General features: G+C 44.0%; 45 protein-coding genes, 1 tRNA gene and 1 other RNA gene (2 of these 47 only partly in view). 9 read left to right on the top strand and 38 right to left on the bottom strand.

What is annotated here, in order from left to right; all coding sequences use genetic code 11:
* The 13 genes from lepA to coaD form a co-directional block, all read right to left on the bottom strand.
* Nucleotides 1-20, bottom strand: the start of a protein-coding gene (lepA, locus tag CXF69_RS11320; protein ID WP_101204270.1) for a translation elongation factor 4. Its footprint begins 1,780 nt before the window's first position; 20 of the gene's 1,800 nt are visible here — the first part of the coding sequence; the start codon lies at nucleotides 18-20; the stop codon falls past the left edge of the window.
* A 363-nt stretch (nucleotides 21-383) separates the two neighbouring features.
* Complete coding sequence (locus CXF69_RS11315) at nucleotides 384-1,625, bottom strand: capsule biosynthesis protein (protein ID WP_180952664.1); 1,242 nt, start codon at nucleotides 1,623-1,625, stop codon at nucleotides 384-386.
* Between the two features lie 145 nt (nucleotides 1,626-1,770).
* Nucleotides 1,771-4,254 carry a capsular polysaccharide biosynthesis protein gene (locus CXF69_RS11310; RefSeq protein ID WP_228706783.1) on the bottom strand — a complete coding sequence of 828 codons (2,484 nt, stop codon included), beginning with the start codon at nucleotides 4,252-4,254 and terminating at the stop codon, nucleotides 1,771-1,773.
* A 75-nt stretch (nucleotides 4,255-4,329) separates the two neighbouring features.
* Nucleotides 4,330-6,102, bottom strand: a complete 1,773-nt coding sequence (locus CXF69_RS11305) for a polysaccharide biosynthesis/export family protein (RefSeq protein WP_102078776.1) — start codon at nucleotides 6,100-6,102, stop codon at nucleotides 4,330-4,332.
* Nucleotides 6,103-6,157: 55 nt separating this feature from the next.
* Entirely contained in the window at nucleotides 6,158-7,174 is a 1,017-nt protein-coding gene (locus CXF69_RS11300) for a KpsE/RkpR family capsule polysaccharide export protein (RefSeq protein WP_228706782.1), read from the bottom strand.
* Between the two features lie 67 nt (nucleotides 7,175-7,241).
* Nucleotides 7,242-7,913: an ABC transporter ATP-binding protein gene (locus tag CXF69_RS11295; protein WP_102078774.1), complete on the bottom strand. Its 672-nt coding sequence runs from the start codon at nucleotides 7,911-7,913 to the stop codon at nucleotides 7,242-7,244.
* A 57-nt stretch (nucleotides 7,914-7,970) separates the two neighbouring features.
* A complete protein-coding gene (locus CXF69_RS11290) occupies nucleotides 7,971-8,783 on the bottom strand; it encodes an ABC transporter permease (protein ID WP_102083181.1) in 813 nt (270 codons plus the stop codon).
* 226 nt (nucleotides 8,784-9,009) lie between these two features.
* Nucleotides 9,010-9,086, bottom strand: a tRNA-Met gene (locus CXF69_RS11285).
* A 121-nt stretch (nucleotides 9,087-9,207) separates the two neighbouring features.
* An RNA gene (rnpB, locus tag CXF69_RS11280) (RNase P RNA component class A) lies at nucleotides 9,208-9,574 on the bottom strand.
* Nucleotides 9,575-9,648: 74 nt separating this feature from the next.
* Nucleotides 9,649-10,365 carry a dethiobiotin synthase gene (gene bioD, locus CXF69_RS11275; RefSeq protein WP_102078893.1) on the bottom strand — a complete coding sequence of 239 codons (717 nt, stop codon included), beginning with the start codon at nucleotides 10,363-10,365 and terminating at the stop codon, nucleotides 9,649-9,651.
* On the bottom strand, nucleotides 10,362-11,687 hold the full coding sequence (gene bioA / locus CXF69_RS11270) for an adenosylmethionine--8-amino-7-oxononanoate transaminase (protein WP_416375005.1): 1,326 nt from the start codon (nucleotides 11,685-11,687) through the stop codon (nucleotides 10,362-10,364). The genes bioD and bioA overlap by 4 nt, the downstream gene beginning before the upstream one ends.
* 55 nt (nucleotides 11,688-11,742) lie before the next feature.
* Nucleotides 11,743-11,991, bottom strand: a complete 249-nt coding sequence (locus tag CXF69_RS11265) for a YfhL family 4Fe-4S dicluster ferredoxin (protein ID WP_058024492.1) — start codon at nucleotides 11,989-11,991, stop codon at nucleotides 11,743-11,745.
* A 245-nt stretch (nucleotides 11,992-12,236) separates the two neighbouring features.
* Complete coding sequence (gene coaD, locus CXF69_RS11260) at nucleotides 12,237-12,755, bottom strand: pantetheine-phosphate adenylyltransferase (RefSeq protein WP_102078894.1); 519 nt, start codon at nucleotides 12,753-12,755, stop codon at nucleotides 12,237-12,239.
* A gap of 251 nt (nucleotides 12,756-13,006) precedes the next feature.
* Here coaD and smpB point away from each other — a divergent pair, with 251 nt between their 5' ends.
* Nucleotides 13,007-13,483 (top strand): SsrA-binding protein SmpB, encoded by a 477-nt coding sequence (gene smpB / locus CXF69_RS11255; RefSeq protein ID WP_057758370.1) that lies wholly within the window; start codon nucleotides 13,007-13,009, stop codon nucleotides 13,481-13,483.
* A gap of 153 nt (nucleotides 13,484-13,636) precedes the next feature.
* Here the strand turns inward: smpB and CXF69_RS11250 are convergent, their stop codons facing one another.
* Entirely contained in the window at nucleotides 13,637-14,659 is a 1,023-nt protein-coding gene (locus tag CXF69_RS11250) for an EamA family transporter (protein WP_228706781.1), read from the bottom strand.
* Nucleotides 14,660-14,933: 274 nt separating this feature from the next.
* Here CXF69_RS11250 and CXF69_RS11245 point away from each other — a divergent pair, with 274 nt between their 5' ends.
* Together CXF69_RS11245 and CXF69_RS11240 are read left to right on the top strand one after the other, a co-directional pair.
* On the top strand, nucleotides 14,934-15,401 hold the full coding sequence (locus CXF69_RS11245) for an Lrp/AsnC family transcriptional regulator (RefSeq protein WP_025651631.1): 468 nt from the start codon (nucleotides 14,934-14,936) through the stop codon (nucleotides 15,399-15,401).
* A 143-nt stretch (nucleotides 15,402-15,544) separates the two neighbouring features.
* Complete coding sequence (locus tag CXF69_RS11240) at nucleotides 15,545-16,300, top strand: YidX family protein (RefSeq protein ID WP_102078872.1); 756 nt, start codon at nucleotides 15,545-15,547, stop codon at nucleotides 16,298-16,300.
* A 155-nt stretch (nucleotides 16,301-16,455) separates the two neighbouring features.
* Here CXF69_RS11240 and CXF69_RS11235 read toward each other — a convergent pair whose 3' ends face one another.
* Together CXF69_RS11235 and CXF69_RS11230 are read right to left on the bottom strand one after the other, a co-directional pair.
* Nucleotides 16,456-17,106: a hypothetical protein gene (locus CXF69_RS11235; protein ID WP_102078873.1), complete on the bottom strand. Its 651-nt coding sequence runs from the start codon at nucleotides 17,104-17,106 to the stop codon at nucleotides 16,456-16,458.
* A 10-nt stretch (nucleotides 17,107-17,116) separates the two neighbouring features.
* Nucleotides 17,117-18,400, bottom strand: a complete 1,284-nt coding sequence (locus tag CXF69_RS11230) for an ammonium transporter (protein WP_102078874.1) — start codon at nucleotides 18,398-18,400, stop codon at nucleotides 17,117-17,119.
* Nucleotides 18,401-19,006: 606 nt separating this feature from the next.
* On the opposite strand from CXF69_RS11230, the gene CXF69_RS11225 reads away from it, so the two are divergent.
* The 3 genes from CXF69_RS11225 (at nucleotide 19,007) to CXF69_RS11215 (ending at nucleotide 23,207) form a co-directional block, all read left to right on the top strand.
* A complete protein-coding gene (locus CXF69_RS11225; protein ID WP_102078875.1) occupies nucleotides 19,007-21,469 on the top strand; it encodes a YgiQ family radical SAM protein in 2,463 nt (820 codons plus the stop codon).
* 327 nt (nucleotides 21,470-21,796) lie between these two features.
* Nucleotides 21,797-22,207, top strand: a complete 411-nt coding sequence (locus tag CXF69_RS11220) for a hypothetical protein (RefSeq protein WP_101204281.1) — start codon at nucleotides 21,797-21,799, stop codon at nucleotides 22,205-22,207.
* A gap of 436 nt (nucleotides 22,208-22,643) precedes the next feature.
* Nucleotides 22,644-23,207: a hypothetical protein gene (locus CXF69_RS11215; RefSeq protein WP_228706780.1), complete on the top strand. Its 564-nt coding sequence runs from the start codon at nucleotides 22,644-22,646 to the stop codon at nucleotides 23,205-23,207.
* Nucleotides 23,208-23,256: 49 nt separating this feature from the next.
* On the opposite strand, the gene CXF69_RS11210 is transcribed toward CXF69_RS11215, so the two are convergent.
* The 7 genes from CXF69_RS11210 to CXF69_RS11180 form a co-directional block, all read right to left on the bottom strand.
* Nucleotides 23,257-23,715: a hypothetical protein gene (locus CXF69_RS11210; protein ID WP_416375007.1), complete on the bottom strand. Its 459-nt coding sequence runs from the start codon at nucleotides 23,713-23,715 to the stop codon at nucleotides 23,257-23,259.
* Nucleotides 23,716-23,877: 162 nt separating this feature from the next.
* A complete protein-coding gene (locus CXF69_RS11205) occupies nucleotides 23,878-25,221 on the bottom strand; it encodes a tetratricopeptide repeat protein (RefSeq protein ID WP_145990569.1) in 1,344 nt (447 codons plus the stop codon).
* A 3-nt stretch (nucleotides 25,222-25,224) separates the two neighbouring features.
* Nucleotides 25,225-27,216, bottom strand: a complete 1,992-nt coding sequence (ligA, locus tag CXF69_RS11200; protein WP_228706788.1) for an NAD-dependent DNA ligase LigA — start codon at nucleotides 27,214-27,216, stop codon at nucleotides 25,225-25,227.
* Between the two features lie 370 nt (nucleotides 27,217-27,586).
* Complete coding sequence (locus CXF69_RS11195; protein ID WP_102078290.1) at nucleotides 27,587-28,603, bottom strand: cell division protein ZipA; 1,017 nt, start codon at nucleotides 28,601-28,603, stop codon at nucleotides 27,587-27,589.
* Nucleotides 28,604-28,818: 215 nt separating this feature from the next.
* Nucleotides 28,819-32,775 (bottom strand): AAA family ATPase, encoded by a 3,957-nt coding sequence (locus tag CXF69_RS11190; RefSeq protein ID WP_102078291.1) that lies wholly within the window; start codon nucleotides 32,773-32,775, stop codon nucleotides 28,819-28,821.
* 66 nt (nucleotides 32,776-32,841) lie between these two features.
* The gene (locus tag CXF69_RS11185; protein ID WP_102078292.1) at nucleotides 32,842-33,783 is read right to left on the bottom strand and encodes a hypothetical protein; all 942 of its coding nucleotides are present in this window, start codon (nucleotides 33,781-33,783) and stop codon (nucleotides 32,842-32,844) included.
* 51 nt (nucleotides 33,784-33,834) lie between these two features.
* Nucleotides 33,835-34,638: a sulfite exporter TauE/SafE family protein gene (locus CXF69_RS11180; protein ID WP_180952628.1), complete on the bottom strand. Its 804-nt coding sequence runs from the start codon at nucleotides 34,636-34,638 to the stop codon at nucleotides 33,835-33,837.
* A 175-nt stretch (nucleotides 34,639-34,813) separates the two neighbouring features.
* Here CXF69_RS11180 and CXF69_RS11175 point away from each other — a divergent pair, with 175 nt between their 5' ends.
* Both CXF69_RS11175 and CXF69_RS11170 read left to right on the top strand, forming a co-directional pair.
* A complete protein-coding gene (locus CXF69_RS11175; RefSeq protein ID WP_102078294.1) occupies nucleotides 34,814-35,755 on the top strand; it encodes a biotin--[acetyl-CoA-carboxylase] ligase in 942 nt (313 codons plus the stop codon).
* Between the two features lie 71 nt (nucleotides 35,756-35,826).
* Entirely contained in the window at nucleotides 35,827-36,555 is a 729-nt protein-coding gene (locus CXF69_RS11170) for a pantothenate kinase (protein WP_102078295.1), read from the top strand.
* A 110-nt stretch (nucleotides 36,556-36,665) separates the two neighbouring features.
* Here the strand turns inward: CXF69_RS11170 and CXF69_RS11165 are convergent, their stop codons facing one another.
* The 12 genes from CXF69_RS11165 to CXF69_RS11110 all read right to left on the bottom strand — a co-directional run bounded on the left by CXF69_RS11165 (nucleotide 36,666) and on the right by CXF69_RS11110 (nucleotide 51,978).
* The gene (locus CXF69_RS11165) at nucleotides 36,666-37,853 is read right to left on the bottom strand and encodes an isovaleryl-CoA dehydrogenase (RefSeq protein ID WP_102078296.1); all 1,188 of its coding nucleotides are present in this window, start codon (nucleotides 37,851-37,853) and stop codon (nucleotides 36,666-36,668) included.
* A 200-nt stretch (nucleotides 37,854-38,053) separates the two neighbouring features.
* Complete coding sequence (locus CXF69_RS11160) at nucleotides 38,054-38,989, bottom strand: hydroxymethylglutaryl-CoA lyase (RefSeq protein ID WP_102078297.1); 936 nt, start codon at nucleotides 38,987-38,989, stop codon at nucleotides 38,054-38,056.
* Between the two features lie 59 nt (nucleotides 38,990-39,048).
* Nucleotides 39,049-41,160 carry an acetyl/propionyl/methylcrotonyl-CoA carboxylase subunit alpha gene (locus tag CXF69_RS11155; RefSeq protein ID WP_102078298.1) on the bottom strand — a complete coding sequence of 704 codons (2,112 nt, stop codon included), beginning with the start codon at nucleotides 41,158-41,160 and terminating at the stop codon, nucleotides 39,049-39,051.
* 77 nt (nucleotides 41,161-41,237) lie between these two features.
* Nucleotides 41,238-42,047 carry an enoyl-CoA hydratase/isomerase family protein gene (locus CXF69_RS11150; protein ID WP_102078299.1) on the bottom strand — a complete coding sequence of 270 codons (810 nt, stop codon included), beginning with the start codon at nucleotides 42,045-42,047 and terminating at the stop codon, nucleotides 41,238-41,240.
* A gap of 165 nt (nucleotides 42,048-42,212) precedes the next feature.
* Nucleotides 42,213-43,823 (bottom strand): carboxyl transferase domain-containing protein, encoded by a 1,611-nt coding sequence (locus CXF69_RS11145; RefSeq protein WP_102078300.1) that lies wholly within the window; start codon nucleotides 43,821-43,823, stop codon nucleotides 42,213-42,215.
* 240 nt (nucleotides 43,824-44,063) lie between these two features.
* Entirely contained in the window at nucleotides 44,064-45,839 is a 1,776-nt protein-coding gene (locus CXF69_RS11140; protein ID WP_102078301.1) for an AMP-binding protein, read from the bottom strand.
* Between the two features lie 370 nt (nucleotides 45,840-46,209).
* Nucleotides 46,210-47,466, bottom strand: coding sequence for an FAD-dependent oxidoreductase (locus CXF69_RS11135; protein WP_102078302.1), 1,257 nt, complete (start codon nucleotides 47,464-47,466; stop codon nucleotides 46,210-46,212).
* A gap of 99 nt (nucleotides 47,467-47,565) precedes the next feature.
* On the bottom strand, nucleotides 47,566-48,174 hold the full coding sequence (locus CXF69_RS11130; RefSeq protein WP_102078303.1) for a DJ-1/PfpI family protein: 609 nt from the start codon (nucleotides 48,172-48,174) through the stop codon (nucleotides 47,566-47,568).
* A gap of 403 nt (nucleotides 48,175-48,577) precedes the next feature.
* Entirely contained in the window at nucleotides 48,578-49,309 is a 732-nt protein-coding gene (locus CXF69_RS11125; RefSeq protein WP_057762314.1) for an amino acid ABC transporter ATP-binding protein, read from the bottom strand.
* Between the two features lie 186 nt (nucleotides 49,310-49,495).
* Complete coding sequence (locus CXF69_RS11120; protein ID WP_102078305.1) at nucleotides 49,496-50,164, bottom strand: ABC transporter permease subunit; 669 nt, start codon at nucleotides 50,162-50,164, stop codon at nucleotides 49,496-49,498.
* Entirely contained in the window at nucleotides 50,161-50,907 is a 747-nt protein-coding gene (locus CXF69_RS11115; RefSeq protein ID WP_057758328.1) for an amino acid ABC transporter permease, read from the bottom strand. The genes CXF69_RS11120 and CXF69_RS11115 overlap by 4 nt, the downstream gene beginning before the upstream one ends.
* 96 nt (nucleotides 50,908-51,003) lie before the next feature.
* Complete coding sequence (locus CXF69_RS11110) at nucleotides 51,004-51,978, bottom strand: glutamate/aspartate ABC transporter substrate-binding protein (RefSeq protein ID WP_180952626.1); 975 nt, start codon at nucleotides 51,976-51,978, stop codon at nucleotides 51,004-51,006.
* A gap of 376 nt (nucleotides 51,979-52,354) precedes the next feature.
* Here CXF69_RS11110 and CXF69_RS11105 point away from each other — a divergent pair, with 376 nt between their 5' ends.
* The gene (locus tag CXF69_RS11105) at nucleotides 52,355-53,335 is read left to right on the top strand and encodes an Hsp33 family molecular chaperone HslO (RefSeq protein ID WP_102078307.1); all 981 of its coding nucleotides are present in this window, start codon (nucleotides 52,355-52,357) and stop codon (nucleotides 53,333-53,335) included.
* A gap of 88 nt (nucleotides 53,336-53,423) precedes the next feature.
* Here the strand turns inward: CXF69_RS11105 and CXF69_RS11100 are convergent, their stop codons facing one another.
* The 3 genes from CXF69_RS11100 to CXF69_RS11090 all read right to left on the bottom strand — a co-directional run.
* The gene (locus CXF69_RS11100) at nucleotides 53,424-54,917 is read right to left on the bottom strand and encodes a PGAP1-like alpha/beta domain-containing protein (protein ID WP_102078308.1); all 1,494 of its coding nucleotides are present in this window, start codon (nucleotides 54,915-54,917) and stop codon (nucleotides 53,424-53,426) included.
* Nucleotides 54,918-55,153: 236 nt separating this feature from the next.
* Nucleotides 55,154-57,370 (bottom strand): PhoX family protein, encoded by a 2,217-nt coding sequence (locus CXF69_RS11095; RefSeq protein ID WP_102078309.1) that lies wholly within the window; start codon nucleotides 57,368-57,370, stop codon nucleotides 55,154-55,156.
* A gap of 296 nt (nucleotides 57,371-57,666) precedes the next feature.
* Nucleotides 57,667-57,671, bottom strand: the 3' portion of a protein-coding gene (locus CXF69_RS11090; RefSeq protein WP_416375006.1) for a fumarylacetoacetate hydrolase family protein. 625 nt of this gene lie beyond the right edge of the window; only the last 5 of its 630 coding nucleotides appear in the window; the start codon falls outside the window, past its right edge; it ends in the stop codon at nucleotides 57,667-57,669.

The raw sequence follows: 57,671 nt of genomic DNA, 5'->3' as shown, positions 1-57,671 counted from the left end.
ATATTGGCTAATGCAGTCACAAAGCGCCTACTAAATTAAGGGTGATAGAATAATAAAACTAAAAAATAAATATTGTCAGATGCAATTGATAACGTGCTTGTACTTCTTTCAAGGTTAACCGTTATAACAAGCCAATTTGGCTAATACCACCGTCTAAAACCTATAGCCAAGCACATTAACTCTTATGCGTAGACATAAAAGAGTATTCTAGCAGTTTTCCACTGCAAAGTAAGGCGATTTTGTTAGAAGAGATGTGACTTACAGATGAAATGACAAGCTAAAAAAGGATAACGCAACAATCGTTACACTTGTTGAACTTCGTTTCTTTATATAGATACTATTATAATTACTATGACTTCTTAGAAACAAAAGCGAATAAATGACTAGGGTAAATTGGTTTTAGACATATCTACGTCTGTAGTTTCACTGCCATTTTGGTACAGATACTTATACATCCATGGCGATCTGCCATAAAAAGCACCATTTATTTGAGTTTGCTCTATCAAGTACTCACGAAATCTCAAATAAAATTCATTATCTGGGCCCTTAGGCTGCTGCCAAAAATCATCAAGCGGCTTTTGATCTGTTAGCTTAGGAATATCGTAAATTGCACGACCCATAACCTTAGTAGGTTTCTTATGATAAACCGACTGCAAGCCTGTCGTACTGTTAATAGTCACCATGCCAATACTATATTTCATCAAAGTTGGCAGGTGCATATCACAACCATAGAAAACACGATGAGACACTTGATAGCGCTCAGCTAGGCTAGCTACCAGCTCCCGATAGTCTCTATGACCACGATCCAATGGATGATGCTTAAACACAAGTAACTGTTTTTGCTTAGCAAATTTTGCAAAGCTTGCGATAGACTCATCAATGAACTGTACCACATCACGATAATCACTATGATGGGTAATCTGTGAGTCATTATGCACTTGCAAACTAATCAAAAAGTAATTGTTACTTTCTTGCTTGATCAGTCTATTTTGCAATTGTTTATCTGGCAAATATCCTCGTAGCTTCCGCCACGGTGCTTTTAACCAAGCGATGGCCTCTTGCCAAGCGGTCATACCACGATAATGCGAATAATGTGGATAACGACTTTTATAAAGCCAAGCAATGATGTAATAGACGATGGCCGCGATACTTAAGCGATAAAATCGATTATGTGTGTATAAAGGCTGATCATTGGCTTTCTTAAGTGCTTTAATCTCAGCAGTGTTTAGACGTGAATAGCCATTAATCCCATGCTCTTGTAAGGTAATGTAATCAGGACGCAAGTACCCTTCTTCAAAGACAAAAAATGAAATACCTAGCTTCTCACTGATACACGCTGCTTGAGTATGATGCGGTCGACAATCGCCAAAGCATACAATCGCATCAATGGCATTTTCTTTAATGAACGCCTGCAACCAAGAGGAAAATTGCGCTAATGTATTGGTATATTCGTAGGTATTGTCGTGATGATAAAAAAAGGCATCGCCTGCATTAAAATTGATTTTACTTACTTTAATATCTTGAGTTTGCAAGAATGACGAAAAGCGATTAAAAAACCCACCCATTTTCCCTTGTAGTAGCAAGACATGTCGATGAGTAAGCAAGTGAGACATCGAAGCTGCCATAATACAGGGCTACCATTAAATGAGAAAATAAGAAATAAAAATGAGAAAGGTCGTGCAACCGTGTGAAAACACATAGCGTAAAAGTGATTATACCGAAAAAGCATCTATTTGTCGCAATGCAATTATACGGTGCTACTCTAATAAATTAACGAGACATTTTACGCAATTTCTGTTGCCACTGGTGACGCTGCTGCATAAAACGTGTGGTCGCGTGACGTTTAAACTTTGTAGATAAAGACGAGTTCACAGTCTTAGCTGAACTATTTGAAGTACTAGCCATTTCAGATTGCGATTCTTCACTATTCGCAAGCAGATGCGAGTCTTTGAGAGGGTATAAATAATCGATCACCTGTTCTACTTGTGCTAATCCATAGCCATCAGGCAGACGATACAACGGGTAACATATAAGCGCGCCATATATTAGCTGCTCAAGAGTCAAAGGTATATCTCGTTGACGCCTTTTTAGATAGGTATATTTCGGTAGCGACTGCCCGTCAATATCTGTGGTCAACCCCCAACCTGCATAAAATGGTAAACCATAGCAGGTGACGTCCAATCCACGCAGCAACGCTTCAAAACCAGTCAGTGAGCTGATCGTATGAACCTCATCCACCCATTCTAAACAATCAGGCATGGCAGTATCGTAGGCAACCGCTTGAACTTGTTGTAGACGAGCTTCTGATACTTTACCTGCTCGCAGTCCTGCCTCAACATCAGGATGCGGCTTATAAATCAAATAAGCGTCTGGGTTATCTTGTCGTACACGTTCGATCAAACCACTGTTTGTCTTTATTGTGGAACCGCAGTACTGTACTGACAAATCGTCCTCTACCTGACCGATAATAAGAACACGTCGTCTCCCAGATATTTTGGCATCCTGCATCCACGAATTATTTTGAATACTAGAAACATCTATACCAACCCCAACATTGTATTTACTTACCCGCTGATTCAGCAGTTTGTCTTGCAGTTTGTTTACGCGAAGACGCTGTTCAGAACTTAATGGCTGACAATTTTGCAGCAATGTTTCTAAGTCTGAAGGCTGGGTCGCATCGTAATAAATACCTTGTTTGTCTATGACAACAGACAGTGGTGCGAGTAAAGTAGCACCTAAACCATTTGATCGGATAAACCCATCTTCCATACAATAAATAGCTGGCATGTCCGAGCTTTGTTCAGCAAGTTTACTCTGTAGCTTCTTCTGTACTTGCTGACGTTTGGCCAAACCCCATACCAATAAAGGCTGGCTGAAATTGACACGGAAATGGTCTGGATGTAGAAGATTTTTTAGACGCGGTTTTGGTTTAACGAATAATGTCGTACGCGGTAGGTCTATAAAGGCTTTGACAAATGGCAGCTTCCAACGACTAAATTCATATATCGTCAAATCGCCTTCAAGGCGCGCTTGCCATCGCCGATTGGTCACTAGCCATTCGATGGCTGCATCAATATCACAAGCTTGTTTCGTTGCTGGGTCTACATAACGACTGTAATCAATATAAGCACTATAAAATAATGTTTCTAATGACGTTTCAAGCGTCTTATGTGACGTGGCAGGAAACATTGCTGAGTTTGACAAATCTCTATTACTGAGAAGTATCTCAGCTGACTCTAAACGACGTTTCTCAACTGCTTTAAGTAAGTTTTTAGGTGCATTAGTGTCATCGGTCAGCCCCCATCCGCTATACCAGCTGACTCCAAAGCAATGTACTTTTTTACCTAGCATTAATGCTTCAAAGCCCATATGTGAGCTGACGGTATAGACATCACTTACTTGCTTAAGCAGTTCAATAGGATTGAGAGATTCAGTCAATAGCCTAACGTTTTTAGGCAGTTTTAAGTTGGATAAGTAGCCTGATTTTGACGCAGGATGAGCCTTTATCCAAATATGGGCGTTAGGATGGTTGTGGCATGCAGATTTTAGCATCTTCTTAAATTGACGTTTATTCGCACCAGCACCTTTAACAGAGGCATCACCCGCTACCTGATCAATCAACAAGATATGTAATGGTGAAACACTTTCTTTTTCGTTAATATTTTCTTCATTAATCAATTTGTCCAACGACGGACAATCGATTATGGAATTATATTTACTCAGTTTTTCTTCGCATATACGTGTCATCAGATGATGAGCACGTGCCTCGTCTGCTGCGCGATCATTGCTAGTACTCTTGGTGCGCTCAACAATCAACTGCTCGAGGCGCGAGTGATGCGTCATATCAAAGTAGATACCAACGTCATCGATAACCACACTCAAACCGTGGCGACTATTAATACCTGAATCTAATGAACGCAAAAATCCATCTTCAATACTGAAAGCATTCACATTCTGACGGGTGGCAGCTTTATCAGCTCGTTGAAAGCTTTTCTTGTGTCCCCATCCAATAAATGCCTCAGGTTGTGATTTTTTCTTGTGATTTATCAGGCTTTGTTGCAAGCCTGACCACGGATACCAGCGCTGGATATCAGCTTGCAACACTTGCGAGAGTAGCAAGTTATTGCGACACATACCTTTACCAACTACTGCCAGTTGCTTTGGTGATTGGTACTGTGACGATGGCGAAAGTAGCGCATGATCAGAGGTAGACATAGTAGATACCTTGACTTCATTCGCTACTTCTTTTGCCATACCTTTAATACCTTCACTCGTTAATTTTAGTTAAATCTATTCAACAGTCATCGTTAAGTTATGAATGGCTAACCGTTATAGGTCTAGAACTACCTTGGCAGCAATTGCTAACTGATAAACAATCTGTGATAGACCGCGCGCAATCTCCACACGCTTAGTTTTAACTTTCGGTAATACCATAATCTCGTCACCCTGCTGGATACGATACGCAGTATTGACCACTTGGCTCGCCCCATTTTGATGAATAATTAAGATATCTTTTGTATCAGCGTTATCAGAGAAACCACCAGAGTTAGCCACATAATCGCCGACGGTATAGTCAGGATTAAAGGTAAGTGCCCCTTGTGCTCGTACTTGACCATTGACTGTAATGACTGACGTTTGTGCTGGTATTTCAATAATGTCGCCTTGTTGCAGAATAATATCCTGCCACGAATTTGGCACAACGACGATTTGACCATCCGTCTGAACATTGCGAGCTTTGGCAACGAACTGCTTAACCAATGCTGCATCATCTTGACGCAATGCGGCTTCTTCACGAGTCGTTGACTGAGTGGCAAGCGTTAGTTCTTCTAGACGGTCGAGTGACTCGTTAATCATGCGTTTTTGTTGCTCAGCAACAGATTCGCGATAGATGGTTAGATGCGTTAATTTAGCCAGTGGACTTGGCTGTAATTGTGGCACGATATCTTTTAGACGCGCGCCATATGGCACAACCATTGCACCATTACCAGTATGTGCACCTTTTACCTGCACCGCGATGGTACCTGCGTAACGATCTGACGTTACTACCATTTGATCGCCGTTATAGACGGGAACGTTTTGTGCTTCACTTAATGAGTAGTACTCCGCCGTTTGTGCACGTCCTGCACTGCGAGTAATGCTGACATTAGTAGCATTAGCTGCTGGATTAGACACTTGCAACACATCGCCAATAGTCAGATCATTCACATCAAATTCAAAGGTATATTCGTTTTGAACTTGACCGCTTACCACAAATGTCTTTTTCTGTGGTGCCACGGTGATGACATCACCATCACGGAATGAAAATGCCTGTAATTTACCTGCTAACAAAAAGTCATATAAATTGACTTGCTGTAGCATTTGACCATTACGTTTGATTTGGATATCGATATAACTACCGCGCGTTGGGTCAACGCCGCCTGCTCTATCTAAATAAGACAATACCGAGTCTGCTGCTAGACCACCGTAATAGCCTGGTTGTTTAACAAAACCTGTGACGAATACTTTAACTGGTTGCGCCTGCTCTAATGAAGCATAAACCCCTACATTCGAGCGGTAGATACGACTGACAGCATTTTTGACCACGTTTTGTAAGCTGCCATTTTGCACACCAGAGACGCGGACTGGTCCAACGTTCGGTAAGAAAATATTACCTTGTGGATCGACGGTCATGGTAGCAGCATACTGGTAAGCGCCCCACATTCTTACTTGGACGTTATCGCCAGGGTTAATCACATAACTGTCATTAAAGGTAGAGCCTGAAGTCGTCGAAAATGCCCCACGGAACAATTGCTCACCGAACATCATATCTTGAGTTTTAATATCTTGATAAGGACGCGTGGTATTAATAACTGACTGACTTGGTAAGCTTGCTGCGTTAACCGCTTCTTGGGTTGTTGCTTGCCCTGGTACTGCCCCAGCAAATGCTTGGGTAGACACGTTAATATTGCTCTGGTTCTGAGATTGACTCATGTTATTACTGCTTGTGCCAAAGCCTGAACCTGATATTTGATCTGCATAACTGCTTGCAGCTGTTGCAGACATACTAGTCGCCGCCATTGCCAAACTTGTCGCTATCACGATAGAACGTGGTTTCATATTCATGAGTTATATTCCCTTCCTGATCTATCGATCATTACTGATATCTGGTTTTTCAAGATTAGCTACGGTGATCACGGACAACTGCCATTACCAAACGTACAAATCCGTATAGCATTAAGAGCAACGCAAGCGATGTCCAAATAAGATACGCTTGGCGCGGATAAGTTGCATCTTCAGCTTCGTAGGGCGTTGAGATCACAATCAAGTTTTTCATTTTCTTGAATGCTTCTAGTCTTGATTTTTCAAGCGATGACAACGACAATTTATACAATTCGGTAGCAAAATCCACATCTGCCTTGATGGTCTCAAACTGTACCGCTTGACGGTTCAACTTGGTTGTATTTGGCGAGGTCAATTTGGTTTGTTCTTGAGTGATTTGCTCTTCAACGGCCTTTATCTGGCTTCTTAGTGAAACCACTTGCGGCGCATCTGGATTTAGATAACTGAGTAACTGGCGCTCTTCGGTACGCAACGAGCTTAATTGTGCTTGTAAGCTACCAATTAACTGATTGACGATCTGTGCATTGGCCTGTGGATCATAGATTTCGTTTTCGTTCTGATAGTTTAATAGCTGCTCTTTGGCATCATTTAGGCGCTCTTCTGATTCATTTAACTGAGTTTCTGCAAACGCTAATTGATCACGAGCTACTTCTTGCGAAATACGGTTTACGAACTGTTCAGACTCTCCCAAGATAGCTTTGTTCAGCTCAAAAGCATACTTTGAGTCAAAGCCTTCTGTTGATACCGAAAGCACATAGCTCTGCTCATCGAGATCAATGTGAACCCGTTTCTTGAAGTATTCGAGCAAATCTTCCTGAGTCGCATCAGGATCGATTTCATAAATAGGGTCTGAACCATCAACATGGTAAGCTTCACGAAATTTAAACTTATTATCGAGTCGCTTCACCATATCATTCGACAAAATATACTCTGTCAAATAGGTCGCATCTTCTTTACTGGTACTATTAACGCCCAATAGAGCTGATATACCACCACCAGATGGTACGCTAGACTCGCTAACCTGCTTAACCACTACATCTGCAGTAGAAACAAATCTTGGGTGGGCTATAGTCATGACATAGAATATCACCAACACCCAAGGCAAAATCACTAAGCCGATGAAAAGCGAAAAATTGAGTATGTTATTTTTTTGCTTTGTGGACATGCTTTTCATAAACTTTAATCGCTTCTGTTATATCATCAAACACATGTGCTGTCTGATCCATTAATACAATACCAATGTCGCAGCTTGCAGTTATATCTTTTAAACTGTGAGATACCATTAGTACTCCAGACGTTTCTTTTCGAGCCTTCAAAATCTCTCTTGATCTTTTTTTGAAGGCTGCATCACCAACAGCACCCACTTCATCAAGCATATAGTAATCAAAATCAAAAGCTAAACTTAATCCAAAGACAAGCCTTGACTTCATACCAGATGAGTAACTACGTACAGGCATATCGAAATACTTACCGATATCTGCAAACTCTTCTACAAAACGAATTTTTTCGTCGATATAAGGACCGCTTGAATAAAGACGACAAACAAAACGTACGTTTTGACGACCGGTCAAACTCCCTTGAAAACCACCTGCCACCCCTACTGGCCAAGAGATGGTTGAGTCGCTAATAATTTCACCGTGGTCTGGCTCATCAAGGCCACATATAATACGTAGCAAGGTTGACTTGCCCGCACCGTTACGACCTAACAAACCAACACTTTGCTTATCACCAATGGTTAGATTCAAGTCTTTAAACAGATAATGCCGACCTTTTGTAGTCATAAATGACTTTGAAACATTCTTAACTTCAATCATTTATTTACCATAAATTATCAATAACATGAATAAAATATCGATTAAATTTCAATCTACTTACTTAGAACGTATCAGATCTTTTTCAACTGCTTTATACATCAGAAGCCCTAAAAAATTTATACCAATTGTCCACTCTAAAAAATAACCTATATCAATGTGATAGGAGGGATAATTTGGGGCTAGAGAGTGTTTTATAAGCTCCAAATTGTGCACTAATGGATTATATAACAAATAACTAAAATAAGGTTCTGGAACAATAAGTAAAGGGAAAATAACACCTGAAGTAAAATATAGAATTGTAAAAAATATTGTTATTACTTTAGATATCTCACCACCATAATGTCCAACAACCATCATAATAAGCGCTGTGCCAAATCCAAATAAAAAAAGTGTTATCCAGCAAAAAATAACAATATGTAAGTTACCTAGACTTGGAAATATACCGAAAAAAGACAATCCAGCTAATAATAAGATAAAAGTAAAAAAATAAATAATAAGTTCAAGAAATGAGCGAGCAATAATAACATCTATATGCCGAATTGCTCTATATATAAGCAAGCCACGATTACCTTCGACAGCACCTAGCGCTCTCGTTGCCATCTTTTGGAACATACGAAAAGGCACCATGCCTGCCACTAAGAATAATGAAAAATTCATCCCTGGTACTAAGCGCTCACGAATAGCCCCAAAAATTACTAAAAAAATTAATATCTGAAAAAGAACCTCAAGTGGCGCCCATAGATAGCCCAAGCGATAGCCGCCGAAGCGCGTTTGGAGCTCACGCATTAGTAAAGCATGAAATGCGGCACCCATGACTTTAAGGCCACTACGATGCTGAACAGGACGATAAGGAGGTAATTGTATAGACATGGCGTTACAGGACTTTACCGAAAACAGCCCCTATGATAAGTAAGCGCGACATAAGTTACAAGAATTAATCTGTACATATCCTGATAAACCTATGATTTAGTAAGAAATCTGTAAGTAAATCACACCTAAAACGCTATCTATCAATTGCTTCTAGTTTATAAAACCACTTATTTTAGGCAAAAAAAAACCAATCTCGATAGATTGGTTTTTTTCGTACTGCTATATATGGTGGCGATGAAGAGACTTGAACTCTTGACCTCACGATTATGAGTCATGCGCTCTAACCAGCTGAGCTACATCGCCGTTTTAGGCTGCACATTATGCCCAAGCTGTTGACTGCCGTCAACCCCTAATAAGCATTTTTTGCAAAAAAATGAATTTAATTCAGATTAATTGCAACTATTACTATAACAAACAATAAAAAAGGTTTGGTAAACCGATAAGCCGGGTTCTGTCGTGGACGATCATTCCTCTAGGCGTATCATCGCTAATACGCTCAAGCAACCTACCCGCATCGAACGCGGGCCGCGCCATGCCGATGCCTATTTGGTCTTGCTACGCGTGGAGTTTACCATGCCGTGAGATGTTGCCATTCACGCGGTGCGCTCTTACCGCACCCTTTCACCCTTACCGATGATACCCTAAGGTACTAAAGGCGGTCTACTCTCTGCTGCACTGGTCGTCAAGTTACCCTGCCCAGCCGTTAGCTGGCACGCTGCCCTATGTAGCCCGGACTTTCCTCCCCTGCTCATCTGTTGCCAGTGTGCAGCGGCGATCGCCTAGTCTACCAAGCGCGCTAGTATAGCAAACTTATGACTGCCTGCGCATGTCTTTTGGATTTATTTTTGTGGACAACATAAATAGGCTAAACAAAATTTGCTGGCAGTGCTTCAATATTACCGACCAGATTATCTTTTAGATATGGTATTTGTAGCCAATGCGCTTTGGGATAATTATGAGCAAAATACGTTTGCAAGAAATCAATGGTACTATTTGCGATCTCAGTATCCGTTTGCTCAGCATCATCATGAATATGATTATAAATTACACTATGTACTATTAATCCGCGCGATTTTATAGCTTCTAAACTCAGCAAAGTATGATTGATGCTGCCCAATCGACCAGAGGTGACCAAAATAACTGGACAGCCTTGCTCAGCAATATAGTCTAATGTGAGTAGATTCTCTGTAATCGGCACAAGCAAACCACCTGCACCTTCTAGTAGTACCAGCTCATACTCAGATTGCAGTCGCTTGGTAGCGTTAGTAATCATATCAGGATCAAGTGTTTCCCCTGATAATTTAGTAGCCAGATGAGGAGACGCTGGCTTCTTATAACGATGAGTACAAGTCGTAAAATCGAGATCACATGGCTGTAAAGAAATGTCCATAAGTTGACGATGAGTAATGATATCATCAGCGATATTCATCTCACCATTATCTAAATTGATCGATACACCCGTCTGTACTAGCTTTTGAGTAATGACACTCACACCTTGTTGCATAAGCGCTTTGGCAAGCAGTCCAGTAGCATAGGTTTTACCAATATCGGTATCGATACCAGAAACAAATAAAACACTCATGGTTGACCTCGGTTTTCTAAATACGTACGCACTACTTTTAGCAGTGATTGGCATAAGGTAGTCAGCTCATCATCAGTAATCACGTAGGGTGGCATGATATATACCAGCTTACCAAATGGTCTGACCCAGATACCATTATCAATCAATAAAGACTGAAATGTAGGCATATCGACTGCTTCATGCAACTCAATGACGGCGACTGCACCCAAACAACGTACCTCGACAACACCGTCTAATAACGCAGCAGGCGCTAACTGCTGTTCCATAATAGTCTGCATGTTTGCGGTACGCGCTTCAATATCATAAGACATAATCAAATCAATCGATGCACACGCAACTGCACAAGCCAGTGGATTGCCCATAAAGGTTGGGCCATGCATAAGGGCTGGATAGTCACTATTATGAATGGTATCGGCAATTTTGCGGGTACATAACGTTGCGGCAAAAGTCATATAGCCACCCGTTAGCGCCTTGCCAATAGTCATGATATCAGGTCTGATGCCAGCATGTTCACACGCAAACAATTTACCACTACGGCCAAACCCAGTAGCGATTTCATCTGCAATCAATAGTACATCATGCTCATCGCACAGTTGACGCAGCAATTGCAGATATTCAGGACTATAAAAACGCATCCCGCCTGCACCCTGAATAATTGGCTCAATGATAAAACCCGCCAGCTGCTCACCATACTCTACAAAAAACTGAGCCAGCGTCTCACGTTCATCTACTGTCAATGCGCGATCAAAGCCAATGGGCGGCGCAGGGACGAAATGCTGCATCGGTAACTGCTTGCCATATAGGCTGTGCATACCATTAACAGGGTCACAGACACTCATCGCATGCCACGTGTCTCCGTAATACCCTGAATGGGTTGATGCAAATTGTTGCTTGGTTGGACGCTTGGCAGCTACTTGATATTGCAACCCCATTTTTAGCGCCACTTCTACCGCAATACTGCCACTGTCCGCATAAAAAATTGCATCAAGTCCAGTAGGGACAATGTCGAGCAGTTTTTTGCCCAGATCTATCGCTGGCTGATGAGTCAATCCACCAAACATGACATGCGCCATTTTACCCAATTGCTTAGTCAATGCTTCATTCAGTTTTGGATGGTTATAACCATGAACGCTCGCCCACCAGGATGACATACCATCGATCAGGCGCCTGCCATCTTCGGTGATGATATAAATACCTTCAGCGCGATCGATTACGATATTATAATAAGTGGGTGGCAGGCTGGCATAAGGGTGCCAAAGATGTTGCTGATCGAAGTCACTGGCTACTTGCATAGATTTGGTTGTCATTGTTTTTGTGGTCATTATATTGTCCCTAAAACGTTGTAAACCCAAACGTCATCAATCGCTTATCAAGATTTTATTGACCAGTAATACGCTTGTATTTGGCTAATAAATCATTTTCTGTCTCGACATGATTGGGATCATGAGGGATACAATCGACGGGACAAATCACCACGCATTGCGGCTCGTCAAAATGCCCGACACATTCTGTGCATAGATCTGGATCAATGACATAAATATCGTCGCCTTCTGAGATGGCCTCATTTGGACAGGCAGGCTCACACACATCACAGTTAATGCACTCATCAGTGATTAATAGCGCCATAAACTGCTCCTTATATTTTTGCTCGTATTAGGGCTTGTCCCTAATTCAAACGTTTATCACTAAATGGGCTAAAAATGGCTAAATCTTTGAAAAACGGCGTCAAATAACTGGTCAATATCTCGATCTTGCCTACGATTCATCTAATTTTTATCACTATTTTTAAAATAGGGACATGCCCTATTCCTATATGGCTGCTCCTTACTATTTTAGCAAGTGCTAGCAGCATATCTTTGATGCAACATCTTTTATTTAATATTTAACTTTTTGTCAAATGCTTGCAAAACACAGGGTGGAACGAATTTATTGACGTCACCACCAAGCTTGGCAATTTCGCGAATCATGGTAGATGAGATAAATGAGTAATTTTGAGATGGGGTCAAGAACACTGCCTCAAAGTTTTCATCAAGCTCACGATTCATATTGGCTAGCTGAAACTCATACTCAAAATCTGACATCGCACGCAAGCCACGCAAAACTGCCGTGGCGTTTTTTTCACGCATAAAGTCAACAAGCAGCCCTTCAAAACCAATGACAGATACTTGCGGTAAGTCAGCAAATACGGTTTCGACCAAAGCAACGCGCTCTTCAAAATTAAACAAGGGTTTTTTATGGTGGCCTGAGGCAACCGCGATAACGACCTCATCAAATAGCTTGACGGCACGTGTGACCAAATCTACATGACCGTTGGTAATAGGATCAAAGGTACCAGGGTATAGAATTTTGGTATGTAGCTTTGAGGAATTGGGAGAAATAGAGTGGCTCATAGCATGACTGATATAATCGGTGATATTAGGCCATATGCTAGCAAATTTTGCTCAAACTTAATACTTATCTGCTACATTTGTCCTAACAGCTGATTTACCTTTTCATCAGAGGCTTTGATACAATAGGCAGTTCGACTCATCCATCTCATAATCGAAATAAAAAACAAGACTAGTTATTGGATTAGGATGAGGAATTAGTGGGACTGATTAAATAAGGAGCCTGTGTCTTAGGTCATCCTTATGGAGAAATTATGTCAAAAAAATCAAAAAAGCCAGATAATCAGATTTGCGCCAATAAAAAGGCGCGTCATGAGTATTTTATCGAAGAAACCTTTGAGGCAGGACTAGCATTACAAGGTTGGGAAGTAAAAGCCATTCGTGCAGGAAAAATGACGATTACTGAAGCGTACGTCATATTCCGCAATAACGAAGCTTTCTTGTTTGGGGCGCACATTCAGCCATTGCTATCGAGCTCAACGCACGTTAGTCCAGACAGTATTCGTACCCGCAAGCTGCTGCTAAACCGTCGTGAGATCGAAAAGTTATCTGGGGCAATCAACCAGAAAGGCTACGCCTGCGTACCGCTATCTTGCTACTGGAAAAACTCACTGGTGAAGTGCCAAATTGGCCTAGCCTTGGGTAAAAAGCAGCATGACAAACGTAAAACGCTAAAAGATCGTGACTGGGAACGTGATAAGCAGCGTGGTTTCAAACAGCATTTAGATTAAGCGTTATTTAATCTATATCAAAAAGGACGGTTCAATATTTACTGAGCCGTCCTTTTTGTTGTCTATCACATTTTATAAAAATCATTTTAAACGTTAGTTGGCAAAAATAGGCTTTGTAAAGTAGTAGTTTTATAATATTCAACCAGCGACCTTTTATGCCACTTGCTCTTCTAGAGACAATGCTGTCTTTCTACTAGCCTGACGTAATTGCTTAACACCATGAGCAATCAAACACGCAATACCTAACCAAATCAGACCATAGCTATAGATCATCGCTGACTCAAATGGGTTGCCTAGTACGGTCACTGCCAAGATAAATAGCAACGCTGGCTCCAAATAGCTCATCATGCCATAGACATTGACGGGTAGCATTTGACTGGCATCAATATTGGTCTTCATCGCCAAGACACTGAGCACACCTAAACCTACTAGCATCATGATGAAGAAACCAGAGCCGCTAACCAATGTCAAACTGCTTGGGGCAAAGAAGAACAAGTAAGCCAGCGCAAAGAGCGCAAATATCGTTAAATCAACCAATAATCCAGTTACTGCGCCAATTCCCTGCAGTCGGCGTAAAATGTAGTAAACAGGATACGTACCGCATACCCATAGCGTCGCCCAAGAGACACTTTGCGTACGGATAATTTCGCTACCCACGCCCAATGCAGCAAAGGCCACTGCCAACCATTGCAAACGGCTTAGTTTTTCGCCAAAGAGGACACAACCAAACACTACCATCATTAACGGGAATAAGAAGTATCCCATCGCGGTTTGCACACCTTGCCCATTCACTGGCGCCCACATAAATAACCAAAACTGGCTAAGGAATATTGGCGTAGGTAATAGCAGCCAAGCCCACTGCTTAGCGCCTTTGAGCACTTTTAATTTATCGATGTGCAATCCCAGACGCCCACTGACCATTAAGTATCCGACCAAAGCTGCCCACATCGCGAGCATGCGCCAGATAAAGACTTGCGTACCTGACAATGGCGCTAAAAAGCTGCTGTAAGCATAAAGTACGCCAAACAACAAATTCGACAATACTGCTAAGGCCACGCCCATGATTAACGTACGTTGCTGTGTGCTGCCTGCTGTCCAGATAGTAGCCAGTGGCAAGCGCGAAACAGTCGTTGCGAGTGTATTAGCGAATACGTTAGATAGCATTAAGATAGACATAAAGACACCGTACATGTAAATAGATTTTAGAAAACCCGCTATTAGCCTGTATTTATTATGGCTAAGCTTTGATTACTAGGCTTTGTTTGCCAAGCTTTGATTAGTGGTGTCTATTTTACTGAACGATATTGATAAATTATCTCCAAATAAAGCTATTTATAAATAAATTTATCTTTTATGACTCTTAAAACCAAATATTTTCTTAAATTTTGACTTATAGTGATAATAATTATAAAAATCTTTAACAAAAATACTTTTTAGAAGAGAGCATACAATGAGCCAAATTTTAGATGATATCGATAAAGCGATTTTAAATTTGCTACAAGATGATGCGACCTTGCCATTAAAAACGGTGGCAGAACAAGTGCATGTGTCTATCGCTACTGCCCAACGCCGCATCCAAGCATTAATAAGCAATGGCGTCATTACCAAGCAAGTCGCTATCGTGGATCCAAATAAGGTTGGCTACGGCCTGACTGCCGTGGTAATGATAGAGATGGCGCGCTCAAATACCTCGATGCAACATCGATTTGAGCGCTTGATGAATGCGCAGCCACAAGTGATGAGCTGCTATGAAGTGTCCGGTGATGCGGATTTTATGTTGATGGTCAATGCCAGAAATATGAGCGATTATCATCGATTCACGACTGGTCTGCTCACCTATGAGAACAATGTACGCAACTTTAAAAGCCAATTTGTGATGAATTTTACTAAAAGTGGGACAAAGATTTTGCTTGATTAGCAATCTCAACAAGCATTGGTTTATTGAGTTAATTAAAAGTAGATAAGTTACTACTAAAAAAGGTACGATATCAACGAAAGTCTGGCAGTAAACAATAATTGCCACCTCAATAGTCCATTGACAGTAGACAAGGAAGTCGTAGTATGACTAAAAGTACCCGTGCCCTTAAAAAAGAAGAAAGTGATAATCCAGCACTAAAAGCATTAAGTTTTAAAACAGTGATAACAGGGGCGTCGCTCGCGGCATTGCTCGCCAGCTCAGGCTGTGCCACCAGTTCATTGTTAGAAGACAATAACCGTGTCAGCACAACCACGACTAAGAGTGTGTTGTCTGAAGACCAAATCGTGGCTTTTGGTCGTCCTGCGCAAGCATTGCCAAAAACGCCAAATGCGACCATGGTGATCGTCGGTGAAAAGAACAGCTACGTGCTGACCCAAGGCGGCACAGAAATGGTCAATTTGCTCACCAATCTGACGCCAAAGAACATCCAAGTCGATAATGACATGAGCTTTCATGTACCCGATAACGATGGGTACTTCCAAGGTGAGATGAAACTGTCTTATGCTAAATTAAAAGATGAGTTTGGGCGCTCAGACTACCAGTTCTTTTTGCAAAATAACGGTAAAGAGTGCACCTCAGCGAGTGATCAACGTATCAATGCTCAGCGCTTTTGTTTTAGCGTGCCTGTCAAAGGTGCTATCTATCCGCAAGTTAGTAACTTAGGGTTAATTCAGTCAAACTATCGCGCATTGACCAAACCTTATACGGTAAGCTTCTATACACAGACTCAGCAAGATATCGTCACTCGTAGCGGTCCAAATGGCGCACAGAAGTTAGTACTGCTACCCTTTGCCCTCGCCTTTGACGTGGTTACTTTCCCGCTTCAGTTATTAGATTAGATCGTTAAACTACTAGACCGCTCATCGTATAGTATCAAGTTTCAAAGTGCGTTATGAAAGCTACATCATGACAGCTACGTTATAAAAGCCCTTTTATATAAGGCACGTTATCGAAAGGTATTCCGTACCCACCCGTAACGTGCCCACTCAACATTTTAGAATAACTTTTCGACCAATGTTTTCGGGTAATTTTGTTTCGCCTTCTCTGCCGCTCGAAACATCATCTCATCTGCTTCGACAGGGCCTGCAACATCGCATAAGCATACATAAGCCAGCTGCATCAAATTATTCAACAGGTGCTCATTATCAGGTACAGACGGGCGATTGTCCTCCAAAAACTGACTAATGTTAAGACTATGCCCTTTGAAGGTGCGCTCTTGCGAAACAGTTTGGTGCATAGTTAGAAATAGGTTACGACTTTCTGTTTCTGATAGCTGACTGCGCAGCGCTTCTATGACAGTATAAAATGCCAAAACCAACTCAGAGACAGGGACTGGCGCTTTGACTGTTTCATTGTGGCTATTGTGACTATTATAACCATTGTGATTATTAGCCTCGACTGTCTGCTGACTGTCCGCTTGCAACGTAGCCCAAAAGCCTTTCCTAATATCAGACTTATAAGCTTGCAGCTCAGGATAGCGCCTTGTCGCATCCAAGACGCACTGTTGCATCATTTTCACAGAGACCGTTGAATATCGCTGCCACTGTGATTTAAGCAGTCGCACCTCTTCAGGATGTAGATAATCGGCAAGCACTTCTGCCATCGCAGTCACAGCTTGGTCTACGGATTGAGTATCAATATTCATCAGCTCTCTCCTATAAATGCCGCTCAGTTAAACTCTTGGAATCAAACATTTGCTTCTGGAACTCAGGGTAACCAAGCTCTGCATGCTCGGTATAATCAAGGCCACGCTGCTCATGTAAGCGGCTTGCTTTTAACCCAAAGCTTAGATCGATAAGCTTATACATCACTAGCCCCAATCCCAATCCCCAGCCTAACGCCACGCCGACGCCTATCGCTTGGACGCCAAGCCGCGATAAGTTAAACAAATCTCCTGTATAGAATAATCCTGCGGCGAGCGTACCCCATGCCCCGCCAAAGCCATGTACTGCTACTGCCGATACTACATCGTCTATCTTGAATTTTAATAGCGCTTGCGACGATAGGATATAAACCACAGAAGCGACCGCACCGATAATAATGGCAAATACAGGCGTCGTGGTCGCGCAACCTGCGGTAATCGATACGAGACCAATCAAGCTGGCATTAACACTATCGCTCAGCAAAATGGCTTTGTTGAGCGATCGGGAGATCAGCATATAACTCACCACCGCACTGACTGCTGCGACAAAAGTATTGACTGCGATTAGACCAATATTGCCCGTGATAGATAATGTCGATCCAGCATTGAAGCCGAACCAGCCGAACCATAAGATAAATCCGCCTAGCGCTAGCAACGTCATGTTGTGCCCTGCAATGAGTCTTGGCGTGCCATCAGGGGCAAAGCGGCCTAATCTCGGGCCGATAACCAAAATACCTGCCAATGCCAACCAGCCCCCGATAGAATGCACGACGGTAGACCCAGCAAAATCAATAAAGCCAAGCTCAGCTAGCCAGCCTGTCCCGCCGAAGTAACCACCCCATACCCAACTGGCAAATACAGGGTAAATGAACAAACAAATCAAACATGCCGCCACTGCATAGCCGATAAAGGAAACTCGCTCTGCCATTGCACCACTAGCAATCGTCACCGCTGTCGCTGCAAACATCATCTGAAAAAACATCAATGCCCAGTCCATATTGGACAACGCGACTGGCATAAAGTGATCCGTGCCGACAAATCCGGAGTGATTGGTACCCATCATCAGTCCAAAACCCACCAAGTAGAACGCCAGACCACCGATACACATGTCGGTGTAGTTTTTCATCATCACGTTTACCGCATTTTTCGCTCGTACCGATCCGCTCTCAAGTAGCGCAAAACCTGCCTGCATAAAGAACACCAATACCCCGCCCCAGATAATCCAAGCGATATTTTGATATGCGAGCAGCTGCGCCACGGTCAATGTATCAGTCTCAGCAGCTTGCGCGCTACCCATTGCTGTAAACAATACTGTACTTAGTACCAGCCTATTACTTAGTGATGATTTTAATAGTTTTGGTAATGTCTTTATCGTGTCCAGTCCAACAGATGATGTTCTCATTTTATCTCCAAACACTTATCTATCCGTTCAAATTTTATCGGTGCACTATTTTTACTCATTAATACACACAAATAAGCCCTAAAAAGGGTGGAGCAAAACCTGTGCCAAAACCTATCATTAGAAATTGAAGGAAGTCATAAATATAAGAAAACAAATGACCAGTATCAGATAAATCAGTATTTTGATAGTTATGCTTGCGACGATGTAAGCATAAATTGAACTAGGATAGAGAGTGATTGTTAGAAATAAGTTTTATTGAGCTGATAATGCGACTGTTCTGCTTAAGCTGTTTTTACCATTATATCGTTCCATCAATCACTTACTTTGTATCAGCAGTTTATCTCATGCTATCAATAACTTATCATTAATCTTCCGTCATAGAATAGGTCGCATAGTGAAGGCGATTCATGTTAAAATGAGCGCTTTTAAATTCGCCTTTATTATCAGTGAGTGATAAGGGACGTATTTTTAGTGCCAATTTTCTAATTAACAGGTCCGCCCATGTCTGCCGATACCATCGCCCGCACTGCCTTTAAACAAGGCACCAAGCCACTTTATGATTATGACAAACACTGGGCGAGCTGCTACGAGCCGGCGCCTTATCTGCCGATGAGCCGCAAAGAGATGGACGAACTGGGCTGGGATGCTTGTGACGTCATCATCATCTCAGGTGATGCCTATGTCGATCACCCAAGCTTTGGTATGGCGATTATCGGTCGCTTGCTTGAGTCGCAAGGCTTCCGTGTTGGCATCATTGCTCAGCCAGATTGGAAGAGCAAAGACGCCTTTATGGAACTGGGCAAACCTGTCTACGCTTATGGCGTGACCGCAGGTAACATGGATAGCATGATTAACCGCTATACCGCTGACCGCAAGATTCGTAGCGATGACGCTTATTCACCAGGCAACGTGGCAAACAAACGCCCTGACCGTGCCGCTATCGTTTATAGCCAGCGCTGCCGTGAAGCCTATCCTGATGTGCCTATTATCTTGGGCGGTATTGAGGGCAGTCTACGCCGTATCGCTCATTATGATTATTGGTCAGACAAAGTCCGCCGTAGTATCTTGCTGGATGCGCGTGCTGATGTCTTACTATATGGTAATGCTGAGCGTGCGATCGTCGATGTGGTACATGGTCTGTCTAAAGGCTATAGCTTTGAGCAGATGAGTAAATTGCGCGGTACGGCTTATTTATTGACTCCGACTCGTCGTCATTGGCAATCGGACATGACAGAAGTCGCCAGTAATGATGTTGATACCGTTGGCCGTGTCGATCCAATCATCAACCCTTATGTGATGACAGAAGATGTAGACCAATGCTCAATCGAGCAAGAAAAGCCATCTGACTCCCCTGTTGGGCAAGCCATGCCGTCGTCCATTTCATCAATGTCGTCACAGTATCAGGGTTTTGTCGCTGAGCCAGTTGCCAATAAAGTCATCAACGCCAATCAAGTAGACACCGACACGCAAGTAGTGCAAATGCGCGGCTTTGATAAGCCAAAGACCGCACGTAAGCATAAGCTAAAAATGCCACCACGTGAAAAAACCGTTATTCGTCTGCCTGATTACGAGCATGTCAAATCTGACCCTGTGCTTTATGCTCATGCGAGTCGTATCCTGCATCTAGAGACCAATCCGGGTAACGCTCGTGCGCTCGTACAGCGTCATAGCAGCGGTGCTGGTAACTCGCATACCTCTATGGATGTTTGGCTCAATCCACCACCAGTGCCACTCTCAACTGAAGAGATGGATTATGTGTTTGACTTGCCATATGCACGCCTGCCCCATCCAAGCTATGGCGACGCGCGTATCCCTGCTTATGACATGATTAAATTTTCGGTCAATATCATGCGCGGCTGTTTTGGTGGTTGTACCTTCTGCTCGATCACTGAGCACGAAGGCCGCATTATCCAGAGCCGTTCAGAAGATTCAATCTTGCGTGAAGTAGAAGCAATTCGAGATACCGCACCGAACTTTACTGGTGTGATATCTGACCTTGGTGGCCCAACGGCAAACATGTATCGCCTCAGCTGTAAAGACGAGACCATTGAAAAGAACTGCCGTAAGCCATCTTGTGTCTATCCTGATGTCTGTGAAAACTTGATTACAGATCACAGTAATTTGACTAAGCTATATCGCAAAGCGCGTGATATCAAAGGCGTGAAAAAAATCCTGATTGCTTCAGGCTTGCGTTATGACTTGGCAGTAAAAGATCCTGAATATGTGAAAGAATTGGTCAGTCATCACGTCGGTGGTTACCTCAAGATTGCGCCTGAGCACTCTGAAGAAGGCGTGCTATCGAAGATGATGAAGCCGGGCATGGGCAGCTATGATCAGTTCAAAGCCATGTTTGAGCAATTCAGCCAAGAAGCTGGCAAAGAGCAATATCTGATTCCTTACTTCATCGCCGCTCATCCAGGTACCAAAGATGAAGATATGATGAACCTTGCGCTTTGGCTCAAAAGTAATGGCTACCGCGCTGACCAAGTACAGGCGTTTTATCCAAGCCCAATGGCGACCGCGACTACCATGTATCATACGCACAAAGATCCGCTACATAAGGTCAGCCGTGATGAAGGTGACATGGATATCGTCAAGTCTGGCAAGCAGCGCAAACTGCATAAAGCGTTCTTGCGCTATCATGATCCAAAAAACTGGGTACTACTACGTAAAGCCCTACAAGACATGGGTCGTAGTGACTTGATTGGTAAAAACCGTGGTTGCTTGATTCCACCATTTAACGCCAGTTTAGAAGGGCGTGATGCCGCGCAAGATACTTACCAATCAGCGCGCAAAAAGAATAGCCGTGTTGGCAATGATTCAGTGAAGCGTAGTAATGGCTCGTCAAACAGCAGTGCGTCAGCTAAAGGCTCAGCAGGCAAAGGCATGGCGGGTAAGAAGAAAGTTAGCAAAGGCAATTTCCAAACGCAGCATACTGGTCTGCCACCGCGTAAAACCAAGTAGTATTCATAGCAAGTAATGTTCATAGTATAAAAGTACACGCTCAATCTAACGCGTGTTAAGTAAAACAAAAGCGTCTATCAGCCACTCGGTGATAGACGCTTTTTTATGCACCAATTTTATAGACGCGCACTTCATAGCTAATCCTGCTTACTTTTCACCCTGTCTCAGATTACAAGTTACATTAGACAGCGGTTGGGTAACGAAGCTAACAGGTAACGAACAATTTCTAACACTGAAATGGTTCGTTTTCGCTACTATAACCCTCATATGCTAAACGCATCATTAAGAACAAGTAAATGACATTAGTAAAAAGCTTTGGAGAGCACTATGAAAATGATAACTAAAATTGCGACCACCCTACCAGTCCTTGCCTTATTGAGCGCTTGTGCGACTACCGCACCCACTACCCCAGATGCAACTGATACGCCAGTTCCAGAAAAAGTAACCGCTGCCTATGATCGTATGGCACCAGCACCATACACCTGTACCGATGACAGCAAAATCATGGCAAAGCAGTCTATCAATAAAGAACAAGTGATGCTCAACGTCACCTTGCCAAAAGTAAAATGGGCCGAGCAGCCAATCATCCTAAACGGTAAAGTGAAAGGCGAAGTTGCAAGCTATGTAAACGACTCAAACCCAGAAGTCGTCTATGCATGGCACATGAAAGGTGACAAAGGTATCTTTGCGATGAAGTGGGCTGACGGTAAAGAATACCAAGTAAATTGCCAAATCTAATCAGTTAGAGATACGCTCATATCGTAATAGACAAATAGTCGTAATAGACAAAAAGCAGTCATTATATGATGGCTGCTTTTTTATGCGTGTTCGTTTGATGTTTTTATAGAAATGGCTATAAAAAACAGTTCCAAATAGACGGTTGTATAGTCAGTTCAATATAATTTCGATAAAAGGAAACCGAGTGCAAGTTATACATTAGTATGCTTAGCGAGGATGACGATGTAGCGGATTTATATAGACTTGACTATATAGTTGATTCAATTTAAAAGTAGTACAAGGCAGCCGAGTGCAGTTGTAACTGTGATACTTTAAGCGAGGTTAACGTTGTCATTCTTTTATAGAGGATTAGACTATATCAAAACTTACCATCTGATGTATTTCGCTAGAGAAGCATAAAGAAAGCTGTCAAAATAGCAGGTAGAGCAAATCAATCATGACCAACAATCAAAAGGGTAACTCGATGGCGAAGCGTCTGATAAGTATGATGGTAATTGCAACGGCAAGCATGTGGGCGCTGACAGGCTGCGATAACGCTACCGATTCTGTCGATGCCACTGAGCAAACTGCGGAGACAGCAGCAGATCCATCCGCACCAGCAGCCGACACCATCGACTGGTCACTGGTAGATAGCGGTGCAAAGCCTGCTGACCCTACCAATTATAAGTATCCGTTTGCCATCGATAGTCAAAACGTCCGAGACTATGCAGATTACTTTAAAGTGGACGCTGCGACTGCTCAGCATAATCTAACAGTGAGCATGGCAAGCAACGAAGCACTATCGAAAGCATTAGATCAGCTGAGCGAAACCTATGTCTCACACGAGTTAACCGATGGCAATGAGATGACGCTTATCATTCATACCACGCCCGATGTCGCTGCCAGCCGCTATGATTATGTGCTGTCTGATGACTTTGCCAAAGGACTGGTACTACCTATCGTGATTCAGCCAGATGGTAAGAAAGGTGATGTGAAGGCACATGGTCAGATGGTGGAGTAGAGTTTAATAGCGTGTGTTCTGATTTATACAACACACGCTATCAAAGAAATTAAGTTTGACGGTAAGGGTTATTTGAGAGTTCGATTTTAACTTCGGTGTCACAAAGTAACTTTGCTAAGTAGGGCTGAAATTGACCAGCAGCAGGAGCGATATATATTTTATCTAAGTTATCTTTTACATTTATTTCATAATTAACATATAGAAACTTCCCAAAACTCATTTGAACTTTTGGGTCTTTAAGCGATGTTATGTATATCATTCGACATTCCTGCTCTTCCTGAAAGGCTGAATGCTTTATAATATAATTTAAAGGCAGCAATATCTCTTCGACTAGCTCTAAATTTTCTATATAATATTCCCTAAAGTTTTGCTTTGTATTTTTATAACATTTTCTTAAGGATTCTAATAACTTCGAAATTTTATCATTTTTATCATCAATTATCTTTTTATAGTCCACCCACTTTTGTTCAGGACTATCTTTTTCTTCAAATTCACGATAAAAAGTAATTCGACTGCGATGAGCTATCTGAACAAACCCAGATTTCGGGTCTATATAAATACATCTTATAGCTTTAAATCTACTATAGTCAGTTCAATATAATTTCGATACAAGGAAACCGAGTGCAAGTTATACATTAGTATGCTTAGCGAGGATGACGATGTAGCGGATTTATATAGACTTGACTATAGTTTCACTATCTATATCCTTGGTACTGAAACTCTCTCCTTTATTATTAATTTGAGAAGATAATATCTCCTCGTAACTTAAATCTTCCTCAGTTTGAAAAAATCTTTTGGAAAAGACTAAGCTAAGACCTGAAGCTTCCTTATCATCTGTTTTTCCGTATAATCTAAATTGATTGAGGCTATCGTGATTAAAAGTAAAACAGCCAATAAAGGCATGCAAATTATCATCTAATTTTAAATTGTAAGGAGATTCTTGGTCGTAATTACTTAAATATCTGCGCAGAACCTGTCCTTCACTTGGGTCATTAACGTTACTAATCGTATTTAACCGAAAGCTGCTTGGTGAAGTTTCTTCAAGGCTATCATTCATTAACTTATTACAAGTATCCGTACTTGTATAATGTGCTAACTTTCGTTCTAATGACTTTAAATTATTTACTTTAGTGTCAAACTCGATTTTCAACAAAGTTATGATGTCTCTTGTATAGCAAAATAGCTCAGTCAACTTGACTCCAAAGCTTAAAGTATCCTCGTTCATCAATAATCTACAAATACTTATGAAACATAAAGACTCATAAGGAATTCCTTTCTTTGATAGTTGAAAATACTTTTCTGCTTCTTCATATTTCTCTAATTCAAAGTGCAATTTTCCTAATAAGTAATCTGCTTTGATACGTATATCATCTTCTGTTCTCTCACTAAGGGTACTTAATACAATAATTGCTTCTTTATATTCATTAAATTTGTACGCTTTTATATTAGCTATATTTAAAACTGCTAAATTATAAAAATTTAAGAAATCATCTTTATTTACTTTATTAAGATACTCTAATGCCTTTATATAATTATCTTTTTTTGTTTCATATACTTTAGCTATATGGTATTGAGCAGCCGCAAATCCTTCTTTAGTATCTTCTATTTTTATGTTATTCCATAGTTTCAAAGCATCTTCAAAATTATTATAAATATAATTAAGTATAATTCCTTTTTGATAAGAAGCCGCCGAAAAATATAGTTTACTATATTCTTGATTTATCTCTTCAAAATTCTCTATTGCCCGCTGATATAAGTTTTTCTTTTTATACTCTAAGCCAATATTAAACTTTGCTTTAGCATATAATTCTGCGCTATCAGCTAACTTTATACTATTCCAATAATTAATAGCCTCTTGATTATATTTATTTTTTAATAATAACCCCCCAATTACAGTCTGTGCTTTAGCATAAACTTCACCGCTAGGATTTTCGCGTGTAACTTGCAATAGTCCTTCTATTTCTTCTATATCAGTGTTACTTAATTTTAGTTTTTTAAAATCATCCATATTCATACCCTACTCCCCAACCATTCCCAAAAACTCTTCCTCACCCACTATCTTTACGCCCAATTTTTCCGCTTTGGTCAGTTTAGAACCAGCCTTATCCCCTGCCAGTAGCGCAGTGGTTTTTGCAGAGATGCTGCCCGAGACTTTTGCACCCAACGCTTGTAGTTTGGCTTTGGCTTCATCACGCGCCATGCTATCGAGCGCACCCGTGATGACCCACGTTTGCCCATCGAGTGGGAGCCCTTCTGAGGCGACTTGCTCGACCTTATCCCAATGTACGCCAGCTTCAAGCAATGAATTAATCACTTCGATATTGTGCGGCGCACGGAAGAACTTATAGGTCAGCTCGGCAGTGATTTCTCCGACATCTGGGGTTTTTATCAGGGTCTCGATACTCGCCGCCATCAGACTATCTAAATCACCAAACTGCTGGGCAAAGTTCTGCGCCGTACCTTCACCGACACCGCGGATGCCGAGTGCATAGATGAAGCGAGCCAATGTCGTATGCTTGCTGGCTTCGATAGCGTTAATGATATTTTGTACCGATTTTTCACCCAGTTTCTCAAAGGTGACCATCTCATCCGCATGATTGTGCAACTGATAGATATCAGCAACGGTTTTGACCAGACCATGCTCAAAGAAGCTAATCAGCCAACTTGCACCAAGTCCATCGATATCCATGGCACGACGTGAGACAAAATGAATAAGTGCTTCTTGCTGCTGCGCTGGGCAAAACAGCCCACCCGTACAGCGCGCCAATGCTTCATCTTCAGGCAGCACGACAGGAGAGTCACAGACAGGACAAGTCGAAGGTAGCGTGACCGGCTCGCTATCGGCTGGGCGCTGATCGTGCCAGACACGAGTGACTTTTGGGATGACATCACCTGCACGGTGAACGCTGACCGTGTCGCCTGCGCGCACATCTAAACGTTGAATCTCGCCAAAGTTATGCAAGGTGACATTGCTGACAGTGACGCCGCCAACTTTGACAGGTTCAAGCTTGCCGACTGGTGTGATTTGACCCGTACGGCCAACTTGCCATTCGATATCGTTGAGACGTGTCATTACCGTTTCGGCAGGGAATTTATAAGCGGTTGCCCAGCGTGGCTCACGTGATAGGTAGCCTAACTGCTGCTGTAACGCAAGGTTGTTTACCTTAATCACCATACCGTCAATCTCAAATGGCAGATCGCTACGCCCTTCTATCACTGACTCATAATAGGTCTGGGCGGCGCGTGGATTTGCTACCACTTCTACGGCGCTGACCGTAAATCCAAGCTCGGTAAGCCATGCCAACGCCCCTGACTGAGTGTCGATATTCTCAGGCAAACCCTGATTGACCGAATAGCCATAGAAAGCCAATGGACGACTGGCTGCTATCGCTGGATCTAACTGACGTAAGCTACCAGCAGCGGCATTACGCGGGTTAGCAAAGGTTTTGCCCTCATTCTCTTCTGCCAATCGATTAAGACGCTCAAAGCCTGCCTTAGGCATCAATACTTCACCGCGCACTTCTAGCAACTCAATATCAGCAGCATCAGCTATCCATAGGGGCAAGTTACGAATGGTCTTAGCATTCTGGGTAATATCTTCACCGGTCTGCCCATCACCGCGCGTGACCGCTTGGACAAATTTACCATGCTCATACTTCAGTGAGACCGCCAGTCCATCGAGCTTTAGCTCCATCTCGTATTCAGGGTTTTGCTGCGAGTCGCTGAGGCGATCATTGACACGGCGCATAAAATCGCGCAAATCATCATATTCAAAGACATTGCCTAATGACAGCATCGGAATATCATGCGTGACTTGAGTGAAGGCCGATAGTGGCATATCGCCGACTTGATTGATTGGACTGTCTGGCTGCACCAAATCTGGATATTCTTCTTCAATCTCAAGCAACGAGCGACGCAATTGGTCGTACTCGCTGTCTTCTAAAATTGGATTGTCGAGCACATAATAGGCATAGTTATGCGTCTTAATCGCTTCAATAAGCGCACGCATTTTTGAGACAATCTCTGCACTATTATTGGTACTACTGTCAGTCGAACTAGGCACATTAGATTTGGCAGGTGCTTGGTTTTCTACTTGAGCAGATAGGTTTTTAGAGTTATTTGATGAGGTAGAGTCAGTCATAGTCGGCGTCTTTTTTGCAATTCGAGATGTCGATATGATAACAAGTTTGTAGGAAGCTCGGTATAGTCAATCCTATATAAATCAAATACCATGTCAGGCTTGCTCAGTCTACTATGGTTAGCACTTTGCGGAAACTATAGCCCAATAAAAAAGGCAAATAACGTTAATCGCTATTTGCCCTTTTTATGATTTCTGCTATTAAGCAGCTTTTAACTTTTGTAGCTTAGCCTTCGCGCTGCTAACCCTCATAATCACGAACTTGGTTACGTAGTTGCTGTTTGTATTCAGGCGTGATTGGTTCGTTCTCTTCATCAAGCATAATCGCGTCCAGATCGCTCGCCATCATATAAGCAATGCTCATCATACTATCAAAGCTGCGCACAGCTTGTGGATGCGGCAATGACAAGAACACGACGACACCGTTATAGGTATTGGTCGCGACACTATGCGGATCAAATGGCGCGATACCACTATCAGTGATGCCCATCATGCTAAACCACAACATACCCGTGCCGTCTTTTTGCTCATAACGATGGAACATATTCATCGCGCCATAGCGTAGACCGTATTTATCAATCAACGCTAGCAGGTCACGACCACGGATAATCGCCGCTGGACGATCGCGATATTGGTGCGGCAAGATGGTGATATTGATATTGTCTTTGGCATTAATCAATGGACCGTTTTGCGCATCATCACCTGACTCTGATAGATGCTGATCCAATATCGGGCTGTTGTCATCGAAGCTTGGCTCTTCTGCCGTATCGATGGTTGGCATCAGGCTATCAGTCGCTGACATTAGGCTAGAGAATGCATCAGGCTCTTGCTCGATATGCATCTGATCTGCGACTTCTACAAACTCAGCACTATCGGCACGGCGCTGCTCTTCTTGCCAGCGCGCGTAGTCTGCTTCATCGATGACGTCATCGTCGTCAGTTGCTACATGGTCACGCTCAGCCGTTAGTTGCGCATCAACATTGGTATGCGCTTGCGTCAATGGCTCTTCTTCAACCACAGCATCTAAGTAACTACGGTCAGGACCGATGCTCGTCTCGCCTGCGACTGTATCATCAAGATCTGGCTGATCGACGATATTGCGCTCGTGACGCGGTATGATGGGAATACCATTTTTATCATAATTGACCGCAGCAGCTTCGGTAGCACCGCGGCGCTTAAAGCTACGAATGACCATAAACAGCCCTGCGAGCACGATAAACGCGGCAATGGCAATCAATATAAACTGAATAACGGTCATGATAAATACATCCTAGTATATATAACAAAAGGGAATACACAAACGAGCATAAATGGCAATATTCTAGCATGGCTGACCTATATCGTCACCACATTGTGTACTTTATAACCAGTATGCTGGACTGAGGTCAAGCTTATTTGCATTTATGCCAATTGATTGATTATATTTGCATCGCGCTGATTCTCATAGCACTTTTAATGTCGACTATTTCACGCTTAGCTCTCTACGTAACGCGCAGCTTCATCAAGCGACACACTGACTAGTGTAGAAATGCCTGCACTTGGCATGGTAATACCTTTTAGCTCATCAGCAATTTGCATCGTCAATTTATTATGGCTGATAAAAATAAATTGCAAATCATCTGCTAACTCATGAATGAGACTGGTAAAGCGCGCGACGTTGGCATCATCAAGCGGTGCATCGACCTCATCAAGCACACAGAACGGTGCAGGATGCTGCTTAAATATCGCAAAAATCAAACTCAGCGCGGTAAGGGTTTTTTCACCGCCCGATAATACCGCTAAGCGACTGTTGCGTTTGCCCTTCGGCTGCGCCATTAAGGTAAGCCCTGCCCGCCATTGTTCAGTCTTTGGCGTATTGGCTGGCATCTCGTCAGTGTTCAACGTCAGGCTAGCTTGTCCACCGCCAAAGACTTTGGCAAACAAATTGGCAAGCTCGTTATTGACCGCATCAAGCGTCTGCATAAATAGCGTTTTGGTGGTCTCATCAATAGAAGCAATCGCCTCGGTCAACGTCTGCATACTGGCAGCAATATCGGCTGTTTGCTGCGCAAGTGGCTCTAAACGCTCATTAACTTCCGCAAGCTCTGCCACTGCGGCAAGATTGACTGCGCCTATTTTGCTTAGTTGCTTTTCAAGCTTATTACGCTCAGATTCTAATTCTGCGATTTTATCTGGGCGTACACGGCGATCATGGGCAATAAAATCTGCTAATAATTTTGAGACGCTCATGCTTTGTTGCGGTTGCTCTGCTTGCGCTTTATATTTATGACTTACACAATAGTAGGCATCTAAAGCGCTCTGCGTGTGCGCGCTAGCATCTTCCAAGCGCGCCGCACTCAGTGCCAATTCAGTAGCATGACGGGCAAGCTCGCTTTGCTGCGTTTGCAGAGTATTTTGCAGCGTATCTAGCTCGACCTGCTGCTGACTATACTCTTGTTTAAGCACGTTCAATGCGGTTTCGCGCGTCGTCAATAATGTCTGCTGCTCATCGCGTGCTGTCTGTGCAATTTGTAACGCTTCTTGCAAGGCTGGCAGTTTACTTTGCTGCTGCTCATGACGCGCTTTTAGACTTTGTTCGCTTTGTAGCGATTTATCATGTTGCGCAGTTGCCCGCGCAAGACTACTCACGCTATGCTCTAAACGCATCTCGCTTTGTTGAATACGAAGCTGCAATGCTTGCCAAGCGTCATCATCAGCTTGACGCGCGCGGTTTAGCTCGCTGCGCTCAGCTTGCAGTTGCTGAGTTGTCGCTCGTGCTTCTACTATTTGCGGCGTTAGCGTAGCGATCTCGCCTTCAATGTGCTGCTGTTCTTGCTCAAGGGTTTGTTGCTCTTGCGCCAGTTCTTGCTTTTCTTGCTCAAGCGTTGCTTTATCAGCGTTCAGGCGTTGGCTATCTGCTTGTAAACGCTCGGCATTGGCTCGCTCGGTCGTCAGTTGCTGCTGGTATTGATGCTTATCACGGGTTAACTGCTCAACTTGCGCGCGCGTTTCTTCTAAGCTAACTAACAACGCATCATAATCGCGCTGATTTTTTGCAATAGATTTTCGCTGATCTTGTATTTTGGTTTCAAACTCATCAAGCAAGTCTTCTAATGCTTGTAGACGCGTACGCTGTTGCAGGCGCTGCGTGAGGAATTGGCTATTGCTATCGTTTTGCTCATCCTGTGCACCAGCGAATTTGCTTAAATTAATCGTTCCATGACGACTGATCAGCCAACCATCTACGGTAAGCAAAACAGCGGACGATGGTAATGACTTTAGAACATCGGTAAGTGTATCAATTTCATGCTGCTGACTGGTCTCAAATTGCGCCGTATATATATAGCACTGCTGCCATAGCGAGAGTAGCGGCTGAGTAATCAACTGCGATACCGGCAATACTCTATCAGTTAAACTATCTGACAATTCGCTGACAAATTTATGGTCACTAATATCATTTTGCGCAGTAGGTAACCATAAGCTATGACTTGTTTCTACTAGAGTTTTATCTTTTGCACTGGCAGGCGTATTTTGTGCTGTTTGATAAGTCAGTAAATCTGCAACGTCATGCTCAAGCGCCTGCCACAAGCTATCGGCTCTTTGAGAAATGCCAGTAGCATTATTAACGCTTGATTGCTTGATTTGATTAGCTTGTTGATTCGCTTGTTGGTTAGTAACCAGCACATGGCTATCTAGCCACAATGCTAGGATATTATCCAGTAGCGGTGCATACTCCTGCCCCTTCGCACTTAGCTCAATTTGCTCACGTAGCGTTGCAATAGCTATCGGCTGATGATGTGTGCCATCGCTATCTACATTATCTGTCGCGGTAACTTTCGACTTTGCTGATTGCTGTTGTGTCGATTTCGGATGCAGTATTTGATGCAGTGTATCGTATTCGCCTGCCAGCAGCGCATGACGCTTTTCATTATCGCTCAGCTTGCTCTGCTGTGCGTTTAGTCTCTGCTGCAAGCTGTGCGCTTGCGGTTGTATCTCAGACAAGCGTTCATCGACGGCTTCGCGTTGACGCTCAACCTGCTGCAACTGCGTGTTTAGCTCAGTGACTTGCTGTCCTAGCATTTGACTGAGATTTTGTACATTATTCGTCTTACTCACATCAGCACTGTCAGATGCAGATGGCGCTATAGACTGCTGTAATTGCTGCCACAGGTTTTGCCAGTTTTGCTCGCGGCGTTGCCATTTATCATCGCTTTGCTGATGGCGTTTCTGTGCTTGAGCGTTAATAGCTTGCTGCTGCTCAAGCGAACGGTTTTTATCTTGTAAGCGTGACAGATTGTTTTGCGCGTCATGCCACGCGCGTTGTAGTGGCTGCTCATTGCGCTTATAGTTATCGCGCTTATCTGTCAGCTCAGTCAGCTGCGGACGTAGCGTTTCTAGCGCTTGATTCTGCTCAGCTTGTTCAGCGTTGAGCCGTTCGATATCAGCGAGTGATTGCGCACGCTGCTGAGCCAAGCCAAACAGTTGCTGCTCAATAGTAGCTAGCTGTGACTTAGCATCACTTAGCTTATGTTCCGCTTGTTGATAGCCGAGCTGCTGTTGATAATGAGCGCTTTGGGCATCGTCTTTGAGCCATTGCTCTTGATTGATACGCGCAGTAAGCTTGTCTTGCTGAGCTTTGAGCGTATCGTAGTCAGCTTGTAGTGTCGACACCTCATTAGCACTGCGTTCATGCGCTATTTTTTGCTGTTGATGTGTTTGCTTAGCTTGATAGAGCTGCTGAATAGCAAGCTGCTGCTCGATATCAGCTAGTGTTAAAGCCAACTCTTCGTAACGCTGCGCGCTCGCTGCCTGTTTAGACAGTGTTTTCTGCTGGCGTAGTAATTCGCTTTGCATATCGTGCAGGCGAGCTAGATTATCCTTTGTTTTCTCTAACTTCTTTTGCGTTTCTTCACGGCGAACCTGATAGCGTGAGACACCTGCCGCCTCTTCGATAAACTCACGCAGCTGCACGGGGCTAGACTCAACGATGCGCCCAATCATGCCTTGCTCAATCACCGCATAGCTACGTGCACCCAGCCCTGTACCTAAAAACACATCGACCACATCACGGCGACGGCAACGCGTACCATTGATAAAATAATCTGAGCGGCCATCTTTATTTACCTGACGGCGAACCGATAGCTCTTGGTATAAGTTAAACTCGTGGCGAATGCCAGTCTGCTCATCTTGGGTATGCTCAAAAGTCAGCTCAACACTGGCGACACTTTTTGCTGTCTTATCCTGCGTACCAGCAAAGATAACATCACTCATCGCCCCGCCGCGTAACTGCTTGGCTGAGGTTTCGCCCAGCACCCAGCGGATAGCATCAATCACATTGGATTTGCCACAGCCGTTCGGCCCGACGATGGCGGTGATACCATGACGAAAAGTAAAAGTGGTTGGATTGGCAAAGGATTTGAAGCCTGCCAGCTTTAGAGATTTTAAACGCATGAAGAGTCAATAAACTTAGCAAAAACAGGCGGCTATTCTACCTGAAATTGTAGTGGGTTTTTAGGGTTAAACTGCTAAGTGCATAAACGATTTTGATTCTAGGCTTTGATGGAACCCTCGTAATAGTTTTTGCTCCACTTGGCAGACGCTATTTTCTGCTAAGTAGCGATTATTAAACTCGATGAAGGCTGACCAAGAGATACTTGCTACTTCTAAGTGATCGACTATTTCTAACAGCTCTGGTCTTAGCAAATGCTGATACTTTCTTGGCCGTTTATGACATAGAGCCAGCTCCCGATCTACGAGCGTTTGCTTGTTTTGCTTTAGCGCGTCACCACCGATAAATAACAGCAAAAATTTTGCCCCTTTATCGATAAAGCCTTTTTCTAATAAGTGCTCATACATCAAACAATACTTTAGGATTGGGTCTGGGTTTTTCCGACCAGCGAGTTTTAACTCATTCGCTATCAATACATTCCCCTGATGGTTATAGGCTAGGTTGTCCATATACATTGCTTTGAGCTCTGTACTGTTTTCAAACATGCCGCTATTACCATGTGTCGACCATGACTCACTCGGCTCAAAGCTAATAAATTGCTGATAAAATAAGTTCAGATAAACATCACTGCACAAACTCAAAAAGATGTCGAATTCTTTATTGAGATAGTCTTCAGAAAAGAACGTTACGCGGCGCACGGCTTCTCTCGCATTACAGATACCCATCGTTTGCGTTGAATACGTCTCTAGCTGCTCAGTTTCATTCATTTTTGTATTGAGCTTTTTGATGACTGATTGCTCAATCTCCTCTATATTTTTGTCCTTTAACTCTGGGTGGGCCGCCCATTCAATGATTTGGCGTACGTATTGCTTTTTAGTAATACCTAAAATACGCTGCGGCTCCCATGCCAAAAACTCTACCATATTAGAGAGACCCGTCGTCCATGATAACTGGTCTTTTAGATGATTCATTGAGCCGAAAACACGGCGGTATTTTTCTGCAGCTTTCATACTAATAATGTCTCACGGTTTGCATACTAATTTTATAAAAACTCATTATTGCTATAAAACACCCAATCCACTCAGTAACAACTGCCCTCCAACAAATATTAACAACATACCAAATGCGCGCTTAAGCATCAGTGCAGGTAAGACATGGGCAAGCTTGGCGCCAACTTTTGCCATCGCAAAGCTGGCGACTGAAATAAACAAAAATCCTGTGACATGGACAAACCCTATCGTACCCTCAGGCAGGTTGACCACGTCTTGACCGAACCAAGCAAACCCTGCTGCCCCAGCCAAGGCAATTGGTAGACCGCATGCTGCTGATGTGCCGACCGACTGTTTCATCGGAAGCCCTGCCCAGTTCAAAAACGGTACGGTCAAGCTGCCGCCGCCAATGCCAAAAATAGAGGACGCCATCCCAATGCCAGTACCTGCACCAAACTGGACACCGGCCGATGGTAGCGGTTTACCCACTTGTTCTTTATTTGAAAAGAACAGCATTTTTAAGGCGACCAATAGCGCACCGAAACCAATGATAGCCTGTAGTGCTTGTCCATCAATCATATCCGCGATACCCGCACCGACCAAACTACCGATGACCAATCCAAGCGCCATCTTGCGCCATACTTCCCAGCGCACGCCGCCGCGCTTGTTATGTGCCGTCAGTGAGCTGATTGAAGTTACAACGATGGTCGCCAACGACGTACCAATGGCCAAATGGGTGATTACTTCTGGCGAAAAGTCATAAGCGGTAAAAATCCAGACCAATGCAGGCACGATAATCATGCCACCGCCGACGCCAAACAAGCCCGCGCTGACACCCGCAAACGCGCCTGCAATCACAAACCACACATATAACATCATAGAACGAACCTTTTATAATACTGACTGGCGCTATAGTACTCATTGGCGCTTAGGCGTGCTTAATTGTATTTGCCAAATCTCAGCGCGACCTTTATGCTGTTTACTCGGTACTGTCTGACCACAACAATCGCTCAGTATATCAAAGTTTCCTTTAACCACATCGACTAAACTTATGCCGCCACTCACTAGTTTTTCTACCTATTTATCCGAGCTCAATCACCGTCATGTGGCTAGTAGCGCCTCGACCAATAGCGAGCTGATAGAAGCCTTGCAAAACGGGGCGTTAGATGTCGCCACCGTACACGTTTTGACCGCGGAAACCCAAAGCGCAGGTCGTGGTCAGCACGGGCGCTCGTGGCAATCACCGCGCGGCAATGTCTATCTGTCGCTATACCATCCTGTGCATATGCCAATCAGTGGCTTATTATCGCTCATCATTGGTCTTGAGCTGGCAAAAATGCCCGTCATTCAAATGTTGAACGAGCAACTACAAGCGCAGGGACTGACGCCAATTGGGGTAAAATGGGCAAATGACTTAGGGTTTTATCCATCTCAAGATGTTAAGCCTGCGTTATTGGATAGCGGTGAGGCACATCAGCAAACACTACCCTTTCAAAAACTCGCTGGCATCTTGATAGAACCAGTGACCAAATCTGGCAAGTTGGTTGGTGTGGTGCTAGGCATTGGGTTAAATGTAAAAGCTGCGCCAACACTCACCGCTCAAACGTCTGAGGGGATGAGTTATCAAGCGATCAGCTTACAAGACATCTATGCAATGCTGCAGCCAGCAACACAAGCCACTCGCCTGCCAGACTTACAAACATTGTATCAGCAAATGACGACGGCACTGATGGCAGCGATGACCCGCTTTGAGCATTTGGGTATAGAAAAACCAACGGGGCATACCTATTATTTAGATGGATTTTTGCAGCAGTTTGCAGCGATGGATGCGCTAACCGGTCTGCGTTTACGTGTTACCCAAGACTATAATAATGAGAAAAAAGTCATGACGGGAGTCGCTTGCGGTGTCGACACTCATGGGTGTTTGCAATTACAGCAAGATAACGGTAAGATTTCTACGCTTTTTACTGGACGTATTGACGTTATTTATTAGGGACACGCCCTAGGCTTAATCATAACACTGACGAGCACCATCATTAACGAGCGCTATATAAAGGGAATTTTATGCTCTGGCTTGATCTTGGAAATACCCGCCTGAAATACTGGCTCACCGATGATATCGGTCAGATAGTCACACATGATGCCAAACAACATTTGCAAGCGCCTGCCGAATTACTCATGGGTCTGACCGATCGCTTTGAGCGTTACGCGCCTGACTTTATTGGTATCTCATCAGTATTGGGCGATAACCTTAATGCCAAAGTATCAGAGACGCTCAGTCGTTTGAATATTCCGTTTGAGTTTGTCCATGTCGATGCGGCGCACGCGCTGATGAAAAGTGCTTACAATGATCAGCAGCTCGGCTGTGATCGCTGGCTACAGATGCTCGGTGCGGTCGATAAGAAAAAACGCCAGTGTGTGATTGGTTGTGGCACAGCGGTGACCATTGATTTGATTGATCATGCTGAGCATCTGGGCGGTTATATTTTCCCCAGCATCTACCTGCAACGTGAGTCACTGTTCTCTGGTACTAAGCAAATCACTATCTCGAACGGTACTTTTGATAGCGTCAACCAAGGCTTGACCACTCAAGACGCAGTACATCGCGGTATTTTGCTCTCTATCGTCGGCGCAATCAATGAGATTAGCCATCGTCATCCTAATTTTGAATTGATTATGACAGGTGGTGATGCAGCCATTATCTCGCAGCATGTTAATCGTCCCGTACGCTTGCGTGATGATTTATTACTAAATGGTTTGGCAAGATACTTTGATTATCGCAATAAGTCTTAACCGCTTATAGATAATTCAGTTCGACGTTGACACAAAAAAAGCAGCATGTTTTAAGCGTGCTGCTTTTTTATTTTATATTAGAAAATAGCTAAGGCATCATTAGTTACTTCTTATTTGGTCTCGTTAAACAGCTCACGACCGACTAGCATACGGCGGATTTCACTGGTACCTGCGCCAATTTCATACAGCTTGGCATCACGCCAGTAGCGACCAAGTGGATACTCATTGGTGTAGCCGTTGCCGCCAAATATTTGAATGCCCTCGCCTGCCATCCATGTGGCTTTTTCGGCACACCATAAAATCACACTGGCGCAATCTTTACGCACTTCTCGACTATGACCAGCACCGCGCGCGTCCAACATATCGAGGTTTTTCCCGACAGTGTATAAGAAGCTACGACCGGCTTGTAGTATCGTATACATGTCCGCAACTTTACCTTGAATAAGCTGGAATTCACCGATCGCTTGACCAAACTGTTTACGATCGTGGATATAAGGCACGACATTGTCCATCACTGCCTGCATGATACCGATAGGGCCTGCGGCCAATACAGCGCGCTCGTAATCTAGACCGCTCATCAGCACCTTGACGCCTTCATTGAGACCACCCAAGATATTTTCGCTTGGTACTTTTACATTATTAAAAGTCATCTCGCCAGTATGGCTACCGCGCATGCCGAGCTTATCTAGCTTTTGCGCTGTACCAAAACCTTCCATGCCTTTTTCAACGATAAAGGCCGTCATGCCTTTTGCACCCATCTCAGGGTTGGTCTTGGCATAGACTACCATCACGTCCGCGTCAGGGCCATTGGTGATCCACATTTTGCTACCGTTCAAAATATAGCTACCGTCTTTTTCTTCTGCTTTTAGCTTCATACTTACCACATCTGAGCCAGCGCCTGTCTCACTCATTGCCAATGCACCGATGAATTCACCGTTGATTAGTTTTGGCAGATATTTCTGCTTTTGCGCCTCAGAGCCGTTACGTTTGATTTGGTTAATACATAGATTAGAGTGTGCGCCGTAGCTAAGCGCGACTGATGCCGAAGCTCGGCTAATCTCTTCCATCGCGACCATATGGGCAACATAGCCCATATTGGAGCCGCCATATTCTTCAGGAACGGTAATGCCATGTAGACCGAGGTCACCCATCTTCTGCCACAGATCCATTGGGAACTCATCACTGCTATCAATCTCAGCAGCACGTGAAGCGATCTCGTTTGCTGCAAACTGCTGTACGACATCACGTAGGGCGTCAATATCTTCGCCAAGTTGAAAATTTAATCCAGGTAAACTCATAACTATTCCTTGTATATAAATATTTTTAATATCTTGAATTTTAATCTGTTTTTTAAAGCTAATGTAACTGTATTTTTGATACCGTTTTTAATGTCATAGTCAACTTAATGTGAAACTGTGACAAGGCAACCGAGTATAGATGTAAATACTTCAAACGAGGTTAACGCTGTCATACCTTCACAGTGCATTGACTATACTAATTAAGACTGACGTTTATTAATGATGGCACGCGCCACATTTGAGCCATTCGGACGCTTTAAGAACACACTGATACGCTCGCCTGCCACGACCAATTTATCCAAATCGATACCCGTGCTGATACCCATGCCATGCAGCATATACACCACATCTTCGGTCGCGACATTGCCCGTTGCGCCTTTGGCATAAGGACAACCGCCCAAGCCAGCGACAGAGGTATCAAACTCACTCACACCCATCTGCAAGGCAGCCAGAGTATTGCTTAGTGCCTGGCCATAAGTATCATGGAAATGACCTGATAGCATAGAGATATCAGCATACTCAAGTGCAGCTTGCAATGCTCGTTGTACTTTGAGCGGCGTACCCACACCGATCGTATCGGCAATGCCAATTTGCTCTGAACCAATATCAATCAACCGCTTGGTCACATACGCTACTTGGCTGGGGTCAATGTCACCTTCATAAGGACAACCGACCGTACAAGAGATCACGCCACGTACTTTGATGCCTTGCGCTTTTGCCGCAGCAGCTACTGGCGCAAAACGTTCTATACTCTCATCGATACTACAATTGATGTTTTTTTGACTAAAGGTTTCGCTGGCTGAGCCAAAGATGACGATTTCATCTGGACGATGTACGATGGCGTTTTCAAAGCCACGCATATTGGGTACCAGTACCGAGTAGCAGACGTCCGTCTGCCGCGTTGGTGCTAGTGCATCGAGCAACTCACTATTATCACCCATTTGTGGCACCCACTTTGGCGAAACAAAACTGGTCGCTTCCAATTTTTTGACACCCGCTGCAATCAAATCATTGATAAGCGTTTGCTTAACTTCAGTCGGCACCGTCATCGATTCGTTTTGTAGCCCATCACGTGGACTGACATCAACGATGCTGACCTGTTCAGGGTACGAATGCTCTGGATACGAATGGCTCATACTTGTCGTCCTATTTGTTATTTGCCCTTTTGTGAGGCTTTCTTATTAGGCTTCGTCAGCTATGCGCTTTCGCTATCGATGCGCAGTAGCTCATCACCATCAGCGACCAAATCACCTGCTGCAAATAATAGCTCTGCTACCACACCATCTGTCGGTGCGGTAATGGTATGTTCGATTTTCATAGCTTCGATGACGGCAAGTGGCTCGCCTTTTTTCACAGTATCGCCAACAGCTACTTTGAATGCAACCACTTGCCCTGGCATTGGTGACTTTAAACTGCCAATCGCTGCTGTGTCTTCGCCCACATGTGCCATTACGTCGACAAGCGTAATTTCATCACGTCCGCTATCTGTGAATACGTAGACTGTCTCGTTATTTACCCAGCTTTGGGCACTGATACGTGCACCCTCTAACCACAAGGTATGATTGTGCGCGTCACTGCTGTCATAGCTGATCTGACCTTCATAAACCGTTTCGGTCTGAGCCGCTACATTGATATTGCTATCATCCTGCGTATTCGCGATTTCTTTGCTAATGACGAGCGTAAAGCTACTGAGATTATCGCCGCCTTTTTTGCTATCAGCACAACTCGCATTATGCCAATTACTGATGCGAGCGCTATAAGCCTGCTCATCATAAACCAAGCTAAACGACCTTGTATAATCGCTATAAGCACGAAAACCCGTTGGCTTACTAAATGGATCTGAGCCATGCGTAGTCGCTTCGCTCGCAAGCTGCTGCGCAATACCCGTCACCACAAGCGTCGGTAATTCCAGTGGATGCTGGTCAAAAAGCTTATCCTGCTCACGCTCTATCAAGGCAGTATCGAGATTGGCTTTGCTAAATGAGTCAGTATTTAAAATATAACGCAAAAATGCCACGTTATTTGGCAAACCCACAATACGTGTCTGCGCCAATGCCCGATCTAGTCTCGCTAGAGCTTGCTCGCGCGTAGGAGCATGGACGATAAGCTTGGCAATCATAGAGTCATAAAAAGGACTGATGACATCACCCTCTCGTACGCCATCGTCGATACGTACATCAGCGCCGTTTTTATCAATGACAAAGGGGCTGTGCTCAGGCTTCTGATAGGTAAACAACGTTCCTGTCGCTGGTAAAAAATTATTGTCAGGGTTTTCAGCACAGATACGCGCTTCGATCGCATGACCATTGATCGTCAAATCGTCTTGCGATTTTGGCAATGGCTGACCCGCAGCGACCAACAGCTGCCACTCGACCAAATCGACACCAGTAATCGCTTCACTAACTGGATGCTCAACTTGCAAGCGCGTGTTCATTTCCATGAAATAAAAATTCATAGAGTCTTCACGCTGCTCCACAATAAATTCAACCGTACCTGCACCCACGTAATCAACCGCACGTGCTGCTTCGATTGCCGCTGTGCCCATTGCTTCACGCATGGCAGTATCGACACCGGGCGCTGGCGCTTCTTCTAGTACTTTTTGATGGCGACGTTGTACTGAGCAATCACGCTCAAATAGATGCACATAATTGCCATGCGTATCACCAAATACTTGGATTTCGATATGACGTGGTTTTAGCGCGTATTTTTCGACCAACACTTGATCATTGCCAAAACTGGTAACCGCTTCACGGCGACATGAATCTAACAGGTCAATAAAATCGCTGCTTTTTTCAACGATACGCATGCCTTTACCGCCGCCACCTGCACTCGCTTTAATCAAGACAGGATAGCCAATATTATCGGCCTGCTGCTGCAAAAACTGTGCGTCTTGATTGTCACCATGATAGCCCGGTATCAGCGGCACACCAGCTGACTCCATCAAGCGCTTAGACTCAGACTTGCCGCCCATGGCACGGATAGCATCCGCTGATGGACCGATAAACACCAAACCAGCATCTTGGCAAGCCTGTGCAAAGTCTGCATTTTCACTCAAAAACCCATATCCTGGATGAATCGCCTGAGCACCCGTTTGCTTAGCGATAGCAATAATAGCATCGCCTTTGAGATAACTGTCTTTCGGTGCCGAACCGCCCAAATAGATAGCCTCATCACAGACAGCCACATGCTTGGCCTCACGATCCGCATCAGAATAAACAGCAACGGTACTGATGCCAAGACGCTTAGCAGTCGCAGCCACTCGGCAAGCAATTTCACCACGGTTGGCGATTAGAATTTTAGAAAACATAACTATCCCTGTGTCTTGTCGTTATTATTTGACGTCTTGTCTATTTGCCCATTTACCTATCATTGTTCTACTACTAGTTAGTCTGCCATTAGCCAATCAGGTTTACGCTTTTGCAAAAATGCTTGTACCCCCTCGCGGCCTTGCTTTGATGAGCGGATATCAGCGATACCTTTGACCGTGTCAGCAATAAGCTCATCTGTAATAGGTGCACCAGCGACATCGTGTAATAGCTGTTTGCAGGTTTTTACCGCGTCAGGGCTATTTTTGACGACCTTATTACAGAACGCAGCCACTTCATCGCCTAGCCACTCTTCGCTAACACGCTCATGGATAAAGCCAAGCTGACGCGCCTTTTTGGCATCAAACACTTCAGCACTTAAAAAATAACGCTGCGATGCTCTAGCGCCTAGCGCTCGGATAACATAAGGACTAATAGTGGCAGGTGCCAACCCTAAACGCACTTCACTCAGACAGAAATTAGCAATCTTAACGGCGATAGCCACATCACAAACAGCGACCAGACCCATGCCACCTGCGTATACATCACCTTGAATAGCCGCAACTGTCGGCTTAGGACATTCATAAATAGTCTTAAGCATTTGCGCCAATTTATCAGCATCCGCTAGATTTTCTTCATAGCTATAATCCGCCATGGCACGCATCCAATTAAGGTCAGCGCCTGCACAAAATGCCTTACCAGCAGCCGCTAGCACAATGACACGTACCTCATCATCAGCACCAAGCGTACTAAAAGCATCAGTTAGCTCAGCAATCATTTCATCGTTAAAGGCATTACGTATCTCGGGACGATTCAATGTCACTGTCGCCACATGCTGCTCCACTTTAACCAGTAGGCTTTTATAATTTTTATCACTGTCTTTTTGCATAACTGTCTCTATATTTTTTATGTAAATACTTAAACAAACTCTTTGTCAATCCATAATAATGTTAATACAAGGAAACTAAGTACAAAGACTAAGCGTAGATGTACAAACCATACTTCAAATAAGGTTAACGCAATAGTCGCTTATTATGGGGAGATCTTAGAATGCTTACATTCTAAAAACCCCAAATGTCGTCTCTTCAATCGGTGCGTTATAAGCCGCGCTTAGTCCTAAAGCCAATACATTACGGGTATCAGCAGGATCAATTACGCCGTCATCCCACATACGTGCAGTGGCATAATACGGATGACCTTGCTCTTCATACATCTCACGTATTGGCGCTTTAAATGCCGCTTCGTCCTCATCACTCCACACTTCACCTTTGCGATCAAAGTTACCACGTTTGACCGTTGCCAGTACTGACGCTGCTTGCTCACCGCCCATGACAGAGATACGGGCATTTGGCCACATCCATAAGAAACGCGGGCTATAAGCGCGGCCACACATACCGTAGTTACCAGCGCCGAACGAACCACCGACGATAACGGTGAATTTTGGCACTTTTGCATTGGCCACTGCCATTACCATCTTGGCACCATGACGAGCGATACCTTCGTTCTCGTATTTACGCCCAACCATAAAGCCAGTAATGTTCTGTAGAAATACTAATGGGATTTTGCGTTTACAGCACAGCTCGATGAAGTGCGTGCCTTTTTGCGCTGATTCACTGAATAAGATACCGTTATTGGCAATAATACCAACAGGCATCCCTTCGATATGAGCGAACCCACAAACCAACGTCGTACCAAAGCGCGATTTAAACTCATCAAAGGCACTGTCATCAACGATACGCGCGATGATTTCTCTGATATCAAATGGCTTGCGCTTGTCTGTTGGAATAACACCATAGAGTTCTTTGGCATCGTAACGTGGCGGACGCGGTGTGATTTGATTAGGAATATTTTTTGTAGGGCGATTGAGATGACTGACGATATTACGGGCAATCGATAACGCGTGGGTATCGTTTTGGGCTAGATGATCGACCACGCCTGATAGACGTGTATGTACATCACCACCGCCCAAGTCTTCTGCCGTGACCTCTTCACCCGTCGCTGCTTTTACCAGTGGTGGACCACCTAAAAAGATAGTACCTTGCTCTTTGACAATAATAGACTCATCGCTCATGGCAGGCACATACGCACCGCCAGCCGTACAGCTACCCATAACCACAGCAATCTGCGGAATGCCTGCTGCACTCAGATTAGCTTGGTTAAAGAAGATACGGCCGAAATGCTCTTTATCAGGGAACACATCATCTTGGTTCGGTAAATTAGCCCCACCTGAATCAACCAGATAAACGCACGGTAAATGGTTTTCTTGCGCAATTTCTTGGGCACGTAGGTGCTTTTTGACCGTCATTGGATAGTACGTACCGCCTTTTACCGTGGCATCATTACAGACAATCATACACTCGATGCCATTGATACGGCCAATACCTGCAATCACGCCAGCAGCCGGAATCTCTTCGCCATACATATCATGTGCAGCCATCGGTGCCACTTCTAGGAACGGCGTGCCTACATCCAATAAACGCTCGACGCGCTCACGTGGTAACAGCTTACCACGCGCTAGATGCTTGGCTCGTGCGCGCTCTGAGCCACCTTGGGCAACTTTACGCAAGTGTACATACAGGTCATCGACTATCTCTTGCATCGCGGCACTGTTTTGCTGAAAATCGCTTGAGTTTGGACTCAGTTTACTGGTTATGATAGCGCTCATGATATCCCTTTTTTTCTTATACATAGATAGATACGTAGATGTGAGTAGCTTTTTATATAAATGATACTAACTGCTATTTTTAAGCATTGCTCACATATAGTCGATTCAATTTAAAAGTAGTACAAGGCAACCGAGTGCAGAGGTATGTGTGATACTTCAAGCGAGGTTAACGCTGTAATACTTTTATAGCGAAATGAATATGGTTAGTCTTTTATTTTTTAGAGCAGATAAGTAAGCTTACTACAAACCCAACTCTTCTTTCATTTGCTCAATGATTTTATATTTTTGAATTTTGCCAGTGATGGTCATTGGATATTCAGTCACGAAGCGATAGTAAGTCGGCACTTTATAATGAGCGATATGCTCGCTACAGAACTCGCGTACTTCCTGTTCAGTCAAGCAGCCAGGCTCTTTCGGAATAATCCATGCCGCGAGTACTTCACCATAACGCTCATCTGGTATACCCACGATTTGTACATCACGAATCTTTGGATGGCGATAGAGGTAATTTTCGATTTCTACCGGATAGATATTCTCGCCGCCGCGAATCACCATGTCTTTACTACGACCGACGATTTTGACGTAGCCATCTTCATCCATTGTGGCCAAGTCACCCGTATGCATCCAACCATCTTGGATAGCCTCACGCGTTTTAAAACGGCTACCCCAATAGCCTTTCATCACTGAATAGCCTCGTGTAAGCAACTCACCTGTCTCACCCAGCGGGACAATTTCACCTGTTTCTGTATCAACGACTTTCACCTCAAGCGCAGGCTGTACCAGTCCTACCGTCGAGACTTGCTTATCAAGTGGCGTATGCTCATTGGTCTGGCAAGATACAGGACTGGTCTCTGTCATGCCATAGGCAATGGTGACTTCGCTCATATGCATCTTATCGATGACACGGCGCATGACTTCAATCGGACAGCTAGAGCCAGCCATGATGCCAGTACGTAAGGTAGACAGATCAAAGTTTTCAAATTCAGGATGGTCAAGCTCAGCGATAAACATCGTTGGCACGCCGTGCAGACCTGTACACTTTTCTTCTTCGACTGCCTGCAATACAGTCAATGGCTCAAAACCATCGTTTGGATATACGATACAACCGCCATGCGTGAGAATTGCTAGATTGCCAAGTACCATACCAAAACAATGATACAAAGGTACTGGAATACACAGCCTATCCTCTTCAGTAAGGTTCATGGCCTCACCGATGAAGTAGCCATTGTTAAGGATATTACGATGGCTTAAGGTAGCGCCTTTTGGCGTACCTGTCGTACCACTGGTGAACTGTACATTGATGGCATCAGTGTTCTTAAGTTGCGCCTGACGCTCGGCAACACGTGGATCGTTGGCATCGCCCTCGCTCATCCACGCAGAGAATTTTTGCATAAAGCCAAATGTCTCGTCCGACTCTGGCTCATCAATCCAGATGATACGTTCAATCGTCGGAATCTCGACCAAATCAAGCTGAGTGTAATCTTTATGGTAAATCTCAGGACATAGCTCACGGATTAAACTTGCGTAATCACTGGTTTTGAAATGACGCATCAGTACGAGCGCTGAGCAGCCTAGTTTATTTAAGGCATATTGCAGCTCAAAAGTACGATAGGCAGGATTGATATTAACGAGGATAACGCCGACTTTTGCCGTGGCCAATTGCATGAGCAACCATTCAGCATTGTTGTGTGACCAGATACCGATACGATCGCCAATCTCTAGTCCCATTTCAATCATGCTACTGGCTAGCTGATTCACTTGCTGCTGTAGCTCACGATATGTCCAGCGGATATTTTGATGGCGGACGACCAGTGCTTCGCGCTCAGGATATTTAGAAACAATAGCATCAAAAAAGTCACCGATGGTCGCTTCAATCAGCGGTACATCAGGACCTTTGTCATAGCTTTGAGTAAGTGGTGCATTGGCTGAGCGTGCGCCCATATTGATACTAGGAATGTTGTTTAAAATAGTGTCGAAGTCAACGCGAGTCGAATCGAAATCGGGAGTTTGAGTCATAACGAGTCCTTTCGTTTTACTTTTTATATTATTTATAAATAGCACTTATTAATAGCCTGCGTGCAAACCTTCTTCCTTGGGCAGGTCTTACATAGCATTCAGCTACTATAACGCCATCAATGAAAGCCTGTCAACAATATCAATACAGTATGTATCATTTAATTAGACAGTCTGCCTTTCTACTTAGTAAAAGGTAACATAGAATCATGGCAAACTTTTGACACAAAAAAGCCAGCAACATCATAAGGAATGGGCTGGCTCAATCATCAATATTGTCTTTTGACTGAATTGTCTGGAAAGGAATCTAATAAAGGACATTACTTATAAATACTGTGCTTTATTAGTTTTTCAAAAGACGGTATTGCAATCGTTATGCTTTAGGAACTGCAGGCGCTTTAATCGTTACTGTTGCGCTAACGGCTTCATTATCATCGAGCAAATCCATGATTAGCTCATCATCACTCTCAGTCTTCACTTGCCAATTACCCGCTGCTTGCGGTACGCCCGTCACCATCACAGAGATGGCTTTATTTTTTAGGCGAATCATTGGCGGCTTATGATCATAGCCACTATGCTCATGACCTAAGATATCGTCAGCGATGGTCGCAGCTTGCGCGCGTAATGGCGCAACGTAACGACAAGCGACCCCATTGATAGACATACAGTCACCGATGGCATAGATATTCGCTGCATTGGTACGCAACGTCGCTGCATCCACCACGATACCTGTACGGCGATCGAATTCCACACCAGCCGCCGCAGGTAATTGCTCATCGACTGTCAGACCTGTACTGGCAATCACATGATCTACAATCAATGGTTCGAGCGGCTGAGTATCAGTATTATCTGCATTCGTTGATAATGGGGCATAGTCCACTTGTAGTTTCTCGGCATCTTCGCTGTCATTGTTATTGCCATCGTCATTAACACGAGTGACAGCTGATACTTGATAACCACCTAAGAATTGAATGCCCTGCGACTCGATCGCTTTGGTAATACGTGCGGTTGCTTTGGCTGGTAGCATCTGCGAAAGCGGTGCATCGTTTAAATCAATGAGCGTTACTTTATGACCAGCTTTAAGTAGGTCTTCTGCGATTTCTGTACCCACCATACCAGCACCAACGATCGCAACATGCTGGCTACCGGTTGTTAGCTTTTCTTGTAGCTGACTAAAGCGCTCGATGTGATTAACATGCCAGACCAAATCTTGTGGCAGACTTTTAGGGAATATAGGATGCGCGCCCATCGCTAGTACCATTTTCTCATAGCCGATAGTCGTCAGCGTGTCATCTGACTGCGCAGTAGAGCGCACCTGTACGGTTTGGCTCACTGGATCAATATCTGTCACTTGTGTGTTGGCTAGCAACGTCACTTCTGCTGTGTTCGCCGCTTCGCTACCAGATGCCCGTACCAAATCTGATGCGCGTTTGTTTTGGCTGATTGCCATTGTCAACATCGGCTTGTGATAACGGTCGCCACTATCAGCCGTGATTAATGTGATTGGAATCTCTGTGTCTTTGGCACGAATGGCATCAATGACATGCCAGCCTGCCAGCCCTGCACCAATAATAACGACACCTTTTTTTGATGCTGTGCTTGATGCTACAGATAGGTTTTCTACGCTCATACAAACTCCAATATGGTTTATGAATTATTTTAATTATCAAAAATATTGACCGCTATTGTATCAGTAAACAGCCATTCACTCACCTATCTAGCAATTCACTTAGTCAATATCGAACTCCATGCGATGTGCTGTTGCACGCATGGTTTCACTATCTATTAATTTTTCTATACAGTATAGACTTGCATGGATGCCTGCGCTTATTCCCGCTGATGTGATGATATTACAAGTATCATCACTGGCATCTACAAAACGCGTATGCGAGATTACATCGATATCAGGATAGGATGCTAAATTATCCAAATCCATCCAGTGCGTGGTTGCTGACTTACCAGTTAATAAACTTGCCTTAGCCAATAGCAATGCTCCTGTACACACTGAAAGCGTCAGATCTACCAAACTTGCTTGAGTGATAATCCAATCAATTACCACCTTATTATATATTTCTGTTTTTTCGGCACCGTATCCACCGGGGACGATTAAGACATCAATGTCTGGATGATTGACAAAACTATAGTCAGGAATGACTTGTAGACCGTTCCTAGCGGATATCGTTGCTTGGTTCTCGGCAATGGTAATAACCTTAAAGTGCTTATCATCACTAGAACTGGCAGCATTTTCAGCCAACGAAAACACCTCAAAAGGTCCTGCAAAATCCAATACTTCTACTTCATTGAACAGTAGTATGCCGACGGTTCGTTTTAGCGTCATAGTCAATCCTAATTCAGTTGATAGCGTTAAATAAAATTAAACTTATCTATATTACGATTATCACCTTTTCAAACTTGCTTGATTAATAAGATGAGCCATTTCATCTGCCTTTGCCATTTGCAACCTCTCTAATCCTACGACTATTCCCGCTCTATTTTCAGCGGCTTTATAGTCTCAAAGCTATCTTATTAAAATTCCTTGTGTGTAAAAATCATAGGCTCTAAATCGTTTTTCAAATAAATATACAAAAAAAGCTCAATACAAAGCGCCCTATTAAAGATAGCGTTTAACTGTCTTTAATAGGGCGCTTTATATAATTATTAGTAGTGGAAAGAAAAGTAAGCTTTAGAACATGTCTTTATCTTAGAAATACTGCTATAAACAATCGTAAATCAAAATGTATTTAATGATTTAAAATCTTCGATAAGAACATCTGCGCACGGTCACTTTTCGCGCCTTCAAAAAACTCATCCTTACTACAGTTTTCTACGATATGTCCTTCATCCATAAAGATAATACGATTGGCCACCTGACTGGCAAAGCCCATCTCATGTGTCACGCACATCATAGTCATACCATCACGAGTCAGCTCGACCATCACATCTAGCACCTCTTGAATCATCTCAGGATCAAGCGCGGAGGTTGGTTCATCGAATAGCATTGCGACTGGATCCATGGCCAACGCTCGTGCAATCGCAACACGCTGCTGCTGACCACCAGAGAGTTCTGCTGGATATTTCGCCGCTTGTACCGTTAGGCCAACACGGTCGAGATAGGCCATCGCTTTTTGTTTGGCCTCAGACTCTTTACGGCCCAACACTTTGATTTGTGCCACAGTCAAATTATCAATAATAGTTAAATGTGGAAACAACTCAAAATGCTGAAACACCATGCCGACACGGCTACGTAACTTGGGCAAGTTGGTCTTTGGATCACCGACAGAGATACCATTGACCATGATGTCACCTTTTTGAAAAGGCTCAAGTCCATTCACCGTCTTAATCAAGGTTGATTTACCACTACCCGATGGACCACAAACAACAACGACATCACCTTTATGTACATGCGCTGTACAGTCAGTCAGTACTTGAAAATCTCCATACCATTTACTGACATTAGATATCTCAATGACCATCTCATCACTAGCATGACCACTATTGGTAACCAGCCCGCCAAAGGCATTTACGTACGTATCAGCATTGCTCATCACTGGCTCCTAACCACATTATTTTCGATAATCATTATTTAAAAAAGGTAAATCAAATACTCAAGCTCTTAACACTCAAAAGCGCAAGCGATAGCCGTATCAAAATACGCTATATTAAAACCGCAAACGCTTCTGTAATTGTTGCACGCCAATAGAAGCACTTAAGCTAATCACAAAATAGACAGCACCAGCACCTAGTATATAAGGCGTGAGTAAGCCCATTAGCTCACCGCGTACATAGGCTGCGCGGAAAAAGTCGGTCAAACCAATGGCAAATACCAGTGTCGTATCTTGGAATAAAATAATACATTGCTGCAAAATCAGTGGCAGCATCTTACGAAAGGCTTGTGGCAAGATGACCAGACGCATGGTCTGCCCATAAGTCATACCGAGCGCTTTTGCCGCATTGACCTGCTCGCTACCAATCGATTGAATACCAGCACGCACCACTTCTGAGAAATAAGCGGCCTCAAACATCATAAATGCGACCACACAAGAGGCAAATGCAGCATCGAGTTGCAGGTACTTACCCGCTACCCAAAGATAAATCATCGGTACGGCAAAATAAAACCATAGTAGTACCAATAACAGCGGCACGGAGCGAAAGTAATTGACGTATAGTTTGGCTGGAATTTCAAGCGCTTTGATACCTGACAAGCGCATCAATGCCAATACAGTTCCTAAACTGATACCGCCTAAAATAGCCAAAAACAGCACTTTTAAGGTGGTAAGCATGCCACCCATCAAACCAGGATAGGCTGTTGCCAATTCGGTCATATTCATTTCTGACCTCCCGCAATGAGCCCAGGCACACGCAGTTTACGTTCAATCAATCCCATAATAGCGATTAAGGATAAATTGAAAACCAAATAAATAATCGTCGCGTAAGTATATATCTCGATACTATTTTGAGTATATTCGCTGATGGTTTTGGTTTGGCTAATCAGCTCCATTACCCCCACGAGCGAGGCCACAGAGGCGTTTTTGAAGCAGTTGGTTAACTCAGAGCTGAGCGGTGGCAAGATAATACGAAATGCTTGCGGTAGCAGTACTTCTTTATAGACTTGTGGAATGCTAAACCCTAATGCGTAGGCCGCATTAATCTGTCCATCTGGTAATGACTCAATACCTGTCCGTACCTGTTCCACAATACGAGCAGCAGTAAATAAGCCCAAACCGATACTGGCTGATAGCATGGCTGAAGTATTCGGAGACAAATCCTTATACCACCATTCTTGTATCGTCGGCGTGAGCCAGCCAGGGGCGATATAAAACCAAAAGAACAGTTGAACAAGCAGTGGAATATTACGAAAAAATGTTACATAAGCCGTACCGATTGCACGAGCAGTCTTGTTGGGCAAGGTACGCATGATACCGAAGATGGTACCGACGACCATCGCAATGGCCCATGCGATACTGCCAATCAATAGCAGCCAGCCAAGACCTGTGATCATCCAATGGATATAGAGCTCGTTGCCAATACCAGTCTGCTCAAAGAGCACACCCCAGTTCCAGCTATAATTCATGATTGTCTCTCCGAGCAACGATTGATAAGCCTATACGTCAAATAAAATACTGGCTATCTGAACGTATAGGCAAGCTATGTTGAGGGACAATGAGCGTTACTGCGCTGCTGCTGCTTTAGGCTGAGCGCTGTCATGCGGATTGGCAATCAAGGCCTTTAAGTTGTCTGACATCTCAAAGTTTAGATTGACGTTCTTTGGCGGGATTGGGTTCAAGAACCACTTGTCATAAATGCTATTGATTTCGCCTGAACTAAAGACATTAGCAAGTGCTTCATCGACCACAGCTTTGAATTCAGGATCATCTTTACGCATCATACAACCATAAATTTCAAACGATTGCGGCGTACCGACGATGACCCACTCATCAGGATTTTTTGCTTTGGCTTTTTCGCCTGCGAGCAATACATCATCCATCATAAAGGCATCAGCGCGGCCATTTTCTAGCATTAGGAAGCCTTCGCCATGATCTTTTGCTGAGATGATATTGGTATCCATTTTATTATCATCATTGTACTGACGGATATAACGCTCTGAAGTCGTGCCTGCTGTCGTTACCAAGGTTTTGCCTTTCAGGTCTTCAAAATCTTGAATACCAGAGTCTTTTTTGGTCAACAGACGCGTACCAATTTCAAAGAAACCGTTTGAGAAAGCGACTTGCTTTTGACGTTCTTCATTATTAGTAGTTGAGCCACACTCAAAATCTACCGTGCCGTTTTGTACCAATGGGATACGAGTTTGCGAAGTGATTAGGTTATAGCGAACGTTAAGATCTGGCATGTTTAGCTTTTGCTTAACGGCTTCAACCACTTTCATTTCCAAGTCGTGAGCATAGCCAATCGGTTGGTTAGGATCATCAGCGATATAAGAGAAAGGAATAGAGGAGTCACGGTGACCGACGACAATAGTGCCAGAGTCTTTGATTTTCTGTAGCGTACCATTGGTGGTGGTTTCTGTCGTCGTTGCATCATCTGCTGGCGCATCAGTGCTGGTCTGGCTGCTGTTATTACATCCCGCTAAGCCTAATGCCATAACAGCAGCTAAAGTCAACGGTTTGGAAAATGAGTATGTCATGAAATACATCCTTTTATCGCAAGATTGAGTGAGTGCTTGGACGACCTAGGTCTGATTGACCCGACTGCCCCGCATCCGTACGGTTGTTGCTGTTGTTTATCACAATGCAACTTAATGTTACTGTACAACAAATTTGCAGTAGAGAGTGAATTTTTTTTGAGAGAGTACATATTTATGAATATATTTATATTCTAACTATAAAATGTTGGCTTATAGCGGCTATCTACTCAGAACTTTGTACAAACAGCTGCTTGGTTTTTTAAGCTCGTTATTAACCTTTGCTGCTTATAATCGTCAAAACAGTCTACTAAGTGAGATTGATAAATCGGCAGCAATCCCCATAAAGCAAACAACTTCTCTATACTACAAATGACTTATGACTCAAGATATCCAAGTCCCAAATACGGACAGCCAAACTACTGGCAACCATGGCAATAACGACATTCGCCAACGTTTCTTCGTTGAAGACTCTCCCGTGCGCGGTGATGTGGTACGCCTATCACGTAGCTACGCGAGCACGATTGCACAAAAGCCCTACCCTGAAGCTATCAAACGCTTATTGGGTGAGATGCTAACCGCAGCAAGTTTGCTAATCAGTACGGTCAAAATCAACGGCCGCCTGTCTATTCAGCTGCAATCATCGGACAGTGACAGCTTACTAAACTGGGCGATGGCAGAATGCGATCAAGACGGCGTCATCCGTGCACTTGCTAGTTGGAAAGGCGAAACGGATGAGCAAGTACAAGCGTGGGACAATATGACCCATGCCAAAGAAGCGTTTGCTGAACTTGGTGCGATGGGACAAGGCGTATTGTTTATCAATATTCAGCCTGATGGCGGTGAGCCGTACCAAGGTATCGTTGAGCGTAGCCATGACAATCTAGCGGACTGCTTAGCACATTACCAAAAGCAATCAGCCCAGATTCCAACGTTGATTAACTTGGCATCTGATGGCCTGCAAGCTGGTGGTATCTTGGTGCAAATGCTACCGCGTACTGCTGAAGAAACGTCTGAAGTTGAGCAAAACCAAGATGCGGGTATCGACGATGATTTATGGACACGCTTGTCTGTATTGACACGCACGGTCAAACCAGAAGAGCTAACGACACTGGATGCTAACGAAATACTCTATCGCTTGTATCACGAAGAAAACATTGTTGCCCCTGAGCCTGCCCCTCTATCATTTGGTTGCACTTGCTCACGCGAGAAGTGTGAAATGGCAATCGAGCAAATCGGTGAAGCAGAAGCGTTAGATATCGTCGAAGAGCAAGGTGGTACATTTGAGATGGATTGCGGATTCTGCGGTGAAGTCTATAAGTTCAATAAAGATGATGTAGCAGCAATATTTGCTGGGTAAGTTTTTTTCTTACTTACTATAAGTCAATGTTTATAAAAAAAACCCTCAAGCGTCATACTTGAGGGTTTTTGTTTTTCACATTAAATCACTACACCGCTACATCTAAACTTCTAGGATAAGAATGTATGCGCGGACGTCCCGCATAGTCACTTCGACCATTATCAAGTAGCCATTCAACCACTTGTTCGCGCACTCGTCTACTATGGATTAAGTTCATATGATTGACGCCATAAAACACTGCTTTATGACCATCTGGCACAAACAAAGCATGCTCAGCGTCATCCTCACCCAACGCTGAAGCTACTGATACCAAGCTGTCTCCTAGCAGGTCCGTCACCTTAGAATCATAATGCGTTTCAAGCAAAGCACTGGCGACAAAGTAAGTTTTGATACCACTTGGCAGCCGTGCAGGATGACGGAAATCTTGTGGCAACACGCTACGTCCTTCTAATGCTTTCCAATCTGCATCACGAATACTGCCATGACGTAGATCGATAATACCGGCACTGCGCATATCACCGAGCTTGGCCAGTGAGCCTGCAAACGGCAGCTTGGCAATGATGTCTTGCACATAGTTACCGATACGCTCAAGCACTGCCCCATGATGTGGTGAACCTAGCGTGATAAGGTTTCCCACGCGCTTGATCCAGTCTAGGCGATCTTGCTCACCATAGAACAGTGCACTGCGGGAGACCAAGCCGCCCATACTATGTCCAACCAGATCTATCTGACTGATATCTGGGTTTTCATCGACTAGCGCTTGCAGTAATTGAGAGAACTTACGGCCGCTACGTGAGATACGTCGACCCGTATTGTAATCCAAATACAGCACCGTGGTATCAGGCTGACTGATATGAATGGCCTCGCCTAAATCATTATCTGCTTGGGCTTGCCAGCTTAAATGACTCATACATAGACCATGGCACAAAATAGCAATGCGACCTGATAGGCTCTCACTTTGCGGCTTGCCATCTTGAGTGTATAGCATCATCGGAATGGCGAGCGCATTTTGATTATTGACCAGATGATCACCCATGACACCATTGAGTACATTCACCAGTTTTTTTAGTGAGCCTGGTAGTGGCTGCACTGACTTTTGGAGCATCAGGTTTTTGTATATGCGTAGTACAGATGCTAGGTTATTACCAACCATTTGCATGACATGACGTATCGTGCCATAGATACGTCCAGTAAATCCGCGCGACCATTTATTTAAATGTTTGTCATTGAAGCGGCCTAGCGGACGCAAGATAACTTCACGGTGAATGGCTTCTACGATTTCTGTAATCTCAACCACACCCATGGTGGCAAGCTGGGCCAATCCTTCAAAAAAATCAGCCAAAGACACAGGTGTTTTGTTGATTTCATCACTGTCATTCGAATCTGCCAGTAGCTTTACTAACTCATCCATATCGATGGCTTCGAGTTGGTCGATTTGCTCATATAGATGACTGTGTAGCGGTACACTCGCATCTGGGACAAAATGCGCATCGAGCTCGTGATGAGTACGAGTATAGCTGCTATCATTTTGAGCGTCGCTGTCACTAACACCGTCGTTATAAAACACCTTTGGACTGCTCATAATATTTGCACATTCAGCGAAAAAAGTAATGGTCTATATTATCCTGTAACGGCAGCAAAGAGAAGTAAATGGTTTGACTTTAGAGCGAGATGACGATTAGCAGAGCCAGATGAGTGATAGACGGTCTCGTTAGCCATCAAATCAATATGACAATAAAAAATCCCAAGCCTTAACTTGGGATTCTTATGGTCGTGAGCATTTTGGTTATTTCTATTATCCGCCTATAGCTTATCTATCTATGTCGTGCTATCAGCTGTAACAAATGATTCTGCCAGTATGACATCACCATCCTCGCGAGTAATCATCACAGTCGCTGAGCGAGGTATACTACCGCCAGCGACAGCGCCCCATGTGTTGCCAGGATGCTGGATGTTGATAAACAGCGTCTTAAAATCTGGTGCCATGGTAATACCTGTTACTTCGCATCCTTCAGGACCAACAAAGAACCGTTTAATATTGTCATTGCTAGCAGATGTGCCGACTCGGGTCGACTGCCCTGCCGATGTGGTCGTCATCGAGCCATCACTGACTTTGCCTGGTAGAGCCGCGAGCAACATGCAGCTACTGGTATCGGTATAAGCGCCGTCATCTGTCTGAATCCACAAGACACCGCGCGGGTCAAAATATAGCCCATCAGGTGAAGAAAAGTCATTATTATCATTTAGCTGAGATAAGTTTTCTGCCGATAAATCACTTGGCGCACCAAACAGATAAATATCCCACTCAAAGCTCGTTGCGGCATGGTCGCCGCCCGCTTCTGCCCAGCGAATAATGTGACCATTGTCATTACCAAGCGCTTTTCCGCTTGATTGATAGCTACGCGGATTGGAAGCTGAGACAGGCTGGTCGTCACGCACACCGCGATATTTATTATTGGTCAATGTCACATAGACATCACCCGTCATAGGGCTGACCGATACCCATTCAGGTCGATCCATCTTAGTAGCACCAGCAGCATCGGCAGCTGCACGAGCAAAGACCAATACCTCATCTTGTCCATTGAATGGCAGTACACTATTAAAAGCATCCAGTCCATTTTGACCATGGACGAGAGCTTTCCACTCACCGCTACCATCTTCGTTAAATACCGCCACGTATAGCGTGCCGTCATTCAGATATTTGTCACCTGCTTTTAGTCCGCCGCCGATGTCCGAGTTTGACCACATCGCTTTGGAGACAAACTTATAAATGTACTCACCTCGGGCGTCATCACCCATGTAGAACACCACTGGCTTACCTTGCTCAACAGGAGCATACGCACAGTTTTCATGAGCGAATCGGCCCAGTGCGGTACGTTTTTGCGGTATAGAGTTTTGGTCAAATGGGTCAATCTCAGTAATATAACCAAAAGTGTTGAAGCCGTAGCGATAATCTTCAGCAGCACTGGCACCGACAGCGGTCATATCCCAGCGTGAGAACTCGTCTGCTATTTTGGCATCCTTTGCCTCTGGGGTATGCCATAGATACTCCCAACCTGGGAAGTCCTCCACAGCACCGTAGCGCTCGCGTGCATAGTTATCACCAGCGCTCAATTGACTAGCATCCTGTCCACGGGCAAACACACCTAAGAAATTCTCTTCGGTAGTCAGATAAGTACCCCAAGGTGACAGACCTGCGCCGCAATTGTTATTGATACCGCGAGTCTGATAGCCTGTCGGATCAAACTTGGTCTTGACCAGAGCAGAACCTGCCACAGGGCCAGCCAATTGTGCTGTAGTACTACTGGTGATACGGCGATTGTATTTAGAGTCAGGTACCATCTCATAACCCATACCATCTGCGCGGCGAGTTAACTCAACCACCGAGACGCCATGACAGTTGACTTCACGGCGGACGTCGCTCGCGAGACGGCGGTTTTGAAAGATAGGCGCAGCATCATTGTCTTGAGTAACGTAATAGCCAAATGGGCTAAGCTCACTGCTATTAACGTATTCATGGTTCATGACTAGCAAGCTATTTTCTGACGCTTTAGCATCGTAAGCGTTACCATTTTTGCCAAAGAACCACATTCCATCATGGTTGTCACCCATACGCCATTCAAACGACTCTGCTGATTGCTCACGATTGTCTTTCCAATCCTCAATACCAGAGTTCAGCGGTGTACCCAGCGGTAATATCATCTCTGCCTTGTAGCCCGCTGCTACGGTCATCGTATCAGCTGTTGAATGCGCGACTGCTTCAAACTTTAGGGTATCAGGACGCTTTAGATCACCTTGTGCAGGGATAGCGGCATTATCGTTATTACCAATAATACTGCTATCGTCGTCTTCACTACAACCGACCAAAGGTAATGCGCCAAAAAATGCAGCAGCCGTCAACCCTGTGCCACCTTTTAGGATACTACGGCGGTTCAATCGACGATTGATAATCGTCTGAAAGTCAGTATTATTAGTAGGATTTGAGTCTTCAACCACTTCGTGGGCAAGCGTTCGCTCATTGTTCAATAATGTCATTATCAGTCACCTTGCTATTAGGCTAGATTGGCAGAGAGTTGATCGCGGCTTTATCATTACGACCACAAAAATACGAATTCCGCTTAAGTCTACTCAACCTTTATGACAGCACGCTGAACAATAGGTGACAAACTGATGACAATCGACTGTACTGATGATTGTTTAAAAATAGAATAATTTGAAGATAGAATTGTTTGGCAGCTAGCAAATTTAAAAAATAAATATAAAATCTTAAACGCAAAAGCCCCAAGCAATTGCTCGGGGCTTTTAATATGTATCTGTTATCGCAATCAGGCTTACT

This window comes from Psychrobacter sp. Choline-02u-9 (assembly GCF_002836505.1).
In the GTDB taxonomy this organism is placed as follows: domain Bacteria; phylum Pseudomonadota; class Gammaproteobacteria; order Pseudomonadales; family Moraxellaceae; genus Psychrobacter.
Note: the sequence above shows the minus strand (reverse complement) of the source record. Positions and strands in the feature narration are given on the sequence as shown.

Bases quoted from the DNA above. Each gene is read 5' to 3' on its own strand.
- CXF69_RS11235 (WP_102078873.1), bottom strand. From the start codon at position 17,106: ATGAATATTGATACTCAATCCGTAGACCAAGCTGTGACTGCGATGGCA.
- CXF69_RS11230 (WP_102078874.1), bottom strand. From the start codon at position 18,400: ATGGGTAGCGCGCAAGCTGCTGAGACTGATACATTGACCGTGGCGCAG.
- CXF69_RS11160 (WP_102078297.1), bottom strand. From the start codon at position 38,989: ATGAGCCATTCGTATCCAGAGCATTCGTACCCTGAACAGGTCAGCATC.
- CXF69_RS11240 (WP_102078872.1), top strand. From the start codon at position 15,545: ATGACTAAAAGTACCCGTGCCCTTAAAAAAGAAGAAAGTGATAATCCA.
- CXF69_RS11245 (WP_025651631.1), top strand. From the start codon at position 14,934: ATGAGCCAAATTTTAGATGATATCGATAAAGCGATTTTAAATTTGCTA.
- CXF69_RS11150 (WP_102078299.1), bottom strand. From the start codon at position 42,047: ATGCAAAAAGACAGTGATAAAAATTATAAAAGCCTACTGGTTAAAGTG.
- smpB (WP_057758370.1), top strand. From the start codon at position 13,007: ATGTCAAAAAAATCAAAAAAGCCAGATAATCAGATTTGCGCCAATAAA.
- CXF69_RS11185 (WP_102078292.1), bottom strand. From the start codon at position 33,783: ATGAAAGCTGCAGAAAAATACCGCCGTGTTTTCGGCTCAATGAATCAT.
- CXF69_RS11145 (WP_102078300.1), bottom strand. From the start codon at position 43,823: ATGAGCGCTATCATAACCAGTAAACTGAGTCCAAACTCAAGCGATTTT.
- CXF69_RS11300 (WP_228706782.1), bottom strand. From the start codon at position 7,174: ATGACTATAGCCCACCCAAGATTTGTTTCTACTGCAGATGTAGTGGTT.
- CXF69_RS11105 (WP_102078307.1), top strand. From the start codon at position 52,355: ATGACTCAAGATATCCAAGTCCCAAATACGGACAGCCAAACTACTGGC.
- bioD (WP_102078893.1), bottom strand. From the start codon at position 10,365: ATGAGTGTTTTATTTGTTTCTGGTATCGATACCGATATTGGTAAAACC.
- CXF69_RS11220 (WP_101204281.1), top strand. From the start codon at position 21,797: ATGAAAATGATAACTAAAATTGCGACCACCCTACCAGTCCTTGCCTTA.
- CXF69_RS11155 (WP_102078298.1), bottom strand. From the start codon at position 41,160: ATGTTTTCTAAAATTCTAATCGCCAACCGTGGTGAAATTGCTTGCCGA.
- ligA (WP_228706788.1), bottom strand. From the start codon at position 27,216: ATGCGTGCGCTTATTGAAGCGATTAAGACGCATAACTATGCCTATTAT.
- CXF69_RS11195 (WP_102078290.1), bottom strand. From the start codon at position 28,603: ATGACCGTTATTCAGTTTATATTGATTGCCATTGCCGCGTTTATCGTG.
- CXF69_RS11120 (WP_102078305.1), bottom strand. From the start codon at position 50,164: ATGAATATGACCGAATTGGCAACAGCCTATCCTGGTTTGATGGGTGGC.
- bioA (WP_416375005.1), bottom strand. From the start codon at position 11,687: ATGACCACAAAAACAATGACAACCAAATCTATGCAAGTAGCCAGTGAC.
- CXF69_RS11110 (WP_180952626.1), bottom strand. From the start codon at position 51,978: ATGACATACTCATTTTCCAAACCGTTGACTTTAGCTGCTGTTATGGCA.
- CXF69_RS11165 (WP_102078296.1), bottom strand. From the start codon at position 37,853: ATGAGTTTACCTGGATTAAATTTTCAACTTGGCGAAGATATTGACGCC.
- CXF69_RS11305 (WP_102078776.1), bottom strand. From the start codon at position 6,102: ATGAATATGAAACCACGTTCTATCGTGATAGCGACAAGTTTGGCAATG.
- CXF69_RS11225 (WP_102078875.1), top strand. From the start codon at position 19,007: ATGTCTGCCGATACCATCGCCCGCACTGCCTTTAAACAAGGCACCAAG.
- CXF69_RS11115 (WP_057758328.1), bottom strand. From the start codon at position 50,907: ATGAATTATAGCTGGAACTGGGGTGTGCTCTTTGAGCAGACTGGTATT.
- CXF69_RS11100 (WP_102078308.1), bottom strand. From the start codon at position 54,917: ATGAGCAGTCCAAAGGTGTTTTATAACGACGGTGTTAGTGACAGCGAC.
- CXF69_RS11125 (WP_057762314.1), bottom strand. From the start codon at position 49,309: ATGGTCATTGAGATATCTAATGTCAGTAAATGGTATGGAGATTTTCAA.
- CXF69_RS11295 (WP_102078774.1), bottom strand. From the start codon at position 7,913: ATGATTGAAGTTAAGAATGTTTCAAAGTCATTTATGACTACAAAAGGT.
- CXF69_RS11170 (WP_102078295.1), top strand. From the start codon at position 35,827: ATGCTCTGGCTTGATCTTGGAAATACCCGCCTGAAATACTGGCTCACC.
- CXF69_RS11095 (WP_102078309.1), bottom strand. From the start codon at position 57,370: ATGACATTATTGAACAATGAGCGAACGCTTGCCCACGAAGTGGTTGAA.
- coaD (WP_102078894.1), bottom strand. From the start codon at position 12,755: ATGAGCCACTCTATTTCTCCCAATTCCTCAAAGCTACATACCAAAATT.
- CXF69_RS11130 (WP_102078303.1), bottom strand. From the start codon at position 48,174: ATGACGCTAAAACGAACCGTCGGCATACTACTGTTCAATGAAGTAGAA.
- CXF69_RS11135 (WP_102078302.1), bottom strand. From the start codon at position 47,466: ATGAGCGTAGAAAACCTATCTGTAGCATCAAGCACAGCATCAAAAAAA.
- CXF69_RS11310 (WP_228706783.1), bottom strand. From the start codon at position 4,254: ATGGCAAAAGAAGTAGCGAATGAAGTCAAGGTATCTACTATGTCTACC.
- CXF69_RS11175 (WP_102078294.1), top strand. From the start codon at position 34,814: ATGCCGCCACTCACTAGTTTTTCTACCTATTTATCCGAGCTCAATCAC.
- CXF69_RS11265 (WP_058024492.1), bottom strand. From the start codon at position 11,991: ATGGCGCTATTAATCACTGATGAGTGCATTAACTGTGATGTGTGTGAG.
- CXF69_RS11180 (WP_180952628.1), bottom strand. From the start codon at position 34,638: ATGTTATATGTGTGGTTTGTGATTGCAGGCGCGTTTGCGGGTGTCAGC.
- CXF69_RS11215 (WP_228706780.1), top strand. From the start codon at position 22,644: ATGACCAACAATCAAAAGGGTAACTCGATGGCGAAGCGTCTGATAAGT.
- CXF69_RS11190 (WP_102078291.1), bottom strand. From the start codon at position 32,775: ATGCGTTTAAAATCTCTAAAGCTGGCAGGCTTCAAATCCTTTGCCAAT.
- CXF69_RS11140 (WP_102078301.1), bottom strand. From the start codon at position 45,839: ATGACTCAAACTCCCGATTTCGATTCGACTCGCGTTGACTTCGACACT.
- CXF69_RS11315 (WP_180952664.1), bottom strand. From the start codon at position 1,625: ATGGCAGCTTCGATGTCTCACTTGCTTACTCATCGACATGTCTTGCTA.
- CXF69_RS11250 (WP_228706781.1), bottom strand. From the start codon at position 14,659: ATGTCTATCTTAATGCTATCTAACGTATTCGCTAATACACTCGCAACG.
- CXF69_RS11205 (WP_145990569.1), bottom strand. From the start codon at position 25,221: ATGAATATGGATGATTTTAAAAAACTAAAATTAAGTAACACTGATATA.
- CXF69_RS11290 (WP_102083181.1), bottom strand. From the start codon at position 8,783: ATGTCTATACAATTACCTCCTTATCGTCCTGTTCAGCATCGTAGTGGC.